Raw genomic sequence first — 55,897 nt, 5'->3', positions numbered from 1 at the left:
CCCGGTCGGGGGGGGGGGGGGCGGGGGGCGGCGGCCGCGCGGGGGGGGGGGGGGGGCGGGGTGGGGGGGGGGGGGGGGGGGGGGGGGGGGGCGCGGCCCCCCCCCCCCCCCCCCCCCCCCCCCCCCCCCCCCCCGCCTGCTCACCGCCGGTCGGTCAGGACGGCAGCCGCCACTGCTGGTTGGAACCGCCGTTGCAGTCCCACAGTTCGAGCTGGTTGCCGTTGGTGGTGTCGCCCTTGGGGATGTCCAGGCACCTGCCGGACACCGGGTTGTAGAGGGTGCCGATCTGCGGGAGCCACTGCTGGTTGCCGCCGCCGTTGCAGTCCCACAGCTCCACGAGGGTGCCGTTGGCGGTGCCGTTGTCGGTGGCGTCCAGGCACTTGCCGTTGATCTGCACGGTGCCCGCGCCGGCGCCGCCGGGCGCGGGGACGGTCCAGTTCTGGGCACCGCTGGTGTTGCAGTCGTAGATCTGGACCGCGGTGCCGTTGTCGGACGAACCGGTGTTGTCGTCAAGGCACTTGTCGACCCCGGCGCCGGAGACGATGTGTCCGGTGACGGTGCCGGTGCTGCCGACCGGGGTGACGGTGAGGTTGTCGAACTGGTCGGTCTGGTAGCCGCTGGTGCCCAGGCCCACCATGCCGGTGGCGTACGAGGTGTCGCTGGCCGATCCGACGGTGTTCCCGTCGACGGCCGCGGTGAGCGTGCTGCCGTTGACGGTCAGCGCGAGGTGGTGCCAGGTGCCGGTGCCCAGCGCGGTGGTGGTGCCGGAGGCCAGGGTGGTCCTGCTGCCGCTGGAGCTGTTGCGGAGGATCGACCAGGCGCCGGTGTCGGAGACCTGGAGGTAGTAGGCGTCGATGTTCGCCGGGTTGAAGCCGGCCTGGTTGCCGACCCTGGCGAGGAGTTGCACCGCGCCGGGCTGCCGGATCAACGTGTCGGCGGCCACCGTGTAGTCGGCCCAGCCGGGTCCGCCGCCGAAGGTGTAGGGCGCGGAGTCGCCGTCCCACTCGATCGGCTTGGTCGCGGCCTGCTGGGTGACGCAGTTGCCGGAGCGGCCGCCGGCGCAGCCGGTGACCTCGAAGGCGCCCTGCTGCTGGGCGAGGTAGGCGGGCTGCTGGCCGGCCTGGTCGCCGTCGAAGTCGTCGGAGTACGGCAGCGGTTGGGGCTTGGCGGCCGGCCCCTGGGCGGTGCCCTTGCCCTGCCCGGTGGTGGTGGTCAGGGTGTAGACGTAGCCGGGCTGGACGGTGAGCGAGTAGGCGCCGCCGGACGGGGTGAGGGTGGACTGCTGGACGAGGTTGTCGCCGGAGGTGGCGCTGTTCACGTTCGTCGCCCACACGTGCACCGCTCCGGTGGAAAGGCCGCCGGAGACCCGCACGTTGACGGTCTGCGCCGCGGTGGCGGTGGTGGCCTCGATGACCGTGGAGTAGTCGCTGCCGCTCGCGGACTTCAAGGTGACGTAGCTGCCGTTGGACTCGTTGCCGCCGAGGTAGCCGGAGCCGGCGTCCACGAACTTCCAGCCGGGCGAGGTGAACTGGGTGATCTGGGCGGTGGCCCACAGGTTCTTGCCGACGCTGTAGGCGCCGGAGTAGGGCTGGTTGGCGAGCACCAGGCCGTCGGTGTCGTACGGCAGGTTCGGGTAGACGGCGGCGGCCACCGGCCAGTTGATGTAGGCGGTGAGCTTGCCGTCGATGTAGCCGCGGGTGAAGGAGCGGATCAGCGCGGGCGCGCCGGAGTCACGGTCCTGGGAGCCGTTCTCGCTGGCCCACAGCGGCTTGCCGGTGCCCACGGCGGTGCTGGTGCTGGGGCAGGTGTCGGCGCTGCCGCCGTCGCCTCCCGCACACGGGTAGTGCGCGCCGATGACGGAGACGCTGGCGGCGAAGGCGGAGTCGGACGCGACGTCGTTCGCCACCGACCAGTCGCTGTCGGCCCCGACGATCCGGGTGCCGGAGTAGCCGTTGCTGTCGAGGGCCGCGCGCAACTGCTCGTACCAGGCGACGTTGTAGCCGCGTTCGTTCCAGCCGCCGAGGTAGTCGATGGTCAGGCCGTGGGACTTGGCACAACCGAGCCAGTCGACCAGGTAGTTGACGGTGTCGGTGGACCAGAAGTTGCCGCCGCCGAGGTAGCCGGGGGCGCCCCAGGCCAGGCCGTAGAGCTTGATGGCGGGGTTGCGGGCCTTGGCCTGCTCCATCAGCCACCACTCGTAGCCGGTGGTGCAGTCGACGGCGCCGCTGGTGTGCTCGTGGCTGGACTCCGAGCCGTCGGTGGAGTTGGTGTCGCCGCCGATCTCGACCTTGAAGATCTGCAGGTCGGCGCCGTAGCCGGGCTTGAAGAGGTAGTCGAGGATCTGCTGTTGCTGGGCGGCCGGGTAGTCGGTCAGCAGCCGGCTGTTGCCGCCTCCGCCGCTGATCGCGCCGATGCCGTCGAAGGTGCGGCCGCCGCTGGTGCCGTCGACGGAGATGGTGGTGGCGGTCGCGGCACCGGCCGGCGCGGCGACCGGGCCGAGGCCGAGGGCGGCGAGCACCGCGAGGACGACGGCCGCGACCACCGTCCGGAGCGGGGAGCCGAACAGGGCGTATCTGCGCATGGGGGGTTCCTTTCGGATGGGGGCGAAAGGGTGCAGAGGTGAGCGTTTCGGCGGCCGCCGTGTGGGGAAACGTTCGGATAAGGGGGAGAGTTGATCAGAAGTCAGCAGAACCAAGCGCGTGAACATGACACTGCCGTGCCCGGGTGAAGTCAAGGGATCGGACCGAAGTGCCCTCGCGTCCGGCCGCCGCGCGTCGGCCACCGCACATCGGCTGCCGCGCGGCGGCTCCCGCGCCCGCCACGTCGTCGGCAGGCCGTGGCGCCGGGCCACGGCCTGCCGGGTACCGCTGGGGTACCGCCGGCGTTCCTACCTGGGCACGGTGGTCGTGGCGATCCGGCCGGCGTAGCGCTGCGTCCAGGCGGCGTCGGCGTCGGCGGTGACGACCACGTCGTAGTAGCCCTCCTGGGTCGGCCAGCTGACGACCTTCGTCTTCCCGCGGGCCACCGTGACCTGCTGGGTGCGGCCGAGGTAGTCGTGCGGGGTGAGCGTGTAACGCACCGGCTCGGTGCCGTCGTTGTGCAACGTGAGCCTCACCTGAGCCTCGCGCCGGGCCTCGCCCTTCACCAGGTCGACCACCACCCGCGGAAGGGCGGCGTGCCCCTTGCCTGCGGGCGCGACCCGGCCGGCGAAGGAGCGCACGAAGCCGTCGTTGGAGTAGATCGAGAACGCGTACTCGCCGCCGGTGGCGTTGGCGTCCCAGGTGTACTCGCGCGGCTTGTGCGCGGTGACGGTGAACGGCGTGCTGGTGAACGCCTGGTACCTGTCGGGGAAGACCTGGAAGCTCAGCGCCTTGTCCTTGGGGCCGCCGGTCAGGGTCATCGTGGCGGTGACCTTCCCCGTCGCCGCGTTCACCGAGACCGTGGCGTGCGGGTGGAAGCTCAGCGGGCGCGGCTTCATGTGGCCGGCGGCGACCGACACCGGCTGCTCGGCGAGCGGGTCCGGGAAGGTGGCGGGCCCCGGCTGCGGGTGGGCGAAGTCGAGCGCGCTGGTCAGGTCGCCCGCGATCGAGCGCCGCCAGTCGCTGATGTTGGGGCTGCGGAACGGCTTGCCCAGATGGGCCGCCCAGGTCTCCAGGAACGTGATCGTCGAGGTGTGGTCGAAGACCTCCGAGGCGACGTGCCCGCCGCGGGTCCACGGCGAGACCAGCAGCATCGGCACCCGCGCGCCGAAGCCGAGCGGGTAGTCGCCGACGTACTCGCGCGCCGTGCCCGCCTCGGGCCACGGCGGCAGCACGTGGTCGAACTTCCCGTCGTTCTCGTCGTAGTTGAGGATGAAGAGGGTGTGGTTCCAGATGTCGGGGTTGCTCTGCAGGCTGGCGAGCACCTTCTTGACGTAGCGCTCGCCGTGCTGGCTGTCCGCGCCCGGGTGCTCGGACCAGCCGTACGGCGCCACGATCCAGGAGACCGCCGGCAGCGGGTGCTCCGCGCCGGGCCGGCAGGAGTCGTGGAAGTTCTTCAGGACCGCGTCGAGGTTCTGGTCGGAGTCGTCGTCCGGCGCGGTATGACCGGCGTAGTACGTGGCGTTGCCGCGCCAGATCAGGCCGGTGCCGGGTCGCAGCTTCGGGTCGTCGGCGTTCAGCCCCTCCGGGTCGAACCCCTTGAAGTACTTCAGCTCGTTGTCGCCGTAGTCGCCGACCCAGGAGCTGATGTAGCCCTGCCGTCCGTCGCCGCTGTTGTCGGAGAACAGCCGCCAGTCGATGCCGGCCTGCTGGAGCTGCTCGGCCACCGTGATCCAGGGACGGGAGTAGTTCGACTCGTCGACGTTGCCCGTCTCGCTGTTGGCGGTGCCGCTCCACAGGTACTTCCGGTTGGGGTCGGTCGGCCCGAACTCGGAGCAGAAGTACTGGTCGGCGATGGTGTACTGGGCGGCGACCGAGTGGTAGAAGCCCATGTAGCCGTCGCTGTGGTAGTTCATGCAGCTGGCGCCGTTGTGCCGCACCCACTGGTCCCAGGTGCGGTGGGCGACGTCGCCCCAGGCGCCGTGGTCGTTGCCCCAGGCGCCGTCGTCGACCTGCGGGGTGACGAGGTTGCCGTTGCCGTCCTTCTGCTGGAAGACGGTGGTGCCGTCCTGGAAGCGCAGCGCCTGCTTGTCGTTGAAGCCGCGGACGCCGGGGAACGCGCCGAAGTAGTGGTCGAGCGACCGGTTCTCCTGCATCAGGATCACCACGTGCTTCAGGTCGGACATGTCGCCGTGGAAGCCGTGCGGCTTTCCGTGCGCCGGCTTCGCGGCGCCGTGGGCCCCCGCCGGCTTCGCGGCGGCCTGGGCGCTGCCCGCCGCGGCGGTCCCGCCGAGCACCAGCGTCCCCGCGGCGACGCCGGTGCCCTGGAGGAACCGGCGGCGGCTGGCGCCGGCCGTCGCGGATTCGTCGCCAGGCTCGGACTCGGGCCTCGGGGTGATCGGATCGCGGTCCATGAAGCTCCTTACACGGGTGTGAACACTCGGAGATCGGGACCGGAGGCAGCAGCCCCCAGCCCGCTCATCGAAGCGAGCGGACACCAACTCCGGGTGAACATCCGCCAAGTGACGACCAGCAGTTTGGCAAAGTTGGCTATACAACTTGCCTCGGCGACAGGAATGCCGGCCCCGACGGCACCACCCGGTGGCCGGATGGTGCGATCCGGCGCGCACCGAGGTCTTTACGGCGATGACATCGATGGACTACAACGGCAGTCATCCGATGTTCATGGGCACCGTCGCGAGGCGAGCGCGATGGCTCCCGTCAACTACGCCTAGGTGATGGCGTATTCATCGGAGCACTGCTGGAGCACCGAGGAACGAACCCAAGCCGGACGCTCACCAAGCGTCGTGCAGCCCTGGAGGGCAACGTGCAGGTCATCTCCCGTAGTCGAAGAGCTCCGTCACGGCGGGGTCTCGCCCTCTGGTCGGCGCTGCTCGCCGCGCTGGCGAGCAGCGTGCTGGCCGGCGCGGCCGGCGCGCAGGCAGCCACGGCAGCCACGGCAGGCACCGGAAAGGGGACCGCGGCCGGCACCGCCTGGCGGCAGGGCGCGTTCCACCTCGACCCGACCGGCGTGGCGTCCCGCTCCGACATCGTGCTCGGCTCCCCCGACACCGACCCGACCGCGTCGATGCCGCTGGGCAACGGCTCGCTGGGCGTGGCGGCCTGGGCGGCCGACGGCTTCACCGCGCAGCTGAACCGGTCCGACACCATGCCGGACCGCAAGTCGCCCGGGCAGCTCACCATCCCCGGCCTGTCGGTGATCTCGCACGCCGCCGACTTCCACGGCCGGCTCGACGTCAGCGACGGCGTGTTGCGCGAGTCCGGCGGCGGCATGTCGCTGAAGGCATGGGTGGCCGCCGGCAAGGACGAACTGGTCGTCGACGTCTCCGGCGCCGACCCGTCGATCGCCCAGACCGCCTCGATCGACCTGTGGTCGCCCCGCAAGCCGGCCGCGGCCGTCACCGGCCGCACCGGCACCCTCGCCGAGACCTGGGTGGACGGCGGCTCGGGCGGCAGCGGCAAGACCTTCGGCACCCTCGCCGCGCTCACCGCCGGCGGCCGCCAGGTGAGCACCACCGTGGCGGGCCCGACCCGGATCAGCACGAGTTTCAAGCCGAACGCCGACGGCACCTTCCGCGTCGTGGTCGCCGCCCCCGGCTGGGCCGGCGGCACCGCCACCCGCACGCCCGCGACGACCGCCGCCGCGGTGATCGGCGGCGACGCGACCGCCCGCGAGACGTCCCTGCTCGCCGCCCAGGACCGCTGGTGGGACGGCTACTGGACGCACTCGGGCCTGGTCGAGATGGACTCCGCCGACGGCAGCGCCGCCTACATCGAGAACCTGCGCACGCTGTACCTCTACGAGGAGGCGGCGTCGATGAAGAAGGGCATCCTCCCGGGCAGCCAGGCCGGCGAGGCCGACATGTTCGCGTGGGACAAGGACAAGCAGACCTGGACCCCGTCCGCGTACTGGCTGTGGAACCTGCGCACCCAGATCTCGGCGAACATGTCGTCGGGCAACTACGCCCTGAACACGCCGATCTTCGACATGTACGCCGACGACACCCCGCAGATCGAGGCGTGGACGAAGACCGCGATGGGCGGCCTGCCGGGCTCCTGCGTACCGGAGACGATGCGCTTCAACGGCAACGGCGGCGACCTGACGCCCGGCGCCAACGCGTCCTGCAGCGAGGCCAGTTCGCCGAACTGGAACGCGCTGGACATCTCCAGCGGCCCCGAGGTCGCGCTGTACATGTGGGAGCAGTACCAGGCCACCGGCGACAAGGCCGCGCTGAAGAAGTACTTCCCCTTCATGAAGTCCACGCTCGCCTTCCAACTGGCCTACCAGACCGTCGGCAAGGACGGGCTGCTGCACGCCGACGCCAACGCGCACGAGACGCAGTGGGCGGTGCAGGACCCGACCACCGACATCGCCGTCGACCGGACCCTGTTCCCGATCATCACGCAGGCGGCGCAGGCGCTCGGCACCGCGAAGACCACCGACGCGGCACTGCTCCAGCAGGTCGCCAAGGCCGAGACGCAGATCCCGCCGTACCCGCGCACCGACCAGGCCACCCGGACCCAACTGCTCAACCCGGACTACTCGCAGGCGCAGACGCAGGCCGCGGACGCCACCGGGACCGACATGATCGCGATCTCCTACGAGCCCGCCGCCCAGCGCCGCAACGGCGAGAACATCGAGCTTGAGCCGCTGTGGCCGTGGAACACGGTCAGCGACCAGGACACCGACCTCTTCGCGCTGGAGCAGCGTTCGTACGACCACCGGCCCAACAAGGGCGGCAACGACTGGTCGATGGACGCGATCGACGCGGCCCGGCTCCAGGACCCCGCCGAGGTGCGCGCCGACCTCGTTTCCATCACCGAGGGACACCAGGTCTACCCGAACGGCTTCGCCGACCTCGGCAACAGCGTCGGCTACCAGCCGTACATCGAGCAGGAGTCGGGCGTCGCGACCGCGGTCGACGAAGCGCTCGCGCAGGACTACGACGGCATCGTCCGCTTCGCACCGGCCTGGCCGAGCGACTGGGACGGCAGCGGCAGCGTCTACCTCCAGCACCAGAACAAGGCCGACGTGCAGGTGCAGGACGGCAAGCTGGTCACCGCCGCGATCGAGGCGGGCAGCACCGGCACCCTGAAGGTGAAGAACCCCTGGCCCGGTCAGCGGGTCGAGGTCGTGGACGGCCGCACCGGCCGCACCGTGGTCAAGGCCGGCACCGCCGCTTTGCTCGACGTGCCGGTCCGCAAGGGCGGTTCCTACCTCGTCCAGCAGGTCGCCGCGCCCACCACGGCCCTGCCGTACCGTCCGGTCACCGGCAGCGCCCCGACCGCGGCACGCCACCTCGGCGGCGTGCAGATCGGCCTCGACCACGCCACCACCTCCGGCACGTCCACCGTCGGCACCGTGCTCGGCGACAGCAACGCCTCCTTCGGGCTGACCCAGCTCGACTACACCGGCTCGGCCGGCGCCACCACCACCGCCGGCACCGTCGCCGGCCTGACCGCGCGCACCACCGGCACCGGCACCAACTCCACCGGCAGCGACCTCTACTTCGGCATCGCCGACGACACCGCCGCCACCGCGACGTACGACGCGAAGGTGACGGTCTCCTACTACGACGCCGGCACCGGCACGCTCGCGCTCCAGTACGACGCCGGCCCCCGCCACCCCTACCAGCAGGCGGCCACCACCGTGGCGCTGCACGACACCAAGACCTGGAAGACGGCCGAATTCACGCTCTCCGGCGCCTACTTCGGCGGGCTGCAAAGCGCCGGCGCCGACCTGCGGCTGCACTCGGCCACCCCGATCACCGTGCACAGCGCGGCCGTTGCCGTCACCGGCGAGTGGGTGCCGGACCGGCGCGCCTTCCCGCCGGCGCCCGCGATCACCACCCCGCGCGACGGCGGCACCGTGAAGCTCGACGCCGCGCTCGCAGGCACGGCCGTCCCGAACGGCACCGTGACGGTGCACGAGGGCGACCGCACGCTGTGCACCGGCACCGCCGACGCGGGCGGCGCGTGGAGCTGCGCCCCCGACGGCGGGCTCACCGCCGGGCGGCAGACCGCCACCGCGACGGTCACCGACCCGACCGGGCTGACCGGCGACGCCTCGGCCGCGGTCGGCTTCGACGCCTCCGACCTGCCCCCCGGCACCGCCGTGGTCGGCGCGGTGGTCGGCGCCACCAACCACGCCTACGGGATGAGCGAGGACGAGACCCCCTCCGGCGGCTTCGACGGCCCGACCACCGCCGCGGTCGTCGACGGGCTGTCCGCCCGCACCAGCACCGACTCCAACATCTACTTCGACATCGACGACACCGTCGCCCACGCCGGCTTCTACACCGCCGAGTTCACCGTCTCCTACTACGACCAGGGCGCCGGCTCGTTCAACGTGCAGTACGACGACGGCACCGCCAACCCCTACAAGTCCGCGCCCGCCATCGCCCTCACCGGCAGCAACACCTGGAAGACCGCGACGGTGACCGTGGCGGACGCCTACTTCGGCGGGCAGCAGCACTCCGCCGCCGACTTCCGGCTGCGCAACGGCGGCGGGCAGGTCACCGTGCACAGCGTCGCGGTGAAGATCACCGGCGACGGGGTGCCCGACACCGCCGCCTTCGCCCCGCCGGTCACCCTCACCTCCCCCGCGCCGGGCGCGACCGTCAGCGCCACCCCGGCGCTGGCCGGCACCAGCGAGCCCGACGCCCAGGTCACCGTCACCGCCGAGGACTCCACGCCCGTCTGCGCCGCCACAGCGGCCGACGACGGCACCTGGACCTGCACCCCGTCCCAGGCCCAGGCCCTCACCGCCGGCCCGCACACCCTCACGGCGAGCGCCAAGGACCCGACGGGCACCCCCGCGAAGGACGCGGACGTGGCGGTCACCGTCCAGTAGGCAGCCGCCTCGCGCACACAGCAGCGGTGCCGGTCGAACCCGACCGGCACCGCTCGTGCGTTCCCGGGGCCGCTACCAGGCGGAGTGCTCCGTCGCCTGGTCGGCGATGCGCCAGGTCATGGTGGGCAGGCCGTCGCGGTCCCACTCGTAGTGTTCGAGGAGGGTGGTGCGCTCGTCGAAGACCCGGCTCACGGCGAGCACGCCGTTGGGGTGCCAGTCCTTGAACTCGCCGACCACCTGGCCCATCCGCAGCGAGCCCTTCGAGCGGAGGGTGCCGTCCGGGTACCACTCGACGGTCGGGCCGTCGGGCACCCCCTCGCGGTACGTGCTGAGCGCGACCCGGGCCTCGCCGGCGAACTCCTCCACCTCTCCGGTGTACAGCTCGTTCCGATACACGACGCGCAGATCCTCGTCCTTGCCGACGTCCGGATCGTCGAAGTTGATGCGCTGCACCGGCCTCACTCCTGTCCCAGTCCCCTTTTTCCGTTCCGCCCCGCGCCACCCGTGCGGCGGCGGTCCTCCACGCCGTCGCCGGGCGGAGAACCGTACCGGACCCTGCCTGGCCCCCAGTATGGCGGCCCCGCGGGGCCCCCGACGCCGCGCGGGCGGCCGATTCGCCCGACAGGCGCAAAGCGCCCCGGAACGCGCGGTCACACGTCCTTGGCCGGGGCGGTCCTGGCGAGCCACTCGGCCGCTTCCGAGGCGGGAAGGGCGGCTTCGAGGACGAGGTCGCCCGGCATGTTGGAGAAGAGGCGGCCGGCCGGCCAGGCGCGTTCGTACGGCGGGGGGTCGAGGACGAGGAGGCGCACGCCGTCGACGACGGGGATGTCGGCGGGGATGCCCTCGTTCCAGATCCAGGTGCCGTCAGGAGCCACCAGGTTGAACGAGCCGGTGGTGTCGGTGTCGCCGGTCCCGGCGCGGCAGACGGCCACGGCCAGGTCGCTCGGCGCGGTGCCAGGGACGTGGCCGCCGCCGACGAGTTCGCCGGCCAGCAGCGTGTGCAGCTGGAAGTTGTCGCCGAGGCCGCTGATCCGGACCCGGTAGCCGGTGCCGCTCTCGCGGTGCAGCACCACCAGCGGTTCGTCGTCCAGGACGGCGAGCATGTACCGCAGGTACTTCAGGCCGCCGCCGGTGGCGTCGCCGACCCGCTCGGCGGCGTCGATCAGCGCGGCGCGGTCGGGCAGGGCGAGCCGGACCGGCTTGTGGTTGAGGACCGCGACCGCGGCCATCTCCCACTGCGGCAGCGTCCACCACGCCTCGGTGGCGGGCTGGCCGACCCGGTCGAAGACGGCGTCCTCGGGGTCGGAGTGCTCCGGGTCGGGCAGGTCGCCGCCGCCGGTGGCCGCCCACCGGGTGGTGAACTCCTCGGCGCCGGCGAGGGCTTCGCCGACCCCGGCCAGCACGGTCGGCGCGCAGGCGAGCGGGTCGGCGCCGCGCTCCACGGCCGCGCCGATCACGACCGCGACCACCGACCGCGGCCCCGGCGGCACTTCGGGCAGAAGCGTCGCCAACCGGGGTGCCACGGCGGCCAGTTCGGCGTCGTCGGCGTCGTGGAAGGTCTGCTGGAGCAGCCCGAACGCGTCTCCCGACGCCTGGGAGTCGCGGGCCCGCACGGCTGCCTCGAAGTCGGCGACCGCACTGCTGAAGGTGGCTTGTCCGGAGTTCACCCGCGCAGCCTATCGGCCGGGCCGGACACCACGGCCGCGATGCCCGATCCCCGGCAACTGCCCGTCCCGGTCAGGGCTTCGCGGCGGCGAAGCGGCCGAGGGCGGCCACGGTCAGCGCCTCGACACCCGCGCCGAGGGTGGGGTCGATCAGCGGCGCGAAGCGCGGGGAGTGGTTGCCGGGCAACTGGTCGAAGGTGCCGTCGGCCAGCGCGTCCAGCACCCTCTGGGTCTCCAGGCCGCCCCAGAACCAGAAGACCGTCGGCACCCGCGCGGCCGTACCGAACCGGCCGACGTCCTCGCTCGCGGTGACCAGCGGCATCGGCAGCATCCGGTCGGCGCCGAAGTGCCCGGCCAGGTCGGCCACCACCGCGCGGGTCGCCTCCGGGTCGCTGACCAGCACCGGCGCCGGGGTGTCCCAGGTGATCTCGGGGTCCCGGGTGGCGCCGCCGGCCAGCGACTCCCCGCGCGCGACCCGCTCCACCGCCGTCCGCAGCAGCCGCCTGATCTCGTCGTTGTACGACCGCAGGCTGATGCCCAGTTCCGCGGTGTCGGGGATGACGTTCTCCTTGCTGCCCGCCTGGAGCCGGCCCACCGTGACCACCGCGGACTCCTGCGGCGGCACCTCGCGGGCGACGATCCCCTGCAGCCGCAGCACGGTCGCGGCGGCCATCACCACCGGGTCCACGGTGCTCTCGGGCCGGGCGCCGTGGCCGCCCCGGCCGAACAGCCGGATGACGGCGGTGTCGGCGCCGGCCATCACCGTGCCCTCGCGGTAGCCGATCCACCCGGCCGGCAGCGGGCCGACGTGCTGGCCGAGCACGATGTCGGGGCGCGGGAACCGCTCGAACAGGCCGTCCTCGACCATCGCCTGCGCGCCGCGCATCCGCTCCTCGGCGGGCTGGAACACCACCAGCAGCGTGCCGGACCACTCCGCCCTCGCCCCGGCCAGCACCGTCGCCGCGCCCGCCAGGCACGCGGTGTGCATGTCGTGGCCGCACGCGTGCATCACCGGCACCTGCTCGCCGTCCTCGGCCCGCGCCCGTACCGTGCTCGCGTACGGCAGGCCGGTCTCCTCCCGCACCGGCAGCGCGTCCATGTCGGCGCGCAGCATCACCGTCGGCCCCGGGCCGTTGGCCAGCACCCCGACCACCCCGGTGCCCCCGACACCCGTCGTCACGTCGTACCCCGCGGCCGCGAGCAGCTCCGCCGCCTTTGCCGCGGTCCGCCGCTCCTGGAAGGACAGTTCCGGGTGCGCGTGCAGGTCCTTGTACAGCTCGGTGAGGCGGGGCAGCAGCCCCTCCTCCCACCCGTCGGGCATGAGCGGCATGGGGCTCCTCCTCGGTCGACACGTCAACCTGTCGATGCGGAGCGTACCCGCCGGTACGGTTGGTGCCGTGGCGACGACTCGACCGGATGACGCCGAGGCTCTGGCGACCGGGGCGCTCGACTGGCTCCTGGGGTGCTCGCGAAGTACCGCGGGCGGGGACCCGGGCGGAGGTCCGGGTACGGACCCGGACGGAGGCCCCGGCGGGGGTCTGGCCTGGACCACCAGGCCCAGTGACGACGAGCTCAACCCCACCCTGTACAGCGGCACTTCGGGCATCGTGCTGGCCCTCCTGGATGCGCGCGGGCACTTTCTCGACGACCGTTACGGCGACGCCGCCGTGCGCGGTGCCCGCAGCATCGCCGCCGCGGTCGGGGAGTGGGAGCTCAGCTCGCTGTACTTCGGCCTGACCGGGATGGCCGTCGCGCTGCGCGCCGTCCACGACGTGCTGGGCGACGCGGCCGCGGGCGCCGCCGCCGACCGCGCCCTGGACCGGGTGCGCGCCCGGTTCGACGGGACGCGCTGGGGACCGCAGTTCGACCTGCTCGGCGGCAACGCCGGAATCGCCCTCGGCGCGCTGGCGACGGGTGACGTCGAACTGGCCGTGCTCGCGGTGACGCCCTACCTGCGCACGGCGGAACCGACCCCGGCCGGCGTCCACTGGGAGACGCGGGTCGGAAGGGCCGCCCGGCAGCACCACCTCTCGCACGGCACGCTGGGCGTCGTCCACGCCCTGGCCTCCGTCGGCCGGGCCGCGAACCGCCCCGACCTGGTCGAACTCGCGGCAGCCGGCGCCTCGGACGTCGTGGCCCGAAACGAGGCCGGCCCGGAGGGCTTCCTGGTCCCGCACTCCGACCCGCAGGACCAGCCGGACCGTATCGAGCGGTACAGCTACGGCTGGTGCCAGGGCCCGGCCGGCGACGCGCAGGTCTTCCGCCTGCTGCGGGAGGTCCTCGGCGACCCGGCGTGGTCGGCGCTCGCCGACCGGTGCTGGTCCACCGTCACCCGCTCCGGCCTGCCCGAGCGGTCACGGCCCGGCTTCTGGGACAACAGCGGCCGCTGCTGCGGGACGGCGGGGGTGCTGGCGCTCGCCTGCGACCGGCACGTCGAGGAAGGCACGGGGCTCGCGTTCGCGGACGTGCTCGTCGCGGACCTGGTCTCCCGGGCGACCGTGGACGCGGGCGGCGCCCGCTGGTCGAACGTCGAGCACCGGGCCACTCCGAGCGTGCTCGAACCGCTGACCGGATGGGCGATGGGCAACGCGGGCATCGTCCGTGAACTGCTCCGCTGGGTCCGCGCCGGCACGGGCCGCGACCCGGCGTACGCGGTCACCTGGCCCGACCACCCGCCGGCCCGCAACGCCCCTGGCGGGAAAGGCTAGTTCGGGCTCGGAGCGTGGGCGGCGAGGAAGGGCAGCAGGCGGGAGAGGGTCCGCTGCGGGTCCTCCAGCATCGGTGAGTGGCCGAGGCCGGGCAGCAGTTCGACCCGAGCGCCCGGAACTGCCGTGCAGTCGGCGGCGGAAGACGGCCGCCAGCGGTGGTCCTGCTCGCCGAAGAGCACCAGCAGCGGCTTCGCCAGGGCCGCCGGTCTCGCCGGGACCGCGCGCCGCCGCAGGAACTCCTCGGCGCCCCGCCCGGTCGCGACCGTCCCGTGCAGGGTCATGGCCCGCGCGTCGTCCACGATCTGCCGCGGGATCGCGTAGCCGGGGCGGCTGAAGCCCCGCGCTCAGCGCGCGGCGGATCAGACCGTCGGTGCGGGCCCGCCACAGGAGCGGCCGAGGACCGGAGCGAGCACCAGCCGCCCCGCGCGCCCGTCCGGGATGAACGCGTCGAGCCGTGGCCCGGTGTCGATCAGCGCCAACGCGGCCACCAGGCCGGGCCGTTCGTCGGCGAGCGCGGTCACCACCAGGCCGCCGGTCGAGTGGCCGATCCCGACCGCCCGCCGCCCGTCCCCGTCAGACCTCCGGGGTGACGAACTCGGGCTGGTCGAGGATACGGAGCCAGCTGCCGTCGGGCTGGCGCCGGACCACCTGGGCGCGGGCGCCGGCCCCGTCCCGGGGAGCCGTGGAGGTGAGCGCGACATCCCCGTTGACGAGCGTCGGCAGCGGCTCCTCGGGCGCGAAGTGCGGCCGGTTCGCCAGCACCTTCGCCCAGAGCGCCCTGATCGCCTCGCGTCCGACGGTCTGCCCGCCGGGCGGGTACGCCAGCACCGCGTCCTGCGCGTAGAGGGCGGCGACCCCGTCCGCGTCACCGGCGTTGGACCGTTCGACGAACAGGCGGGTGATGTCCTCGGGGTGCATGGCCTTGGCGTACTGGGGCATGGCGTTCTCCTCTCGTACGGCTGCTGCGTGGTGGTTCCGCTTCCGTGTCCACCTCCCAGCGTGGTCCGGCCACGGCCAGAAGTCCAACACATGGTGGTGATGCGAGCTAGAATCAGCAGTCATGGACCTGAGGCAGCTGGAGTACTTCGTCGCGGTCGCGGAGGAGCAGAACTTCACGCGGGCCGCCGAGCGTGTCCACATCAGCCAGTCCGGGGTGAGCGCGCAGGTCCGCCGCCTGGAGCAGGAGTTGGGCGCGGAGCTGTTCGACCGTTCGGCGCGCGCCGTGACGCTCACGGTCGCGGGCAAGGCCGCGCTCGCACACGCGCGGGCCGCCCTCGCGGCCGTCGGCGCCGTGACGCAGGCCGTCGGCGAGGTCACGGAGGTGATCCGCGGGCGGCTCGCGGTGGGGATGGTCATCGGCTGCACCCTCACCCCGCTGTTCGACGCGCTCGCCGGTTTCCATCGCGCGCACCCGGGCGTCGAGATCGCGCTGCTGGAGGAGAACTCCGAGCGGCTGGTCGAGCAGGTGCGGTCCGGCGCGCTCGACCTCGCGCTGGTGGGGACGGCGAGCGCCGCGCCCGACGGGTTGGAGGCGCTCACCCTCATCAGCGAGCGGCTGGTCGCCGCCGTACCGCCCGACCACCCGCTGGCCGGGCGGCGGCGGCTCGCGCTGCGCGACGTCACCGCGTACCCGATCATCTGCATGCCGCCCGGGACCGGGCTGCGGACCGTCTTCGACCGGGCGTGCGCGGCGGGCGGGCTGCACCCGGTGATCGCCTTCCAGGCGAGCGCGGCCGACGCGATCGCGGACCTCGCCGCGCGCGGGCTCGGGGTGGGGGTGCTCAGCGCGTCCATGGCCGAGCGCTATCGCGACCGGCTGGTCGCCCACCCCCTCGACGGCGCCGCCGCCCCCACCCATCTCTCCCTCGTCTGGCGCCCGGCCCCTCCGCCCGCCCTGTGTGCCCTTCTCCCGTACACCCGGCGGGCGTTCAGCCGACCCGCGAGCACCTGACGCGCGCCGAATGCCCGAACGCCCCGCGGTCCGGGGCTCCTCGCTACCGCTCAGGCGATGGTCGCCGGGGTGTCCCGCAGGGTGACGCTGGCGTGGCTCTCCTGGAAGCTCTGGTCGGAGACCAGGGTGAGCCGGGCCGTGGACTGGAACTCCGGCAGCGTGGCGGAGCCGCAGGAGACCATGGTCGTCTTGAGTTTGGCGATGGTCAGGGCGAGCCCTTCGTCGAGGTCGCCGGCGTAGGGGACGTAGCCGTCGACGCCTTCCTCGAAGATCAGCCCCTCGCCGCCCTGGCCGTAGCGCTGCCAGTTGCGGGCCCGGTTCGAGCCCTCGCCCCAGTACTCCTTCACGAAGCCGTCACGGGTGGGGAGTTTCGCGCCGGCGGCCTGGTCGAAGCGGGCGAAGTAGCGTCCCATCATGACGAAGTCCGCGCCCATCGCCAGCGCCAGGGCCACGTGGTAGTCGTGCACGAGTCCGCCGTCGGAGCAGATCGGCACGTACGCGCCGGTGCGGTCGCGGAAGGCGTCGCGGGCCGCGGCGACGTCCAGCACCGCGCTTGCCTGGCCGCGTCCGATGCCCTTCTGGTCGCGGGTGATGCAGATCGAGCCGCCGCCCACACCGACCTTGACGAAGTCCGCGCCGGCCTCGGCGAGGAAGGTGAAGGCTTCGCCGTCGACCACGTTGCCGCCGCCGGTCGGGATCTCCGGGTAGTGCTTCTTCACCCAGGTCAGGGCCTGCGCCTGCCAGTCGCTGAAGCCGTCGGAGGAGTCGAAGCACAGCGCGTCGGCGCCCGCTTCGAGCAGCGCGGGGACGCGCTCCTGGTAGTCGTGGGTGTTGATGCCCGCGCCCACCCGCAGCCGCTTGGCGGAGTCCACGGCCTGGTGCGGGAAGCGCTTGTTGTCGGCGTAGTCCGACCGGAACACCAGGTGTTGCAGCCGGCCCTCGTCGTCCAGCACCGGCAGGCAGTCCAGCCGCTGGTCCCACAGCCGGGCGTTGGCCTCGGAGAGCGTGATGTCGGCGGCGGCGTGCGGCAGTTCGGCGATGGCGGTCATCCGACCGCTCACCGGCCCGTCGAGGTCGTGCCGCTGCGGGTGGAAGTCGCGGGGGGTCACCAGCCCGAGCAGCCGGCCGGTGGCGGTGCCGTCGTCGGTGACCGCGGCGGTGCTGTGCCCGGTGCGGTGCATGATGGCGACCAGGTGGCTCAGGCTGTCGTCCGGGCGGACGTTGGTGTCGCTGGTGACGAACCCGGCCTTGAAGTTCTTCACCTGACGGACCGCCGCGGCCTGGTCCTGGATCGACTGGTTGTGGTGCAGGAAGCTCAGCCCGCCGTTGCGGGCGAGCGCGATCGCGAGCTCGGGGGTGCTGACCGCCTGCATGATCGCGGACGTGAACGGGGACCCCAGTTCGATCGCCGACCGCTCCCCCACGCGATGCCGCACCAGCGGCGTGGACAGGTCGACCGTCGCGGGCGAGCAGTCGGTCCGGGTCCGGTTCGGCAGCAGCAGGAACTCGTTGAACGTCCTTGAGACCTCGGCGATGATCTGTGCCACGCGTTCCTCCTGACCCGTCGGCGCGGGCCCGGCTGCCCGGCCGTGACCTGGCACCTTATCGGCTGCCCCACCCCCGCACGAATCGCCTGCCCGGACCCGCCGTTGCGGCCTGGACCGGGGTCCGGGTCAGGCCGGGGCGGGGGCGGTGCGGAACGCGTCGGCGTGACGTGCGCACCAGTCGGCGAAGGTGCGGGGGCGGCGTCCGAGCAGTCGCTGGACGGTGTCCGTACGGAACCCGACGGTGTCGGCCCGCATGAGGGCGAGGCTCTCGGTGACGGCGTCGGCCAGCGCCGGGGGCGCCCCGTGCGGGAAGCGGGACCGTACGGCCTCGGCCGGGGTGGCGGCGGCGCGGACCTCGATGGCGCGGCCGACCGTACGGGAGATGACCTGGACCTGCTCGGCGACGGTGAAGGTCTCGTCGCCGGTGAGGGCGTACTCCCGGCCCTGGTGGCCGGCTTCGGTCAGGGCGAGGGCGGCGACCTCGGCGATGTCCGCGGGGTCGATCGGCGCGTGGCGGCCCGGGCCGATCGGGTCCAGGACGTAGTTGCCGGCACGGAGGGTGGGGAGCCAGTCGAGCGCGTTGGTCATGAAGCCGCCGGGGCGCAGGAAGGTGGCGGGGATGCCGCAGGCGCGGACGAGCAGCTCGCGCTCGTGGTGCCAGCGCCCCATGGCGGGCATCGGATCGAAGCCGACGTGGAACGAGGACAGGTGCACGATGTGGCGCACCCCGGCGGCCTCAGCGGCGGCGAGGGCCGCGGCGGTGTAGTCGGTGCCGATGCCCTGGGTGAGCAGGAAGAGCCGGTCGACGCCGGCGAACGCGGGGGCCAGCGTGGCGGGTTCGCCCAGGTCGCCGACCGCGCGCCCGGCCCGCTCGGGCAGTCCGGCGGCGCGCGCGGGGTCGCGGACAAGGATGCGCAGCTCCGCTTCCCTCGCGTCGAGTTCACGGACGAGCGCCCGGCCGATGTTCCCGGTGGCACCGGTGACCAGTATCATCGTGGCTCCCCAAAGTCGTTTGCCGTCTAGCGAATTCAGAAAGACGTTAGCCGGTGAATGATTAGCCGTCAACTGATCTGTGTGCGGCGGGCGTTGGCTCCCGCACCCCACCGAAGGGCCGCGATGTCGGAGTTCCTGGACCTGCACGGCCGTACGTCGAAGGCGCTCCGGGCCCTGGCCGACGCGGCCATGCGGCGCCATGGGCTGCACGTCGGCCAGAACCACCTGCTCGCCGCGTTGTGGGAGCGGGACGGCCGTACGCCCGGCGAGGTCGCCGCAGCGCTCAACGTCACGACACCCACCGTCGTCAAGATGGCCGACCGGATGACCGCCGCCGGGCTGCTCACCCGTCGCCGTGACGACCGCGACAACCGCCTCGTCCGCCTCTGGCTCACCGACGCGGGGCGCGCGCTGCGTGAACCGGTGGAAGCGGAAAGGCGGTTGATCGAGGAGAAAGTCACCGCCGACCTCACCGGGGCCGAACGCGAAGCCCTCCTCAGCGGCCTGGCGAAGGTCCTCCGAGCGGCACGCGAGCTGTCGCGCGAGGCGGACGATCAGGACGGCGGACCGGGGGACGGCGCCTGACCGGAGGACGGCGGATCGAAGGGCCGCTGACCGAAGGGCCGCTGACCGAAGGGCCGCTGACCCTCACCAGTAGGTGAGGAGGAGATGGTTGAGCAGGAGGGCCAGGACGGCCTGGGCGGCGAGCCAGGCACGGCGGTCGGGGGCGGGGAGGAGCGCCGCGGTGGCGGGCAGCCAGAGGGTGAAGGGCAGCCAGATCCGCTCGGTCTCCGCCTTGCTCATGCCGGAGAGGTCGGCGGCGAGGAGCGCGAGCAGCATGGCGCAGGGCAGGAGGAGGACCGGGTCGAGCCGGGAGGGCCCGGAGAACCCGGAAGTCCGGGAGAAGCCGGTGAGCCGACCGAGCCCGGCGAGCCCAGAGGGCCGTGCGGGCTCGGAGGGGCGGCGCGGGGCGCGCAGCGCGCCCGGACCGGCGGCGAGCGCGCGGCGCAGGCCCGCGAAGGAGGCGAGGCCGGCGGCCGCGAGAACGGTGCCGAGGTCGCCGAAGAGCCAGTAGGAGTACGGCCGGTCACCGCCCGCCCCCTGGTAGTAGCGGATCTTGAGCAGGCGGTAGGCGTCCCACCAGTCGAAGCCGGCCAGGGTGAAGCAGACCGGCACGACGAGGGCGCCGAGCAGGAGCAGCGGGAGGGGCCGCAGGGTGCGGGTGGACCAGAGCAGGGCGACGACCGGCACGACCAGCAGGGTCAGCCCGTAGGAGAGGTAGAGCGCGAGCCCGAGCAGCAGCCCGCTGCCGAGCGCGGCGGCGGCCCGCCGGGACCGCGATCCGGCGGTGGCGGCGAGCGCCGACAGCGCCAGCGCCCAGGCGGCGACGGCGGCGAAGTAGCCGTCCGCGGAGGCGCCGACCCACACCGCCCCTGGGGTGAGGACGAGGAAGGGCGCGGCGGTCCGCGCGGCGCGCTCCGTGCCGAGCGCGCGCAGGGCGACCAGGACGGCGGCGGCCACCGACGCGCCCGTGGTGATGACGAACGCGCCCGCCCACGCGCCGCCGCCCAGCCCGATCCGGTCAAGACCGACGAAGGTCATCACCGCGGCGGCCGGGTGCCCGGCGACGTGCGCGTTCCAGTTGCCGGGCGAGCCGATGAGGATGTGGTGGGTGAAGTCCCGCAGCGTGGCGCCCGCGTGGCGGAAGCGCGGCACCTCGACGAGGTACTCGTTGCGGGTGGTGAGCCGGTTCGCCACACCGCGCCGCCACCCGTCCACGAGCGCGAGCGACCACGTCCAGGCCATGGCGGCCGCCCACGCGGCCCACGGCAGCGCCCGCCACGGCAGCCGCTCGGCGAGCCGGGGCCCGTAGCCGACCGCCAGGACGGCGACCGCGACGGCGGCGGGGGTGCCGGGGCCGACGTGCGGGTCCCAGGTGGCGAGCAGCGGCGGCCAGGGCGCGTGCAGCTTGCCGGTACGGTGCTCGATCCGGGTGCCGACGACGGCGACGACCGCGAAGAGCACGAGTCCGGCGCCGGCGGCGGCGAGGTCCCGGCGGCGCCCGGCCGCGGGCGCCGCGACGGGTCCGGCAGGGACTGCGGGGTCGGCAGGCACGGCGGGGTCGGCAGGCACGGCGGGAACAGCGGGTTCGCCGGGTTCGCGCGGCGGTTCGGCGCCGGGCTCGTGCAGGTTGGAGGGCGTGTCGGAGGGCGTGAGAGTCACCCGCCTCACCCTAGGCAGCGCGACCGGTCGTGCCCCGGCCCCGCACCAGGACGTCAGACTTTCGTCATACGTCGCAGCCCCGGTTCCGGCACCGCGCGGACCTACAGTCCGGGCCATGGAAGTCCCCTCCGACCCCACCCCGGACCGGCCCGAGCAGCCTCCGCCAGCGCAGCCGCCGCCAGCGCAGTCACCCTCCGAGCACCCGCCGCCGAAGCAGCCGGCCGCGCCGCAGCCGCCGCCCGGGCCCACCCCGTCCCGCGCCGCAGACGCACCCGCCTCCGGCCCCCGCCCCGCCGACGACGCGACGCCCACCCCCTCCCCCACCCCCACCTCGCCCCTCGCCCGCCTCAACTCCCTCCTCCCGCAGGGCCCTTGGCGCAGCCCCCTGCGCGGACCCTGGCTCACCTCCGTCTTCGGTGTGGTCCTGCTCGTCGGCATCCCCGTGCTGTTCGTCACCGGCCTGCTGTCGTACGCCGCCTACAACCCGAACCTGTCGCCGGTCAACGACAAGACCCCGGGCAAGGGCCTGCTGGGCTTCTACCTCTTCTCGTGGCCGACGCATCCGTACTGGCTGTACCGGGTCGACCAGGGCGTGCACGTCACGCTCGGGATCGTGCTGGTGCCGGTGCTGCTGGCGAAGCTGTGGTCGGTGGTGCCGAAGCTCTTCACGCTGCCGCCGGTCCGCTCGCCCGCGCACGCGCTGGACCGGCTGTCGCTGCTCCTGCTGGTGGGCGGCGGGATCTTCGAGTTCGTCACCGGCGTGCTGAACGTGCAGCTGGACTACCTCTTCCCCGGCTCGTTCTACCCGCTGCACTTCTACGGCGCCTGGGTCTTCTTCGGCGCGGTGGCCGCGCATGTCGCGCTGCGGCTGCCGAGGACCGTACGGGCCCTGCGCAGCCGGGACTTCAGGGCCGAGCTGCGCACGCCGGCCTCCCGTACGGTGCCGGAGGCCGCCGACGACTCCGGCCTGGTCTCCACGCATCCGGCGGCGCCGACGATGTCGCGGCGCGGGGCGCTGGGCCTGGTCGGACTCGGCTCGGTGGCGCTGTTCGTGGTCACCGCGGGCCAGAGCATCGGCGGGCCGCTGCGCGAGACCGCGCTGCTGGCGCCGCACGGCCGCGACCCGGGCACGGGCCCGAACGGCTTCCCGATCAACAAGACCGCGGCGCTGGCGCACATCCGCCCGCAGGACGTGGGCGAGGGCTGGCGGCTCGTGGTGCACGGCGCCGGCAACGGCCGGCGGGTCTCGCTGACCCTCGACGAGCTGCGGGCGATGGCCCGGCACGGCTCGGCGCTGCCGATCGCCTGCGTCGAGGGCTGGTCGACGTCGGACCAGCACTGGGAGGGGGTGCGGCTGGCCGACCTCGCGGCGCTGGTCGGCCACCCCACCGACCCGCCAGGGGTGTTCGTGGAGTCCGCGCAGCTGTCCGGGTCCTTCCGGGCGGTCGCGCTGCGCGCCAACCAGGTCCGCGACCCGCGCTCGCTGCTGGCGCTGCGGGTCAACGGCGCGGAGCTGTCCCACGACCACGGCTATCCGGCCCGGATCATCGTGCCGAACGCGCCCGGGGTGATGAACACCAAGTGGGTACGCCAACTCACCTTCGGCGCCACGACCTTCGGAGCCCGCGCATGAACGGCCGCATGCCGCACCGCCGTACGCCGACTCCCCTCCGTCGTGAGCCGGTTGCCCGCCGCCGTACGCCGGCTTCACCGCGCCGCGGTCCGATCGAGCGGTTCCGGGCGCTGTACGGCGCCTCCCCCGCACACCTGCTGATCCTCCTCGCCTCCTTCGCGGTCTGCGGGTACGCCGCCGAACGGCTGCTGGAGCGGGACTGGTTCGACGTGGCGAAGTGGGTGGTGGGCGCGGCGCTGCTGCACGACCTGGTGCTGCTGCCGGCGTACGCGGTCGCGGACTGGGCGCTGCACAAGGCGCTGGGCGCGCGGCGCTCGGCCCCGCGCAACGCCGTCGTCGACCACGTCCGGGTGCCCGCCTTCCTGTCCCTGCTGCTCCTGCTCGTGTACTGGCCGCTGATCAGCGGGGCCAGGACGCACTACGCGGCGGCGACCGCGCTGGACCCGGACGTCTTCCTCGGCCGCTGGGCGCTGATCACCGCCGCGCTCTTCGCGGCCTCCGGGGCGGCGTTCGCGCTGCGCCGGTGGCGGGCGGCGCGGCGGCCCGGGCGAGGACCGGCGCGCGCGGACCCGTCCGGATGAGGACGCGGAAGCGGAAGCGGGGTCCTTACGGACCTGTGACGCCCCCGCGCGCGGCCGCCCGCGAGCCGGGCACGGACCCTAGGGTCGGCGCCATGCGCGTACTCGTCACCGGCGGCGCGGGCTTCATCGGCTCCCACATCGTCGCCGCCCTCACCGCCCGCGGGCACGAACCGGTCGTCCTCGACGCCCTGCTGCCCTCCGCCCACCCGGTGCCTCCCGCGCTGCCGCCGTTGCCCGCCGCGCGGTGGCTGCACGCCGACGTACGGGACGGCGCGGCGGTCGCGGGCGCGCTGCGAGGCGTGGACGCGGTGTGCCACCAGGCGGCGATGGTCGGCCTCGGCAAGGACTTCGCGGACGCGCCGGCGTACACCGACTGCAACGACGTCGGCACGGCGGTGCTGCTCGCCGCGATGGCCGCGGCCGGGGTGCGCGACCTGGTGCTCGCCGGTTCGATGGTCGTCTACGGCGAGGGCCGCTACGACTGCGCGCGGCACGGCCGGGTCGGGCCGGGCCCGCGCGCCGCCGGGGAGCTGGCGGCGGGCCGCTTCGAACCGCCGTGCCCGGTCTGCGGCGCGCCGCTGGCCCCCGGGCTGGTCGACGAGGACGCGCCGACCGACCCCCGCAACGTCTACGCGACGACCAAGCTCGCCCAGGAACACCTGGCCGCGTCCTGGGCGCGCGCCACCGACAGCCGTGCGGTCGCCCTGCGTTACCACAACGTCTACGGTCCCGGCATGCCGCGCGACACCCCGTACGCCGGGGTGGCGTCCTTCTTCCGCTCGTCCCTCGCGCGCGGCGAGGCGCCGCAGGTGTTCGAAGACGGCGGCCAGCGGCGCGACTTCGTGCACGTCCGCGATGTCGCGGCAGCCAACGTCCTTGCTCTGGAGGCGGTTTCGGGCCGCCCGCCGGGCACCTTCCGCGCCTACAACGCCGGCAGCGGCACCCCGCACACCGTCGGCGAGATGGCCCGAGCCCTGGCGGACGCGCACGGCGGCCCGGCCCCCGTGGTCACCGGCCGGTTCCGGCTCGGCGACGTCCGGCACATCACGGCGTCCTCGGCGCGGCTGCGCGACGAGATCGGCTGGCGACCGCAGGTCGAATTCCTCGACGGGGTACGGGAGTTCGCGCACGCCGGGCTGCGCGGTCAGGCCCCGGCGGCGGCTCGTCCGGCGGCGGAGCGGACCGGTGCGCGATGACGACCCTGCTGGTGATCGCCAAGGAGCCGGTGCCGGGCCGGGTCAAGACCCGCCTGACGCCTTATCACTCTCATGACGAGGCGGCGCTGCTGGCGCGGGCCGCGCTCACGGACACGCTGTCGGCGGTGCTGCGCACGCCCGCGACGCGCCGGGTGCTGGTGCTGGACGGTGCGCCCGGGCGGTGGCTGCCCCCGGGGTTCGAGGTGGTGCCGCAGGTGGCGGGCGGGCTGGACGAGCGGCTGGCGGCGGCGTTCGGGATGTGCCGGGGCCCGGCGGTGCTGGTGGGCATGGACACCCCTCAGCTCACCCCGGAGCTGCTGCGGCCCGCGGTGGAACCGTTCGCCTGGCGGGAGTGCTCGGCGTGGTTCGGGCCCGCGGCCGACGGCGGGTTCTGGGCGCTGGGCCTGGCCGACCCCGACCCGGCGCTGCTGCGCGGGGTGCCGATGTCGAAGCCGTGGACCGGGCGGGCCCAGCGCGACCGGCTGCTCGCGGCGGGGCTGGCCGTGCGCGATCTGCCGGTGCTGCGCGACGTGGACACCGCGGCGGACGCGAGGGAGGTGGCCGCGCTCGCGCCCGGCACCCGCTTCGCGCGGACGCTGGCGGCGCTGGCCGCGACGAGGCGGGCCGCGACGGGGCAGGCCAGGACGGGACGGGCCGCGACCGGTCTCTCCGGTGCGGAAACCCCGGGCGCGGGCCCGGGAAGGGCTACGGCTCGAAGCGGTAGCCCATCCCCGGCTCGGTGATGAGGTGGCGCGGCCGGGCCGGATCGGGTTCGAGCTTGCGGCGCAACTGCGCGAGGTAGACCCGGAGGTAGTTGGTCTCCGAGCGGTAGGACGGTCCCCACACCTCCTGGAGCAGCTGTGTCTGCGTGACCAGCCGCCCGGGGTTGCGGACCAGGACTTCGAGCAGGTGCCACTCGGTGGGGGTGAGCCGTACGTCGGCGCCGCCGCTGCCGTGCACCTTCTTCGCGGCCAGGTCCACCGTGAAGGCGTCGGTGACGACCACGGCCTGGTCGTCGGCGCCCGCGCCGGTGCCGGGTTCCGCGCGGCGGACCGCTGCACGCAGCCGGGCCAGCAACTCGTCCATCCCGAACGGCTTGGTGACGTAGTCGTCGGCGCCCGCGTCGAGCGCCTGGACCTTCTCCTTGGAGGCGTGCCGGGCCGACAGCACGATGATCGGCACCCGGGTCCAGCCGCGCAGCCCGCGGATCACCTGGGCGCCGTCCATGTCGGGCAGGCTCAGGTCGAGCAGCACCACGTCGGGGTTGTGGGCGGCGGCCAGCCGCAGCGCGCCCGCGCCGTCGGGCGCGGCGTCCACCTCGTAGTGGCGGGCCCGCAGGTTGATCACCAGCGCCCGCACCAGCTGGGGTTCGTCGTCCACTACCAGGACCCGGGTCATCGTTCGGGCACTGCCTCTCGCAGATCGGGGTCGGGGGTGGCGCCGGGCGCGGTGGGCAGCGTGAAGACCATGCTCAGGCCGCCTCCGGGGGTGTCCTCGGCGGTCAGGGTGCCGCCCATCGCCTCGGTGAAGCCGCGGGCCACCGCCAGGCCGAGGCCGACGCCCGTACCGGCCGGGGGCGCGTCGCCGTAGCGCTGGAACGGTTCGAACACCAGGTCCTTCGCCTCCTCCGGTACGCCCGGACCGCGGTCGATCACCCGCACCTCGACCCGGGTGCCGTCCGGCAGCGCCAGCGGGTCGGCCCTGATCACGACCGGGGCGCCCGGCGGGCTGTACTTGACGGCGTTCTCCACCACGTTGGCGACGGCCCGCTCCAGCAGTCCGGTGTCGGCGCGCACCAGCGGCAGCGCCTCCGGCACCTCCAGCCGTACGGCGTCGGCCGGCACTTCGGCGAGCGCGGCCGGCACCACCTCCTCCAGGGCGACGTCGCGCAGCAGCGCGTTGACCGCGCCGGTGCGCAGCCGGCTCATGTCGAGCAGGTTGCCGATGAGGTGGTTGAGCCGGTCGGCGCCGGTCTCGATGCCGGCGAGCAACTCCGCCTCGTCCTCGGCGCTCCAGTCCACCTCGTCGGAGCGCAGCGAGGTGACGGCCGCCTTGATGCCGGCGAGCGGGGTGCGCAGGTCGTGCGAGACCGCGGCGAGCAGCGCGGTGCGGATACGGTTCCCCTCGGCGAGCCGGCGCGCTCGGGCGGCCTGCTCGGCCAGCCGCCTGCGCTCCAGCAGCGCGGCGGTCTGCGCGGCGAACGCGACCAGCACCCGGCGGTCCTGGGCCGGCAGCACCCGCCCGTTCAGCGCCAGCACCAGCCGCTCGCCGGCCGGCACCTCCACGTCGGCCCCTTCGGGTTCCACCGCGGGATTCGGCCCGACCGAGGCCGCGGTACGCCATCCGCCCTGCCGCCCCGGCCATCCCGCGCCGCCCGCCCGGCCGGCCCCGCCGGGCGCCGGTGCGGCCTGGCCGCCCCCTCCCGCGCTGCCGGGGGGACCCGAGGCGCCCGAGGCACCGATCCGCCGGCCCGCGTCCGCCCGACCGCCCCGGCCCCCGCTGCCGGCCGCGGGCGCCGCACCCTCGTCGTCAGGGCCGCCGTCCGCGTCCGCCGCGGTGGCGCCCGCGAGTCCGTCAGGGGCGCCCCCGCCGGAGGCGTCCACCGGGCCGGAAGCGTCCGCGTCGTGGTACTCCAGCAGCGCCGCGGACTCCATCGCGAAGGTCTCGCGCACCCGGTCGAGCAGCGCGGTGATGCTGTCGGTGCCGTCCTCGCCGCGCAGGACGGCACCGGCGAGGTAGCCGAGGATCTCGGTCTCGGCGCGGCTGCGGGCGGCCTGTTGGGCGCGGCGGGCGGCGAGGTCCACCACGGAGGCGACCGCGATCCCGACGGCGACGAAGATCACCAGGGCGAGCAGGTTCTGCGGGTCGGAGATGGTGAAGGTGTGGGTGGGGGGCGCGAAGAAGTAGTTGAGCAGGAGCGAGCCGAGCAGGGCCGCGGCGATCGCCGGGAAGACCCCGCCGACCAGGGCGGCGGCGACCGTGAGCGTGAGGAAGAGCAGCAGCGGCGTGGTGAGCCCGGGCGAGCCGGAGCCGGCCCGCAGCGCGAGGGTGAGCAGCGGCGGCCCGCCGAGGCCGATCAGCCAGCCGCCGACCGCGCGGGCCCGGCCCAGGCCGATCGGCAGCCGCCCGGGCAGCCGGGGCCGGCCGCCGGCGACGTGCTCGTGGGTGACGATGTGCACGTCGATGTCGCCGGACTCGCGGGCCACGGTGGCGCCGACCCCGGGCCCGAGGACGTACTGCCAGGCTTTGCGGCGGCTGGAGCCGAGCACGATCTGGGTGGCGTCCACGCCGCGCGCGAAGTCGAGCATCGCGGCGGGGATGTCGCCGCCGACCACGGAGTGGTAGCTGCCGCCGAGGTCCTCGACCAGCCGGCGCTGCCCGCCAAGGTCGCCCGCGGACGCGCCGACCAGGCCGTCGGAGCGCACCACGTGCACCGCGAGCAGTTCGCTGCCGGACCCCTTCGCCGCGATCCGGGCGGCCCGCCGGATCAAGGTGGCGCCCTCGGGGCCGCCGGTGAGGCCGACCACGATGCGCTCGCGGGTCTGCCAGGTCTGGGCGATGCCGTGCTCGGCGCGGTAGCGCAGCAGGTACTCGTCGACCCGGTCCGCGGTCCACAGCAGCGCCAGTTCGCGCAGCGCGGTGAGGTTGCCGGGCCGGAAGTAGTGCGACAGGGCGGCGTCGACCCGGTCGGGGGCGTAGACGTTGCCGTGCGCGAGGCGGCGGCGCAGCGCGTCGGGGTCCATGTCGACCAGCTCGATCTGCGCGGCGCGCCGGACCACCTCGTCGGGCACGGTCTCCTGCTGCCGCACCCCGGTGATGCCCTCGACGACGTCGCCCAGGGACTCCAGGTGCTGGATGTTGACGGTGGAGACCACGTCGATGCCCGCCCGCAGCAGTTCCTCGACGTCCTGCCAGCGCTTGGCGTGGCGGCTGCCGGGCACGTTGGTGTGGGCCAGCTCGTCGACGAGCGCGACCTTGGGGCGGCGGGCCAGCACCGCGTCGAGGTCCATCTCGGTGAACTCCGCGCCGCGGTGCGCCACGCGGCGCCGGGGGACGGACTCCAGGCCGGCGAGGAGTTCGCGGGTGCGGGGGCGGCCGTGGTCCTCGACGTAGGCCGCGACCACGTCGGTGCCGCGGGCCAGCCGGCGGTGGGCCTCGCCGAGCATGGCGTAGGTCTTGCCCACGCCCGGGGCGGCGCCGAGGTAGATCCGCAGACTGCCGCCGTGCGACGTGGCCACCGGTACCTCTCCCTCTCGCTCTCGCGTATCCACCGCCTTCGCGCTCCGCGGGCACCTTCGAGCATAGGGCGCCCGGCGCCCGCGCATCGCGCGCGACCAGCGGGAGTGCGGCGCCCTCGCCCGCGTCCCGCCCGGCCGGCCACGGCGCCCTCCGCGGCGGCCCGCCCGGCCGGCGGGGCACCAGACCGAAACGCGTTAAGGACGCGCTAAGATCCCCGGCTCGCACCCCCGAATGTCCGATTCGCCCCGACTCCGTGCAGTAGTGATAGGGAAGCCCGCCCACCCTTTCGAATTCCCGAACGGACTGCCCATGCTGTCGTCCACCACCCGGCCCGCGACCGCGGCGCTCCCCGAGAGCCACGGGTACCGGGTGAAGAAGCACCTGCTGGGCAAGCCGCTGGTCACCGAGCAGCTGAAGGGCGAGCGGCTGTCCAACCCGATCGCGCTGGGCGTGCTCGCCTCGGACTGCATCTCCTCGATGGCGTACGGCTCCGAGCAGATGCTGGTGGTGCTGATCCCGGCGATCGGCGTCGCGGCGTTCACCGCGCTCATACCCCTGACCGCGGCGATCCTGTGTGTCCTGCTGCTGCTGACGCTCTCCTACCGCGACGTGGTCATGGCCTACACCCGGGCCGGTGGCTCCTACGTGGTGGCCCGGGAGAACTTCGGACCGCGGATCGCCCAGGTCGCCGCGGTCGCGCTGCTGATCGACTACATCGTCACCGTCGCGGTCCAGGCGGCGGCCGGCACCGACGCGCTGGTGTCGCTGATCCACCTGCTGTGGGGCGACGCCCGCCTGACCGCCCTGGACGACAACAAGCTCTTCATCACCATCGGGGTGGTGCTCCTGCTGTGCTGGGGCAACCTGCGCGGCATCCGTGAGGCGGGCCGCTCCTTCGCCCTGCCCGCCTACCTGTTCATCAGCGCGATGGCGCTGCTGATCATCACCGGCTTCACCCGCTTCCTGCTCGGTGACCACTCCCGCATCGACGTGCACACCCCGGGCATGGTCGGCCTCGGCACCGACACCCACGGCTTCTTCTACGGCGCCTCGCTGCTGATCCTGCTGCGCGCGTTCGCCAACGGCGGCTCGTCGCTGACCGGCCTGGAGGCGATCTCCAACGGCGTCAGCGTCTTCCGCAGCCCGCAGGGCCCCAACGCCCGCCGCACCATGGTCGCGATGTCCTGCATCCTGGGCACCGGCGTCCTCGGGGTGTCCCTGCTCGCGCACATCACGCACGCCACGCCGTACGTCGCGCAGACCCCGACCGTCGTCTCGCAGGAGGCGAGTTGGGCCTTCGGCGGCAACTGGTACGGCACCGCGGGCCTGGTCTTCGTGCAGCTCGCGACCGCGCTGATCCTCTACATGGGGGCGAACACCTCCTTCAACGGCTTCCCGTTCCTGGCCAGTTTCGTGGCCGAGGACTCCTTCCTGCCCCGCCAGCTCACCCGGCGCGGCCACCGGCTGGCCTTCTCCAACGGCATCATCGTGCTGACCGTGGTGTCGCTGACGCTGCTGATCGCCACCAAGGGCAGCCTGAACGCGCTCGTCGGGCTCTACGCGATCGGGGTGTTCTCCGGCTTCACCATGGCCGGCGCCGGCCTGGTCCGGCACCACTGGAGGTCGCGCGACGGCAGGTGGCGGGCGAAGCTCGCGCTCAACGGCCTGGCCTGCGGGGTGTCGCTGCTGGTCGCCCTGATCTTCGCGGTGACCAAGTTCACCGAGGGCGCGTGGGTGGTGGTGCTGGTGTTCCCGATCGGCGTGTGGGCGCTGATCAAGGTGAACAAGCGCTACCGCGAGGAGGCCGCCGCGCTGGCGGCCGCGCCCGCCGACGCCACCCAGCCGCGCGCCGACAGCCAGGTGATGTACATCCTGGTGGACCGGGTCGACCTGGCCGTGCTCAAGGCGATCCGCTACGCCCGCGCGCTGCGGCCGACCGAGATCCGCGCGGTGCACGTCATGGTCGACGCCCAGGAGGCGAAGCGGCTGGCGGCGCAGTGGAACCGCACCGAGGTCGGCGACCTGCGGCTGGAGATGGTGGAGTGCCCGGACCGCCGGATCAGCCGCGCGGTGCTCGAACTGGTCGACCGCCGCATCCGCGAGCAGCGCGCCCAGGTCACCCTGCTGATCCCCGAGCGCAACTACTCCCCGATCCTCGGCCGTCTGCTGCACCGGCGCACCGCCGACCACATCGCCCGCGCGGTCGGCCGGCTGCCCGACGTCGTGGCCACCATCGTCCCGTTCGACGTCGCCGAGCCGCACGAGGAGCGCGCGCCCGACGGTTCGGCCGCCGCCCGCCGCCCGTGACCGGGGTTGCCCTCCTGGACATGGGCAGGGTGCCCGCGGGCGTACCGGCGGCGGAGCAGGCCCGCGCGGTGAAGGAGTCGACGCCCGGGCCGGCCGCGGGGCGCCCGGGGGGCGCGCCGCGGGCGTAGCGTGTCCGGATCGCGCACCGACCCGGAGGGAACAGCGTGATCGAGGAGTTGACGGCCTTCGTGCGCGCCCGCATGACGGAGGACCTGACGTACGCGTGGGGCGGCGCCGTCGCGGGCGGGCAGTGGACGGCCGACGGGCCGCGCCTGGTCGTGGACGGCGGCGCCGCGTTCGAGATGGCGGCGCCGCTCGCCGCGCACACCGCCCACCACGACCCGGCGCGGGTGGTCCGCGCGGTCGCCGCCAAGCAGGCGATCGTCGCCAGGTGCGAACGCCACCTGGCGCAGGGCGCGCCCGGGCTCGACGCCCGCGACAGCGAGCTGCTCGTCGCGCAGATCCTCGTCGCGCTGGCCGCGGAGTGGGTGTCCCACCCCGACTACCGCGCCGAGTGGAACGGCTCCCCTGCCGGCGGAACGTAACCCCCTTCGGGCGAACGGCCGTACGCGCGGCCCGGCACACCCACCGATCCCCTGAGGCGATATGCCGTATGTCAGGCGCCGTAGGAGTACCCGGCGCCGGCATCAGCACGCCGTACGCAACCTGCCGTACGCCGCCTCGCACTTCGCACCCCTTTGGCCCGGGGGTGGCGCGGATACGGCAGTGGGCCGCTCCGGGTCGATCGGAGCGGCCCACCGCGACGCGCGGCCGTCGTATGCCGGACGGTCGGCCGCGCGCGTCTCACCACCGGTACCAGCGGCCCCTCCCGGAGCCGGACCCCGGCCGGATCAGGAATCCGAGCAGCCACAGCACCAGCACGACCACCGCGACCCACCAGAGGATCTGCACGGCGAATCCGAATCCGAACAGAAGCAGTGCCAGCAAGAGCACAACGAGCAACGGTCCCATGGTTACCAGCCTCCTGGACGACCGTGTGCCCCCGTTCCGCCTCCGCACTCCGCTCCACGGGCCCCGGGTCGGTGGTGGCCGTCATGCGCTATGTTCGATGACCATGTCGCCGAACAGCCAGCCCGCCCAGCGCCCCGCGGCCCCGCCCGCCGAGGCGCTGCGGGTGATCAACTTCGACCTGGCCCGCGGCCAGCGCTTCGGCGAGCACGAGCACACCACGCACCAGCTGGTGTGGTCCCCGGCGGGCGTGCTGACCGTGGACATCGCGGACCACTCGTGGGTGCTGCCGCCGACCCTGGCGCTGTGGATACCCGCCGGGGTCCCGCACACCACGGGCGCCACCCGCCCGGCGCGGATGCGCAGCGTCTACCTGCTGCCGGACCGCTGCCCGGTGCGCTGGACGCAGCCGACCGTGGTCGGGGTGCCGCCGCTGCTGCGGGAGTTGATCACCCACCTGGGCGCCCCCGACCTCGGCGCGGAGCCGCGGGCCCGGGCGGAGGCCGTTCTCTTCGACCTGGTGCGACCGGTCGCGGTGACCACGATCGAGCTGCCGATGCCCAAGGACGGGCGGGCCCGCAAGGTCGCCGAGGCGCTGCTCGCCCGCCCGGCGGACCACCGCCCGCTGGAGGAGTGGGGCCGGGAGGTCGGTGCCAGCGCCCGCACCCTGGCCCGGCTGTTCAGCGCCGAGACCGGGATGTCCTTCGGCCGCTGGCGGACCCGGGCCCGGCTGCGGGCGGGGCTCGAACACATGGCGGCCGACCGCCCGTTGGCGGCGGTCGCCCACCACGTCGGCTACACCACGCCCAGTTCCTTCATCGCCGCCTTCCGCCAGGAGACCGGCCGCACCCCCGGCGCGTACTTCACCGCGCGCTGAGCCTCCGCGCCGAGCCTCCGCGCTGAGCCTCCGCGCCGGGCGTCACAGCGAGCCGAGCGCCTTCTCGAAGTCGCCGAGGGCCGCGATCGCGTCCTCGTAGCCGCCGGGCAGGAAGTAGACGCTGCCGAAGAGGTGGCCGGCCTTGGTGGCGGCGAGTTGCCGGAACGACTTCTGGGCGAAGAGCTTGGGGCCGAGGTTGGCGGGCTTGCCGTCGTTGGTCGTGTAGTAGAAGATCGCGTCGGCGTCGGAGAGCTTGCCGGTCACCAGCTCGTAGGAGACGGACTGCTGCTCGGCGAGCCGGGTGCTGCCGGTGGCGAAGACGGCGCCCGCGTCCGCGAGGATGCCGCCGATCGGCGAACCGTGCCCGTACAGCCACCAGTTGCCCTCGTCGAAGCCGCCCTGGAGCAGGTCCCATCGGGTGCGGGCGAGCACGGCGGCGTGCGCCTTCTTGATGGCGGCGGCGCGCTCGGTGTAGCGCTGCTTGAGCTTGGTCAGGGCGTCGGGGACGCCGAGGACGGTCGCGGTCTGGTCGGACATGTCGCGCCAGGGCGCCTTGGACTTGCTGAACGGGAGCAGCACGGTGGGGGCGAGCGCGGTGAACTGGTCGTAGGGGAGGTTCGCCTGGGCGTCGATGCCGATGATCAGATCGGGCTTGAGCGCGGCGACCTTCTCCACCTGGATGGCGCCGCCGACGCCGTCGGAGACCTTGGGTATCGCCTTCCACCGGGCGAGGTCGCGCGGCGGGACGTACTCCTCGCCCGCGTTGAAGACGCCCGCCGGGGTCAGCCCGAGGTCGAACATCGCGGCCATCGGGAAGTCGTTGATCGCCACCACGCGCTTGGGCGCGGCCGGCACCTTCACCGGCCCCTTGGCGGTGTCGACGGTACGGGTGCCCGAACTTCCCTTCGACGCCTTGCCGGAGCCGCCCTCCGAGCCCGAACCGCCGCCGTTGGAGCCGCAGGCGGCGAGCCCGAAGAGCGCGGCGCCGGCGGCTCCCGCGGTCAGCAGCCCGCGCCGGGTCGGACGGCCGGCGAGGCGGCCGGTGGGCTCGCCGTCGGATGCGGCGGCCGGCTCGGCGAGCGGGCGGGGCGGCAGGGACATCGGGACCTCCGGTACGGCGACAGGCACGGCCGGCGAGCGGACCAAGCCAGAACTTAGGGTGACCTAACTTTGGCTACCCTAAGTGGAATCTCCGGCGCGAGATCTCCGCTCGGACGCCTGATAGCGCCAGCCCGACAGCGACGCGGCGGATCGGCGGGGCCACACAGCCGCCCCGCGAGGGGTCAACGCGCCGTCCGCACAAGCCCTTTCGGCCACCCGGCCCGGCCGGACGCACCCGGCGCCGGCGACCGCGAGGCGACGAGAACCCCGCGCGCGGTGTCCGTCCAGCGACACAGAACGGCCGTCCATCGCGGGATGGACGCCGCCTCATGGGGGCAGCACGCGGGGGCGAGGGCGGTCGGCCGTAAAGATTTAGGTTAGCCTCCCCTTACTTCCCGGGGAGGGAAGTCCGCCGAGGAGAGCCCCATGAACGTCTCGCGCGCCCGAGTCGGGCCCGCCCCGGCCGCCGGGTCCGGTGGGTCCGGTGGGTCCACCAGGTCCGCCGGAACCGTCCGGCGCGCCCCCGCCCCCGCCCCGGCCTCGGTCCCGGGGCGCCGGCGCGCCACCGCCCTGTCCGCGGGGCTGCTCGTCGCCGCGGCCGTACTCACGCTCGCGGTCGTGGCCAGCCTCGCCATCGGCGCCAAGTCGGTGCCGCCGGGCACCGTCTGGGACACGGTGTTCCACCACGACCCGAACAACGCCGACCAGGTCATCGTCACCTCGCTGCGCCTGCCGCGCACCGTGATCGGGCTGCTCGCCGGGGCCGCGCTCGGCCTGTCCGGCACCCTCATGCAGGGCCTGACCCGCAACCCGCTCGCCGACCCCGGCCTGCTCGGCGTCAACTCCGGCGCCTCGCTCGCCGTCGTCACCGCGATCAGCGTCTTCGGGGTGACCTCCTTCACCGGCTACGTGTGGTTCGGCTTCGTGGGTGCCGCGGCCGCCGCGCTGCTCGTCTACGCCGTCGGGTCGCTCGGCCGCGAGGGCGCCACCCCCGTCAAGCTCGCGCTCGCCGGCGCCGCGGTCAGCGCGGGCCTGTCCTCGCTGACCACCGCCGTACTGCTCACCGACACCGCGACGTTCGACCAGTTCCGGTTCTGGGAGGTCGGCTCGCTGGCCGGGCGCGGGCTGTCCACCGCGTACCAGGCCGGGCCGTTCGTCCTGGTGGGCGCGGTGTGCGCGCTCGGCTCCGGGCGCCTGCTCAACACCCTCGGCCTCGGCGACGACGCCGCGCGGGGCCTGGGCCAGAACGTGGCGGCCGCAAGGCTGTTCTGCGCGCTGTCAGTGGTCCTGCTCTGCGGCTCGGCCACCGCCCTGGCCGGGCCGATCGCCTTCGTGGGCCTCACCGTGCCGCACACCGTGCGCTTCTTCACCGGGCCCGACCACCGCTGGATACTGCCGTACTCGATGCTGATCGCCCCCGCCCTCCTGCTCGTCTCCGACGTGGTCGGCCGCGTCGCGGCCCGCCCGGGCGAGATCCAGGTCGGCATCGTCACGGCCGTGATCGGGGCGCCCGTCCTCGTCGTCCTGGTACGCCGCAGCCGATTGGCGGGACTGTAGATGGCCGCGAACGCCTCCGGCGGCAGCCGGACCGGCCTCCCCTCGCCGCGCCCGGCAGCCACGGCCGCGGCCACGGGAACGGGACCAGGAACGGGAACGGGAACGGCTACGGCTACGGCTACGGCTACGGCTACGGCTACGGCCGCCATCGGAGCGGTCGGCGCGGGCTCGGCTCCCGGACGGGGCGTCTCCGCGGAGGCGCTGCGGGCCGTACAGGCCGCGCGCAGCCGGCCGCGGGTGCGGGCGAGCGCGGTCACGCTCGCCATGGCGGTGGTGGTCTTCGGGCTGTTCTGCGCGTCGCTGTCGGTGGGGAGTTTCCGTGTCCCGGTGCTGGACGTGCTGCGGACGCTGGGCGGCGGTGGCGACGCCGGGACCCGGTTCATCGTGGTGCAGGTGCGGATGCCGCGCGCGATGACGGGAGTCGCGGCGGGTGCGGCCTTCGGGCTGTCCGGGGCGGTCTTCCAGTCGCTGATCCGCAATCCGCTGGCGAGTCCCGACGTCATCGGGATCACCGCGGGCGCGAGTGCCGCGGCCGTGATCTCGATCGTGGTGTTCTCGCTGTCGGGCACGGCGGTGTCGCTGACCGCGGTGGCCGGGGCGCTGGTGACGGCGCTGCTGATCTACCTGCTCGCGTGGCGCCGGGGCGTGACCGGCTACCGGCTGGTGCTGGTCGGTATCGGGGTCGCGGCGGCGCTGTCCAGCGTGGTCTCCTTCCTGCTCACCCGCGCCGACGTCTACACCGCGCAGCAGGCGCTGCTGTGGCTGACCGGCAGCCTCAACGGCGCGGACTGGCCGCGGGCGCGCGGGGTGCTGTACCCGCTGGTGGTGCTGCTGCCGGCCGCGTTCGTCGCCGCCCGCACGCTGCCCGCGCTCGGCCTCGGCGACGACGCCGCGCGGGGGCTGGGCGTCCGGGTGGAGCGCGGCCGGCTGGGGCTGATCCTCGCCGGGGTCTGCCTGGCCGCCGTGGCCACGGCGGCCGCCGGGCCGGTCGCGTTCGTCGCGTTCCTGTCCGGGCCGGTCGCCCGCCGGCTGCTGCACGGCCGCGGTCCGGCGCTGGTGCTGTCCGCGCTGACCGGCGCCGCCCTCATGCTCGGCTGCGACTTCGCCGGGCAACACCTGCTGGGGCCGACCGAGTTCCCGGTCGGCGTGGTCACCGGGGTGCTGGGTGCGCCCGCCCTGCTGTGGCTGCTCGCCCGCGCCAACCGTGTCGGCCAGGGAGGCTGAACCCTTGAGCAACACCGATACCAACGCCGATACCGACGCCGACACTGACGCCGCGGCCGGAGCGACGGCCGACAGCGCGGCCGGTGCCCCCGCCGGCGGTACCGCCGACATCACCGCCGGCGCCACGACCCGTGCCGCGACCGGCGACCGGGCCCGCGCCGACCGGGACGCGACCGCACCGGACGCCGCCGCACCGGACGCCGCCGCACCGGACGTCCCCGGCCGCGCCCTCGCGGACCCGCCGAGTTCGCTCGCCGCCAGCGAGGTGCACCTGGGGTACGAGCAGCGGACCGTGGTCCGCGGGGTGAGCGTCGAGATCCCCACCGGTCAGGTCACGATGATCGTCGGCCCGAACGCCTGCGGGAAGTCCACGCTGCTGCGGGGCCTGGCCCGGCTGCTCACGCCGAGCGCGGGCGAGGTGCTGCTCGACGGCCGCAGCATCCACTCCCTGCCGACCAAGCAGGTGGCCGAGCGGCTCGGAATACTCCCGCAGACGCCGATCGCGCCGGACGGTATCCGGGTCGTGGACCTCGTGGGGCGCGGCCGCTACCCGCACCAGGGGTGGTTCCGGCGCTGGACCGCCGCCGACGACGAGGCGGTCACCGAGGCGCTGGCCGCGACCGACACGCTCGATCTCGCGGACCGCTCGGTGGACGAGCTCTCCGGGGGGCAGCGGCAACGGGTCTGGATCGCCGTCGCGCTGGCCCAGCGCACCGGCGTGCTCCTGCTCGACGAGCCCACCACGTATCTCGACCTGCCGCACCAGGTCGAGGTCCTGGACCTCGTCACCGACCTCAACCGCGAGCGCGGCGCCACGGTCGTCACCGTCCTGCACGACCTCAACCTCGCCTGCCGCTACGGCGACCACCTCATCGCCATGAAGGACGGCGAGATCTGCGCGGAGGGGGCGCCGCGCGAGGTCGTCACCGTGGAGACGGTCCGCGAGATCTTCGGCATCGACTGCAGGGTCGTCTCCGACGAGGTCTCGGGCACCCCCCTGGTCCTCCCCATCGGCCGCCACCACGTGCTCCGCTAGGCCGTGTCCGACCATGACGGTTCCGGTCCGCTCCCGGCCACCGGCGCGGGGCCGGGAGCGGACCGGAACCGTCGCGGCAGGGGGCCGCGGGGCGGGGCACCCCCCGAATGGGCGCGCCATCGTCGGCTGCCCGCCCGTGAGCGGGTACTGCTGACGTACCCGAGCCGCAAAGGACCCCCATGCCCACCGGTCTGAACGACGAGGAACTGTCCGCGCTGGACGCCCACTGGCGTGCGGCGAACTATCTGGCCGTCGGCCAGATCTACCTGCTCGACGGCAACCCGCTGCTCAAGGAGCCGCTGCGCCCGGAGCACGTGAAGCCGAGGCTGCTGGGCCACTGGGGCACCTCCCCCGGCCTGAACCTGGTGCACACCCACCTGAACCGGGTGGTGAAGGCCCGCGACCTGGACGCGATCTGCGTGTGGGGCCCGGGCCACGGCGGCCCCGCGGTGCTGGCGAACTCCTGGCTGGAGGGCAGCTACAGCCGCACCTACCCCGACATCACCCGGGACAGCGCCGGAATGGGCCGGCTGTTCCGCCAGTTCTCCTTCCCCGGCGGGGTGCCCAGCCACGTGGCACCGGAGACCCCGGGGTCGATCCACGAGGGCGGCGAGCTGGGCTACGCCCTGTCCCACGCCTACGGTGCCGCGTTCGACAACCCCGGTCTGCTGGTGACCTGCGTGATCGGCGACGGCGAGGCCGAGACGGGACCGCTGGCCACCTCCTGGCACGGCAACAAGTTCCTCGACCCCCGGCACGACGGCGCCGTGCTGCCGATCCTGCACCTGAACGGCTACAAGATCGCCAACCCCACCGTCCTGGCCCGGCTCCCCGAGGACGAACTCGACGCGCTGCTGCGCGGCTACGGACACGACCCGATCCACGTCATCGGCGACGAACCCGCCGCGGTGCACCGTGCGATGGCCGCGGCAATGGACACCGCGCTGGACCGGATCACCGCGCTCCAGGAGGCGGCCCGTACGGGTGGGGACCCGGCGGCGGACGGCGTCGACCGGCCGCGCTGGCCGATGATCGTGCTGCGCACCCCGAAGGGCTGGACCGGCCCGGCGGTGGTCGACGGCCTGCCGGTCGAGGGCACCTGGCGCGCCCACCAGGTCCCGCTCTCCGAAGTCCGCACCAACCCCGAACACCTGCGGCAACTGGAGGAGTGGCTGCTGTCCTACCGCCCCACCGAGCTCTTCGACGACGCCGGCCACCCCCGCGAGCAGGTGCTGGCCTGCGTGCCGTCCGGCGACCGGCGGCTGGGCGCGAACCCGCACACCAACGGCGGGCTGCTGCTGCTCGACCTGCCGGTCCCCGACCTGGACGAGTTCGCGGTCGCGGTCGAGCGGCCCGGCACCGGAATGCACGAACCGACCCGCGTGCTGGGGCAGTTGCTGGAGCAGGTGATGGCCGACACCGCGCAGCGCCGCGACTTCCGGATCGTCGGTCCCGACGAGACCGCCTCCAACCGCCTCGACGCGGTCTACGCCGCCTCGGGCAAGTCCTGGCAGGAGCGGCTGGTGGACACCGACGAGCACCTCGACCGGCACGGCCGGGTGCTGGAGATCCTCTCCGAACACACCTGCCAGGGCTGGCTGGAGGGCTACCTGCTCACCGGCAGGCACGGCCTGTTCTCCTGCTACGAGGCGTTCGTCCACATCGTAGACTCCATGGTCAACCAGCACATCAAGTGGCTGCGCACCACCCGCAGGCTGCCGTGGCGGCGCCCGATCGCCTCCCTCAACTACCTGCTCACCTCGCACGTCTGGCGCCAGGACCACAACGGCTTCTCGCACCAGGACCCCGGCTTCATCGACCACGTCCTGAACAAGTCCCCCGAGGTGGTCCGCGTCTACCTCCCGCCGGACGCCAACACCCTCCTGTCGGTCGCCGAACACGCCCTCAAATCGCGGGACTACGTCAACGTCATCGTCGCCGGCAAGCAACCCTGCTTCGACTGGCTGACGATGGACGAGGCCCGCGCGCACTGTGCCCGCGGCGCGGGTATCTGGGAGTGGGCCGGCACCGAGGACGGCACCCGCGAACCGGATGTCGTGCTGGCCTGCGCCGGCGACGTGCCCACCCAAGAGGTGCTGGCCGCCGCCCAGTTGCTCCGCCACCACCTGCCGCAGCTCGCGGTGCGCGTCGTCAACGTCGTGGACCTCGCGCGTCTGCTGCCGGAGAAGGAGCACCCGCACGGCATGTCCGACCCGCAGTACGACGCGCTGTTCACCGCTGACCGGCCGGTGATCTTCGCGTACCACGGCTACCCGTGGCTGATCCACCGGCTCGCCTACCGCCGTACCGGCCACCGCGACCTTCATGTGCGCGGCTACAAGGAGATCGGCACCACCACCACGCCGTTCGACATGGTCGTCAGCAACGACCTCGACCGCTACCGCCTGGTCATGGACGTCATCGACCGCGTGCCGGGGCTTGCCGTACGGGCCGCACCCGTACGGCAGTTGATGGAGGACACCCGGCTGCGGCACCGGAGCTGGATTCGGGCTCACGGCACCGACCTGCCGGAGGTGGCCGACTGGCGGTGGGACGGCTGAGGGCACGCACCGCCGCGGGTGCGTTGCCGCTCGCCGTCAGGAGGTGGCGGGAGGCGGGGAACGGGTGGTGCGGGCGGGCTGGTTGGCGGGGGGCGCTGGGGCTCCGGTGGCGGGGTTCGAGACTGCATATTTACGGCGCCTGCGGGTGATTCCGATCATTACTGTCTCTCCTCGCGCCACAAATATACGAACGTCTCGAACCCCGCCCCCTTCGCCCCCGCTTGCTCCCTCCAGGGCTCCAGGGGCCAGGGGGCTCCACGGGCCGGGGCTCCACGGGCTGGGGCTCCACGGGCTGGGGTTCGTGGTTCGGGGGTGGTGGGCTCCGCTGGCGGGGTGGGGTTCAGAGGGGGTGGGTGGTTCGGGGGGGGTGGTGGGGGCTGACTCCGCGCTCGGCGAAGCTGACACGGTGGCGGGAGGCAAGACGGGCAGGTGGCGGGGGTGGGACCCGGGGGCGGCGTACCGGGGGGTGCGGGGCGGGGGTGCCCGCGGGCGTACTCCTGTGGGGGTAGTGGGGGGCGGGATACCCGCTCGGGAGGCGGGGGGAAGTCGGTCCTCGGCGGGACGATCGCGGCGGCGTGGCCGGAAACGATGGTCGGGTGTCCGGGCGCCGGGTGCCCGGGGTGACGACCGTTGAGAGGGGAACCCACCATGAGGGCCGCAGAGTTGGGGGCGGGCGCCGGGCCGGGGGCCGGTGGTCCGGGAGGGGGGCGCCGGGGGGTGCGGCGACTGCCGTGGCTGGTGCTGGCGCTGTGGATCGGGGTGCTGGCCGTGGCGGTGCCGCTGGCCGGCCGGCTCGGGGACGTGCAGCGCGACAGCGTGGTGGACTATCTGCCGGCGAGTGCCGACTCCACCCAGGTCGCCAAGATCCAGCAGGAGTTGCCGGGTGGTGAGGCCACCGACCTGGTGATCGTCTACCACCGTGACGGCGGCCTCACCGCGGCGGACCGCGATACGGCCGGCCGGCAGACCGCCCGGCTGGCGCGTACCTACCGGCTCAGCGGTGACGCGGCGCCGACGGGTGTGCCGTCGAAGGACGGCAGCACGCTGATGTACCCGGTCTCCAGCACCCAGCCCGGCCAGGACTCCGATGCGAAGCGGAAGTTCGTCGACGGGGTGCGGGACATCACCACGGGCGGGCACGGGCTGACGGTGAAGGTCGGCGGACCGGGCGGGCTGGACGCCGACGCGGCGGAGGTCTACGGCTCGCTGGGCGGTCCTCTGCTCTACACCACCGTGCTGGTGGTGGCGGTGCTGCTGATCCTGATCTACCGCAGCCCGGCGCTGTGGCTGGTGCCGCTCTTCGCGGCCGGCGCCGCGGACGTGCTGTCGATGGCGGTGACGTACCTGCTCAACCGGGCGTTCGGGATCACCGTCAGCGGCCAGAGTTCGGGGGTGATGACGATCCTCGTCTTCGGTGTGGGCACGGACTACGCGCTGCTGCTGGTGGCCCGCTACCGCGAGGAACTGCGGCGCACCGCCCGGCCGTACGACGCGATGCGCACCGCGCTGCGCCGGTGCGCCCCGGCGGTCCTGGCGTCGGCCGGCACCGTGGCCGCGGGCATGCTGTGCCTGCTGGCGGCGGACCTCAACAGCAGCCGCGGCATGGGTCCGGCCGCCGCGGTGGGCGTGCTCAGCGCGCTGGCGGCGATGGTGACGCTGCTGCCCGCGCTGCTGGTGCTGCTGGGACGGCGGCTGTTCTGGCCGCTGGTGCCGGAGCCGGGCACCGAGCCGCAGCAGCGGCGCGGCGGCTTCACGGCGATCGGCGGGCTGGTCGGTCGCCGACCGGTGGCGGTGCTGGTCTCCGGCGTGGTGCTGCTCGGCGCGCTGGCGTTGGGCGTGCTGCACCTGCCGGGCAGCGTGAAGCAGCAGGACAGCTTCGCCACCCGGCCGGACTCGATCGTGGCGGCGCAACTCCTCGCCAAGGCGTATCCGGACCAGGCGAGCCAGCCGATCACGGTGATCTCGCCGGCCGGTGCGGCGGCCGCGGCCGAGCGGACCGCCCGCGGCACCGGCGGCGTGGCGGAGGTCCGGCCTGGACGCACCGGCGGCGGCTGGAGCGAGTTCTTCGTCACCGCCGACAGCCCGCCGCAGTCCGCCGCCGAGACCGCGACCATCAGGCAGTTGCGGTCGGCGCTGCACGGCTCCTACGTCGGCGGGCCCAGCGCGCAGCAGATCGATCTGCGGTCCACCAACAGCCGGGACCGCGCGCTCGTGGTGCCGATCGTGCTGGCGGCCGTGGTGCTGATCCTGATCCTGCTGCTGCGCAGCCTGGTCGCGCCGCTGCTGCTGGCCGCCGCCGTGATCGCGGTGTGGGGTTCCGCGCTGGGCGTCGGCGGGCTCGTCTTCGGGCCGGTCTTCGGCTTCCACGGCACCGATCCGGGGCTGGCGCTGCTCAGCTTCGTGTTCCTGGTCGCCCTCGGCGTGGACTACGGCATCTTCCTGATGCACCGCATGCGGGAGGAGGCGCTGCACGGCGCGCCGCCGCGGCAGGCCACGCTCGGCGCGCTGCGGACCACCGGCGGGGTGATCACCTCGGCGGGGATCGTGCTGGCGGCGACGTTCTCGGTGCTGGTGAACATGCCGCTGGTGCAACTGGCCGAGCTGGGCTTCGTGATCGCGGTCGGGGTGCTGCTGGACACGTTCGTGGTGCGGACGTTCCTGGTGACGTCGGCGTCCCTGCTGCTGGGGCGGCGGCTGTGGGCGCCGGGCACGCTCGGCCGGGTCCGCCCTCAGCACGGCGGACCCGGCGACGGACCGGGCGGCGGACCTGGCGGCGATGCGGGTGACGGCGGCAACGACTCTGCCCGCGGCGGCGGCGATGCGGGTGCCGGCAACCACGGCATTGACGGTGCCGGCGGCGCTGCGGGTCACGGCGGCAACGACTCTGCCCGCGGCGGGCGTTCGCAGGCGACCGGGGGCGCGGACGGCGAGGGGGCGGCCGGCACCGAGCAGCCCGCACCGGCCGCCGGCTGACGCGCTACGGCCGGCACGTCGATCGTCGTACGCCACCGGGCGGGCGCCCACCCCGTGAGGGGGCGCCCGCCCCGCGGTACGCGCCAGGGCACCGCACCGCCCACCGCCCGGCGCACGGCGGGCCCGTCAGCGCGGCGAAGGAACGGCTCCTCCGGTCGGCGCTTCGGCCCCGGTCACCGTGATGCCCGCGCCTGTGCGCGCAGGGCGTCCGCGACCGCCCGGAGGAAGGTGGCGTACGCGCCCGGGGCGGGCGGGAGTTCGGGGTTCCAGGGCAGCACCTGGGCGGTGAGGGAGAGCCGTTGCCAGGCGGGGACGTCGGCGAGCGCGGACAGCGGCGCGGCGTTGGCGCGGGTGTCGGCGAGGACGACGCCCGCGCCGCCGACCGCCGCCAGGGCCTGATCCCAGTCCACAGTGCGCCAGTTGACGCCCGGACCGCGGCCGGGGTCGGCCATCCGCACCCCGAGGTCCGCGAGGTGCCGTAGCTCCGGCCAGGTGTCCGGCCGGGCCAGGTGCACCTGTTCGGGCCCGCCCGGCGACAACGCGACCACCCGGGCGGTCCCCTCGCCGACCGCCAGGGCCCGTAACTCCTCCTCGGCGAGGGCCAGTTCGCCGCCGGCGGCACCCGCTTCCGCGCCGAAGGCCGTCGCCAGGTCGGCGAAGTGGCCGAGTATCGTCCGCAGCGACGCGTCGCCGCCGACGCCGAGCGCGACCACCGGTACGCCCGCCGCCTCGGCCACGGACTCCGCGAGGGCGTACGGCGCCTTCCCGTCGTAGGTCACGTCCACCACCACGTCCGGGCGCAGTTCGCGCAGGGCGTCCGGCGCGACGTCCGCTCCCCCGCCCAGGTAGGCGACTTGGCGCGGGTCGAGCCCGCCGAGCTTCGCCGGGTCGGCGTCCGCGCCGCTGTCGTGGCCGGACCCGTAGACCGCCACCGGCCGCACGCCGTACTCCCACAGCGCCGCCCCGGCTCGTACGTACGCCACCACCCGCGGCGGCGCATCCGGCCCGGACGAGGTGCTGCCCCGGTCGTCGGTGAACTCCCAACCCGCCTGCCGCGCACTGCCGTTCGTCATACGGTGCCCCCTTCGCGATCCGCGCGGAGCTTCGCGGGCCCCGCCGCGTGCTCTCCACCCTGCGCTCCGACCGGCCGCGCCACAAGGGTGCCTGCAGCGGGTGGTGCGGGGAGCGGCCAACAGGATTACGGAGAGCGGGAGTTCGGCGGGCAGAGGGCCGCGGTCAGGCGGCGGACGGCGTGAAGTAGTCGCCGTGCTCCAGGTCTTCCAGCAGCGTCGGGTAAGTCGGCGTCCAGCCGAGCAGCTGCCGGGTGCCGTCGCTGGAGACGGGCGCGTCGATGCCGAACACCCGGGCCATGAAGGGGTTCCCGAAGTGCTCGGCCGCCTCCTCGGGTGCCAGGGAGGCGGTGGGCAGGCCGAGCATCCGTCCGATCGTCTCGGCGATGCTCCTGAAGGCGACGCCGCCTTCTGCCGCGCCGTGCAGCACGCTGCCCGCGGGAGCGGACTCCAGCGCCAGCCTGAACAGGCGGGCGGCGTCGGCCCGGTGGACGGCGGGCCAGCGGTTGGCGCCGGTGCCGATGTAGGCCGAGGTACCGGTCTTGCGCGCGGCGGCGACCAGCATCGGGACGAACCCGTAGTCGCCGGGACCGTGCACGGTGGGCGCCAGCCGGACCAGGCTCGCGCGCACTCCCCGCGCGGCGGAGTCCAGGCACGCCTGCTCGCCCGGGATGCGGAAGGCCGCGATCGAGGCGGGGTCGGGCGCGTCCTGCTCGCCGCTCACCCGGCCGACGGGCATCACCAGCGTGCCGGAGGTGCTGACGAACGGCTTGCCCGAACCCGTCAGCGCCCCGCCGAGCGCCTCGATCGCGGTGCGGTCGCGCCTGATGAGGTCCTCCGGGTCGGCGAAGTCGCCGCCGAAGGCCATGTGCAGGACGCCGTCCGCCGCCTCCGCTCCTGCCCGCAGGCTGTCGAGGTCCTCCAGCGAGCCGCGGTGCGCGGTCGCGCCGAGCCCCTCCAGGCGCGCGGCCGAGGCGTCGGAACGCGCCAGGCCGGTGACCTTGTGCCCGGCCGCGACCAGTTCGGCGACGACGGTCGGTCCGGTCAGCCCGGAACCTCCGGTGACGAAGACATGCACGATGAACTCCCTTGAGCCGTTCGGCACTGCTCCACGTAGTGACAGGGACTGTCGCTACGGCCTTCAACGTAGCACGTAACGTCAGAGACTGTCGCTACGCCGTGGATGCCGATCCGTCGATCCGTCGCCCGCCACCGCCCCGTCGATCCGGCGACCCGCCGATCCGGCGACCCGCCGATCCACCGATCCGCCGGCGCCCCGCCGCGACGAGGGGGGCCCGACCGCCTTGACGTCGGCTTCTGCCGGTATTGGCCTATGCTGCTGGGATGCCACGGGATGGACGGCCGGCGCGCCTACGACTCCAGCAGGCCGCTCTCGACCTGTACACGGAGCGCGGCTTCGACCAGGTCACCACCGCCGAGATCGCGGCGCGCGCGGGTGTCACCGAGCGGACCTTCTACCGCCACTTCGCCGACAAGCGCGAAGTGCTCTTCGGCCAGGAGGACTTCCTGCGTGACGCGCTGGAGCGCGCCGTCGCGGAGGCGCCCGGCACCCTCGGTCCGCTCGCGACGGTGCTGTGGGCGTTCCGCCGGATCACCCCGCTGCTGGAGGACAACCGGCCGCTCTCCGAGCCGCTGCACCAGCTCACCACCGCGACCCCGGCGCTGCGCGAACGCGAACTCGCCAAGACCGCGTCCCTGGCCTGCACCATGACCGCGGCGCTGGGCCGGCGCGGCGTCGACGACCGGTGCGCGTCGCTCGCCGCCCAGACCGCACTGGCCGTCGCCGGGCAGGCGACCCACCTGTGGATCGAGCAGACCGCCCGCCCGCTCGACCACTTCCTCGCCCAGGCGATCGACGACCTGAACTCGCTCTGCGAGACGGACGACCTCCCGAAGGACACGCACGCCAGCGCCTGAACCCCCCTGGACGCAGCGCTTCGAGCGCACCCCGCCGCACCCCGCCGCGCGCCTCGGCGGGCTGCGGTCCGCGGCGGACAGCCCGCGCCAAGCACCCGCCCCCGGCGCCCAACGGCTCCCCCGTAGCCCTGTACGGATGGTTCCACCGGGTCCTCGGACCGGCGCCCGAGGAGCCCGCGCGCTGGCTGCGCTTCCTGGCACGCGTCCCGTGAACGAAGGCCCCCTCCCCTGCCGAGGTGGACCGCCTGGAGAGCCCGTGGGGGCAACTCCTGGCCCACCACAGTCGCGAGGCGGCACACCTGGCGGCTCTCGGCGCGGTGCGCCCGCCTGAGGAGTCCTGGTACCTGCGGCGGGGGCAGTACCTCGATTGGCTTCGGGAACCGCTCGCCGCGGTCCTGGTCACCCGCGACGGGGACCGCCTGCTGGGCTACGCGTGCGTGCGGGTGGACGACGCTCCGGGGTCCTGGCAGTGGGGGGACCGGTTCAGCGTGCGGGAAACGCTCGTGGTCGACGACGAGGCGCGCGGCGCCGGGATCGGGCAGGACCTCGTCGGGGCCGCGCGTACGCGTCTCGCCGGGTCGGGCGTCCAGGTCATGAAGATCTCCGTCATCGCGGGCAACGCCGGCGCCCTGCGCTTCTACCAGCGGGAAGGCGCCGTCGACTTCGTGCCGACGCTGGTCATGCCCGTCTCGGGGTGACGGCGCGGACCGGTCCGCCGCCGCGATACCGGGCCGGCTCCGGCGCCCTCATGCCGGAGGGCGCCGTCGCCACGGTCGCCGGGCGGCGAGCGGGCCGGGCGCGGTCCGGGGTGCGGGCCCGACCGCCGTCGGGGCGGACGGGCGGCGGGAGGGGGCGGAGATCCGTGGGCGGGCGGCCGGTTCGGCGGGGCCGCTCGCGTACGGTTCGGGCGCGGCTGGTGGGGTGACGGCCGGGCGCGGGCGGCGGGTGGGGGCCGCGCCCGGGCGGCCGAGGAGGACACCGGCCAGGACGAGTGGCAGGCCGGCGAGTTGGCGCGCGGTGAGCGGCTCGTGCGCGACCGCGGTGCCGAGCAGCACACCGGTCACCGGGTTGAGCAGCCCGACCAGGCCGACGGTGGCGGCGGGCAGGTGCCGCAGCGCCGCGAACCAGGCCGTGAAGGCGACGGCGGTGGCGATCACGGCGACGTACCCGAAGCCGAGCAGCGCCCGGGCGCCGAGGGCGGGCGGCGCGCCCTCGAAGACCGCGGCGAAGGGCAGCAGAAGCAGGCCGCCGGCGAGCAACTGCCAGCAGGTGGAGGCCAGTACGTCGACTCCTGCACCCCAGCGCTTGGCGAGCACGTAGCCGAGCGAGGACAGCAGCATCGCGCCCACGGAGGCCGCCACGCCCAGCGGGTCGGCACCGTCCGAGCCGCCCCACAGCATCAGGCAGACCCCGCCGATGCCGACGGCGGCGCCCAAGAGGTGTGCGGCGCGCGGGCGTTCGGCGATCAGCGGCCAGGCGATCAGTGCCATCACCAGGGGCGAGGCCGCCATGACGGTCGCGGCGGTGCTCGTCGGCAGGCGCTGCGCGGCGAGGTAGACCAGGGCGAAGAAGCCGCCGGCGTTGAGCACTCCGAGCAGGGCCGACCGCCACCACCACGCGCCGCGCGGGAGCTTGCGGCGCAACGCGAAGAGCAGCAGCCCGGCGGGCACCGCCCTGATCGCTCCGCCGTACAGCGGATCGCCCGGGGGCAGCGCCGCCTTGGTGACGTAGTAGTTCGCACCCCAGGCCACCGGGGCGACCGCCGCGAGCAGCACCCATCGCATATTGGCTTCCATGGAAGATACTATGCCTTCCACGGAAGCTATAGTGAAGCCATGCCCGCGCACCCCGCAGAACCGGCCGGCCCAGGCGGCCCGGCCGCCCCCGGTGACCCCGGTGACCCCGGTGACCCCGGCACCCGCCGGCCCCTGGACCACATCGGCCGTATCCAGGCCGCATGGGCCCGCGAGCGGCCCGAGATCGACGTCTCGCCGCAGGGCGTCATCGGGCGGCTGCACCGCGTCGCCGGGCTGCTCACCGAGCAGTTGTGCGTCGTCTACCGCCGATTCGGCCTGAGCGAGGGCGAGTTCGACGTGCTCGCCGCCCTGCGCCGGGCCGGCCCGCCGTACGAACGCGCACCCGGCGAACTGGCCGCGCACACCATGGTCACGACGGGCGCGATGACGAAGCGGATCGACCGGCTGGAGCGCGGCGGCCTCGTCACCCGCCGCCGCGCCTCCGACGACGGGCGCGGCCGCGTGGTCGGACTCACCCCGGCCGGGCGCGAGTTGATCGACCAGGCGTTCGCCGAGCACATGCGGAACGAACGGCGCCTCCTGGACGCGCTCCCGCCCGGCGACGCCGCCCACCTGGAGGCCCTCCTGACCTCCTGGCTCGCCGAGATCGAGCCCCCGCGCGACGCGTAGGACGGCAGCGGCAGGCGCGGAAGGCCGGCGTCCGCGATCACGCGCGCCGGTGGCATCCTTGGGCGGTGTTCTCCTCCGACCGCGTGGGCGCCGTGTTCTTCGATGTCGACGGCACCCTCGTCCCCGGTACGAGTTCGTCGGTCTTCCTGGCCGGATTCCTCGGCCACCGCGACGAATTGGCCGAGGCCGAGGCCGCATACGCCTGCGGCGCCCTGGACAACCGGCAGGTCTCCGAGCTGGATGCCGCGGGCTGGGCGGGCACACCGGAGGAACGGGTCTCCGGCTGGCTCGACGGGCTTCCCCTGGTCACGGGCATCGCGGAGACCGTGGCCTGGTGCCGGCGGAACGAGCTGCTGCCCGTGCTGGCGACCCTCGCCTGGTCGCCGGTCGGCGGCCACCTGGCCGAGCGATTCGGCTTCCACGCGTTCTGCGGGCCACGGCTGGAGACCGCGGACGGCCGGTTCACGGGCCGGGTCGCCCGTCACTTCGACGAGCACGACAAGCGGGACTTCGCCCGCGCGCAGGCACGAGAGTCGGGGCTGTCCCTCCGTTCCTGCGCAGCCGTCGGGGACAGCCGCTCCGACCTGCCGCTGTTCGCATCCGTCGGGTTGAGCGTGGCGTTCAACGGCTCGGCGGGCGCGCGGGCGGCGGCCACCGCCACCGTGGACGACGGCGACCTGCGCAGCGTGCTTCCCGTCCTGGGCCGCCTGGTCACGGCCGCTCGCCGATGACCGCCGATGACCGCCGATGGCCGCCGACGGCCGCCGACGGCCGCTGCGAGGGCGGGCACCGGGTGGCGGTGCGCGGCGAAACGCGAGCAGGTCGCGTCACGCGGCGGCCGTGCGGCGCGTCGCCGAACGGGGCCGTACTGGGCCGGGCTGAGCCAGGCCGACCCGCAGCCCGCACCCCGCACCCCGGGGTGGATCGATTCGGAAACGTGATCGGTCCCGATCAGGAATCATCGTTGGACGCGGGCCGTATCCGTCCTGCATGCTTCCTGGCATGACGACGCACATGCTCGCGGAGAGGCCCGGCCGGCACGGCCCGGCCCTCGGTGTCGCGTTCGTCGAGGTGCCCGCGCCGGCCGGTTCCCCGCTGCTCACCCAGCGCAGGGTCATCGACTTCGGCACCGGCACCTCCGCCGGCTGTCGCCGCGGCTAGCCGAGCCCTTCCACGGCAGCGGGCCGACCGCCAGGCCCGGCACGCGGGTGACCGAACCCGCGTCCGTGGTGCGGCCGTTCCCGCGCCTCCCGCCACCGCAGCGGTACGCGTCACCGCAGAGCCGTACGCGTATCCACCCCGCCCCGTTCCCCGGCACCCCTGCCGCGTCGCGTTGCCGCGTGCCCCGAGCGCCGCGCGGTCCGCGCGCCCCTGCCCCAAGGACACCGCCATGAGCTCCGTGAGCACCGTTCCCGACACCACGTCGTGGGAGATCCCGCCGTCGCTGAACCCGCGCGGCACCGTGCTGCTGCTGCCGGGCCGCGGCGAGGACCCGCGGCTGTACGAGCGGTTCGGCGCGCGGATCGCCGCGGACGCCTACCGGGTGCGGGCGGTGGCCGACCCGAGCAGGTGGCCGCGGGAGGCGGCGCGTCAGGTGAAGGAGGCGCTGGCGGACGGGGAGCCGGCGAAGCCGCTGGTACTGGCGGGGTCGGACGCGGGCGCGCTGTTCGCGGTGGGCCTGGTGGCGGCCGGCGAGGTGGAGGTCGACGCGCTGGTGCTGGCCGGGCTGCCGACGAAGGACGTGGCGGCGTCCCAACCCGTCGACTGGTCGGAGGAGTTGGGCTCGCGCACGGCATGCCCCACCCACCAGGGCCGGCTGGCCGAGCCGGGGCGGCTGGAGCGCGGCGCGCTGTACGCGCCGCTGCCGCGGGAGTGGTACGACCGTGCGGACCTGTCGAAGGTCTCCGTGCCGGTGCTCGGTCTGCACGGCGCGGCCGACCCGGTCAGCCCGCCGGCAGCCGCGCGCGCGGCGTACGCGGCCGCGCCCCGCGCGGAGTTGGTGACCCTCGCCGACGGACGGCACGACGCGTTCAACGACCTCTCGCACCGCACCGCCGCCGCGACCGTGGTGCTGTTCCTGGAACGGCTGCGGCTCGGCGCGGACTTGGCGCCCATCGCGATCTCCGAAGAGCTGCCCCGATGAGCGGCGGCGCGGCCGGACCGGCTGCGACTCCCGTGCGCTACGTGGTCATCGGCGCGGGCGCGGTGGGCGTCACGCTCGCCGCCGGGCTGCACCGCACGGGCGCCGACGTGCTGCTGGTGGCCCGCGGCCGGCAACTCGCCGCGCTGCGCTCGGGCCGGCTGCGGCTGGTGCGGCCGGACGGCGAGCACCCGGTCGACGTGCCGTACGCGGCGGGGCCGCGAGAGGTCGCGCTGACCGGCACCGACGTGCTGGTGCTCGCGGTGAAGGCGCAGGACGCAGAGCAGGCCGTGGCGGAGTGGGCGTGGCGCCCGGTCGCGGTCCGCGACGGCGGTACGGAGCCGGCCGCGCGGGTGCTGCCGCTGGTCACCGTGCAGAACGGCCTGGACGGCGAGCGGGTGGCGCTGCGCCGCTTCGCGCACGTGCTGGGGGCGAGCGTGTGGGTGCCGGCGGTGTACGTCGAGGACGGCGTCGTGGTCTCGCCCGCCGCGCCGACCGAGGCGGCGCTGTGGCTGGGCCGCTACCCGAGCGGGACCGACCACCCGGCGCTGGAGCGGCTGGCGGCGGACCTGCGGGCCGCGTCGTTCGCGACGCAGGTCGTACCGGACATCGCCGGGTGGAAGGCGGCGAAGCTGGTCGGGAGCGTGCAGAACGTGCTCGACGCGCTCTACCGGCCGAGCGAACTGCGCGACCGGGTGGCGGAGTTGCTGGCCGATGAGGCCCGTGCCGCGCTGGTGGCGGCCGGGCTGCCGCCGGTCGACCGCGAGGCGCGCAGCACGCTGGACCTGTCCGGCTTCACCCTTCACGACATCCCCGGCCACCCGCGCGGCGGAAGCTCGACCTGGCAGAGCCTGGCCCGGTCCGGTTCGCTCGAAGTGGACTTCCTCAACGGCGAGGTGGTGCTCCTGGCGCGGCTGGCCGATGCGTCGGTGCCGGCGACGGCGTACCCGGCGACGGCGTCGGTGCCGGCGACGGCGTACCCGGCGACGGCGTCGGTGCCGGCGGGGGCGACGGCGTACCCGGCAGCGAACGCGGCGCTGCTCGCGCGTGCCCGGCAGGCCGAGGCCGACGGCACCCCCGCCGGTTCGCTCGGCGACGCGGACCTCGCCGCGACCGTGCCGGGGCTGCACCCGCCGGTCCTGGTCGGCGCGAAGGAACTGGCCGCCGAACTCGCCTCCGAGCAGCCGCCGTTGCTGCTGGACGTGCGCTGGGCGCTGGGTGACTCGGACGGCCGCGCGCACTACCAGGAGGCCCACATCCCCGGTGCCCGCTACGTGGACCTCGACACCGAACTCACCGCGCCCGCAGAGCCGTTGAAGGGCCGCCATCCGCTGCCGGACCTCGCCGACCTGCAACGTTCCGCCCGGGGATGGGGGTTGCGCGCCGGGCGGCCGGTGGTGGTGTACGACGACGCGGGCGGGCTGGCCGCGGCGCGTGCCTGGTGGCTGCTGCGGTGGGCGGGCGTGTCCGACGTCCGCGTGCTCGACGGCGCGCTCGGCGCGTGGCGGGCGAGCGGGGAACCGCTGGCCGGGGGTGACGAACCGCCCGCCGAACCCGGCGACGTGGTGCTGCGCGCCGGCCGGCTGCCGGTGATCAGCGCCGAGGAGGCCGCGGAACTGGCCGAGGACGGCGTGTTGCTGGACGCCCGCGCGGGCGAGCGCTACCGCGGTGAGACCGAGCCGGTGGACGCGCGGGCCGGGCACATCCCCGGCGCGGTCAGCGCGCCGACCGCCGAGAACCTCGACGGCGAGGGGCTGTTCACCGATCCGGCCGCGACCCGGCGGCGCTTCGCCGCACTGGGCGTCGGAGCGGGCACGACGGTAGGCGTGTACTGCGGCTCCGGAGTGACGGCCGCGCACCAGATCGCCGCGCTCGCGTCCGCCGGCATCGACGCGGCGCTCTATCCCGGTTCGTGGTCGGGCTGGTCCGCGGACCCTGACCGGCCGGTGGCGACCGGACCGCGGCCGGACGGCGCCGCGGCCGATGCGTCGTCCCATGCCGATGCCGAGCCCGAGCCCGAGCCCGTTGCCGTTGCCGTTGCCGAGTCCGATGCCGACGTCGCACCCGAACGCGTCGGCCCCGAAGGGGGATTGCGATGAGCACGAGTGAGATGTCCCGCCCGCCGAACGCCGCGACGGCCGGCACCAGCACCAGCACCAGCACCGGCACCGGGTATCCCGCCACGCCTGACGCCGGCGCGCGCCTGTCGAAGGAGCCGCCGGAGGACACCGGCCCCGTCGCACCGCCCGCGAACGACGGCGGCCGGAGCGCCGAGAGCAGCGGAGACGTGGAGACGATCCGGCCGGCCCACGAGCGACGCCGCCGCCAGGTGCCGCGGCCCCTGCGCCGGGCCTCGGGCCCGGTCGGCGCGCTGCTGCTGTGGTGGCTGCTCAGCGCGACCGGGGTGCTCTCGCCCGACACCCTCGCCTCCCCCGTGCGGGTCTTCCACAAGGGCTGGGACCTGGCCGCCGACGGCCAACTCGGGTCCGCGATACGGGTGTCCACCCAGCGCGTGATCGAGGGCTTCCTGATCGGCGCGGTCGCGGGCACCGCGCTGGCCCTGCTCGCCGGGCTGTTCCGGCTCGGCGAGGACCTGATCGACTCCACCGTCGGCATGCTGCGCGCGCTGCCCTGGGTCGGCCTGATCCCGCTGTTCATCGTCTGGTTCGGCATCGACGAGAAGCCCAAGATCGCGCTCGTGGTGATCGCGGTGACCTTCCCGCTGTACTTCAACATCTACGCCGGAATCCGCGGCGTGGACCCCCAACTGGTCGAGGCGGGAACGGTGTTGGGCCTCAACCGCTGGGGCCAGATCCGGCACATCGTGCTGCCGGGCGCGCTGCCCGGCGCCCTGGTCGGCCTGCGCTACGCCCTCGGCAGCGCCTGGCTCGCCCTGGTCTTCGCCGAGCAGATCAACGCGAGCAACGGCATCGGCTACCTCATGAACAACGCCGAGCAGTTCTTCCAGACCGACGTGATCGTGGTCTGCCTGGTGGTCTACGCGGTGCTCGGCCTGGTCAGCGACCTGATCGTGCGGCTCTGCACCAAGTACCTGCTGTCCTGGCGCGCATCCTTCGACGGAGCATGACGATGACGACTCCCACCGCACAGACTCCCCCGACCACGGACACATCAAAGGCCCGCACCGCGGACGGGACCGGCACCGGTTCCCGCCCCGACACCTCCGTACGCGTCCGGGGCCTGGTCCGCGCCTTCGACCGGCGCCGGGTCGTCGACGGGCTCGACCTCGACATCCGGCCGGGCGAGTTCGTCGCCCTGCTCGGGCACAGCGGGTGCGGCAAGAGCACCCTGCTGCGGGTGCTGGCCGGCCTCGACCGTGACATCGAGGGCACCGTCACGGTGCCGCGGCGCCGCGCGGTGGCCTTCCAGGCGCCCCGGCTGCTGCCGTGGAAACGGGTGTGGCGCAACGTCGTCCTCGGCCTGCCCGGCCGTGCCGACCGCGCGCTCGCCGAGCGCTACCTCGCCGAGGTCGGCCTGACCGAGCGTGCCGCCGTGTGGCCGAAGACGCTCTCCGGCGGAGAGGCGCAGCGCGTGTCGCTGGCCCGCGCGCTGGTACGGCAACCCGACCTGCTGCTGCTCGACGAGCCGTTCGGCGCGCTCGACGCGCTGACCAGGACCAACGCCCAAAGGTTGGTGGGCGAGTTGTGGACCCGGCACAACTGCGGGGTCCTGCTGGTCACCCACGACGTGGAGGAGGCCGTACTGCTCGCCGACCGGGTGCTGGTCATGCGGGACGGCCGGATCGCCCACGAGGCGGTGGTCGACCTGCCCCGGCCGCGCGACATCGGCGCACCCGAGTTCGTCGCGTTGCGTACGTCGCTGCTCGCCCGCCTCGGCGTCGGCCCGCACGACCCGAACGACCCGACAGACCCCGCAGGCCCGGCAGTCCCGACAGGCCCGGCCGACCTCGCGGACCCGGCCGACGCGTAGCCCCCGGTCCCGCCCCAACCGCCCCCCTTGGACCCCACAACGGCTCCACGCGCCAACTCCCGTACTCCGCACCGGCGTACGCCGAGCCGTCCTGCCCGCTCCCGCTCGACACCCGAACCCGGCACCCGAATCCGCGGCACCCCGTACCCGTATCCCGCGCTCCACGAACCCCGAGGACAGCCATGCCCCGCCCCCTTCCGCGGCTCCTCGCCGCGGCCGCAGCCGTCACGCTCAGCCTCACGCTCCTCGCGGCCTGCGGCGACGCGAAGAAGACGGACACCGACGTCAAGGCCGCGTCCGGCGGCACCGACCTGTCCGGCGTGACCTTGACGCTCGGCGACCAGGCCAACGGACTCCAGACCCTGCTCAACGCGGCCGGCACCCTCAAGAACACCCCGTACAAGGTGAAGTGGGCCGAGTTCCAGGGCGCGGCGCCGCTGTTCCAGGCGATGCAGAGCGGCCAGGTCGACACCGGCAGCGCCGCGGACCTGCCCACGCTCCAGGCGGTCAGCGGCGGCCTGAAGATCAAGCTGGTGGCCGCCTCGTCGGCGGACGGCTCCGGCACCGCGATCCTCACCCAGCCCGGTTCCGCGGTGCGGACGGTCCAGGACCTCAAGGGCAAGGACGTCGTGATCTCCTCGGCCAAGGGCAGCATCGCCGAGTACCTGCTGGCGAAGACCCTCACCGACGCGGGACTGAAGTACTCCGACGTCCACGTGCAGTACCTGCTGCCGACCGCCGCGCAGGCCGCGTTCAACGCCAGGAAGATCGGCAACTGGGCGACGTTCGGCATCTACCAGGACATCGCGGTGCAGAAGGGCGCGAAGATCGTGGTGGACGGGCGGGACGGCCGGACCAGCGGGATCGGCTTCATCTCGGCCGCGCAGTCGTCGCTGACCGATCCGGCCCGCAAGGCGGCCATCGCCGACTTCCTCGGCCGGCTCGCCGAGGCGTACGCGTGGGCGACCGCCCACCGCGACCAGTACGCCCAGGTCTTCGCGCAGAAGAACGGCGTGCCCCTGGACGTGGCGAAGACCGTGGTGGGGCAGGGCGCCGACTCCCTGGTGCCGGTCTCCCCCGCCGTCACCGCCAAGGTGCAGGCCGTCTCGGACCTGATGCACACCATCGGCTCGCTCCCCACCGACGTGAAGGTGGCGGGCACCGTCGACACCTCCGCGTTCCCGCACGCCCTCGCGCCCACGACTGCCACGACCGCCACGACCGCCACGACGCCCACCGCGAGCACTTCCGCGAACCCGAAGACGAACCCGAACGCGAACCCGTCCGCCGCCGCGACCCCCGCCAACTGATCGGAGCCCAGGCCATGCCCGTCGAGTTCATCAGCGCCACGCACACCACCAACACCACCGAGGCCACCGCCGGCGGCCGGCACGCCGGCTTCGACGTCGACTACACCCGCCGCTTCGTACGGGCCCTGGACGACGGCGGTTTCGACTGGACGCTGGTCGCCTACAGCTCCGCCGGCGTCGACGCCGAGCAGATCGCCCAGTTCGTCGTGAACAACTCCGAGCGGGTCAAGCCGATGCTCGCGCACCGGCCCGGCTTCGTCTTCCCCACC

The 55,897-nt window shown here is 74.2% G+C and carries 45 protein-coding genes (1 of these 45 cut by a window edge); 27 read left to right on the top strand and 18 right to left on the bottom strand.

Translation table 11 applies throughout. The features are described from left to right. Positions 1-154: 154 nt before the first annotated feature. Positions 155-2,581 carry a ricin-type beta-trefoil lectin domain protein gene (locus ACIPAE_RS30990; protein ID WP_329371093.1) on the bottom strand — a complete coding sequence of 809 codons (2,427 nt, stop codon included), beginning with the start codon at positions 2,579-2,581 and terminating at the stop codon, positions 155-157. Positions 2,582-2,887: 306 nt separating this feature from the next. Then, positions 2,888-4,993 (bottom strand): alkaline phosphatase family protein, encoded by a 2,106-nt coding sequence (locus ACIPAE_RS30985; protein WP_402449730.1) that lies wholly within the window; start codon positions 4,991-4,993, stop codon positions 2,888-2,890. 413 nt (positions 4,994-5,406) lie between these two features. Between ACIPAE_RS30985 and ACIPAE_RS30980 the strand changes: the two genes are divergently transcribed. After that, positions 5,407-9,453: an Ig-like domain-containing protein gene (locus tag ACIPAE_RS30980; RefSeq protein ID WP_402449728.1), complete on the top strand. Its 4,047-nt coding sequence runs from the start codon at positions 5,407-5,409 to the stop codon at positions 9,451-9,453. Between the two features lie 72 nt (positions 9,454-9,525). On the opposite strand, the gene ACIPAE_RS30975 is transcribed toward ACIPAE_RS30980, so the two are convergent. The 3 genes from ACIPAE_RS30975 to ACIPAE_RS30965 all read right to left on the bottom strand — a co-directional run bounded on the left by ACIPAE_RS30975 (position 9,526) and on the right by ACIPAE_RS30965 (position 12,447). Continuing rightward, complete coding sequence (locus ACIPAE_RS30975) at positions 9,526-9,906, bottom strand: hypothetical protein (RefSeq protein ID WP_328462155.1); 381 nt, start codon at positions 9,904-9,906, stop codon at positions 9,526-9,528. A 197-nt stretch (positions 9,907-10,103) separates the two neighbouring features. Further along, positions 10,104-11,120, bottom strand: a complete 1,017-nt coding sequence (locus ACIPAE_RS30970) for a hypothetical protein (protein ID WP_402449725.1) — start codon at positions 11,118-11,120, stop codon at positions 10,104-10,106. 70 nt (positions 11,121-11,190) lie between these two features. After that, entirely contained in the window at positions 11,191-12,447 is a 1,257-nt protein-coding gene (locus ACIPAE_RS30965) for an amidohydrolase (RefSeq protein WP_402449723.1), read from the bottom strand. 67 nt (positions 12,448-12,514) lie between these two features. Between ACIPAE_RS30965 and ACIPAE_RS30960 the strand changes: the two genes are divergently transcribed. Then, on the top strand, positions 12,515-13,825 hold the full coding sequence (locus ACIPAE_RS30960; RefSeq protein WP_402449720.1) for a lanthionine synthetase LanC family protein: 1,311 nt from the start codon (positions 12,515-12,517) through the stop codon (positions 13,823-13,825). Here ACIPAE_RS30960 and ACIPAE_RS30955 read toward each other — a convergent pair. From ACIPAE_RS30955 to ACIPAE_RS30945, 3 genes are all read right to left on the bottom strand, one after another. Beyond that, positions 13,822-14,106: an alpha/beta fold hydrolase gene (locus tag ACIPAE_RS30955; RefSeq protein ID WP_402449718.1), complete on the bottom strand. Its 285-nt coding sequence runs from the start codon at positions 14,104-14,106 to the stop codon at positions 13,822-13,824. The genes ACIPAE_RS30960 and ACIPAE_RS30955 overlap by 4 nt on opposite strands. 78 nt (positions 14,107-14,184) lie before the next feature. After that, positions 14,185-14,349, bottom strand: a complete 165-nt coding sequence (locus ACIPAE_RS30950; protein ID WP_402449715.1) for a hypothetical protein — start codon at positions 14,347-14,349, stop codon at positions 14,185-14,187. 49 nt (positions 14,350-14,398) lie between these two features. Beyond that, a complete protein-coding gene (locus tag ACIPAE_RS30945; protein WP_402449712.1) occupies positions 14,399-14,764 on the bottom strand; it encodes a YybH family protein in 366 nt (121 codons plus the stop codon). Positions 14,765-14,885: 121 nt separating this feature from the next. On the opposite strand from ACIPAE_RS30945, the gene ACIPAE_RS30940 reads away from it, so the two are divergent. Then, positions 14,886-15,776: a LysR family transcriptional regulator gene (locus ACIPAE_RS30940; protein ID WP_366410635.1), complete on the top strand. Its 891-nt coding sequence runs from the start codon at positions 14,886-14,888 to the stop codon at positions 15,774-15,776. Positions 15,777-15,826: 50 nt separating this feature from the next. Here the strand turns inward: ACIPAE_RS30940 and ACIPAE_RS30935 are convergent, their stop codons facing one another. Beyond that, on the bottom strand, positions 15,827-17,323 hold the full coding sequence (locus ACIPAE_RS30935) for an IMP dehydrogenase (protein ID WP_402449709.1): 1,497 nt from the start codon (positions 17,321-17,323) through the stop codon (positions 15,827-15,829). 126 nt (positions 17,324-17,449) lie between these two features. Continuing rightward, positions 17,450-18,316, bottom strand: a complete 867-nt coding sequence (locus tag ACIPAE_RS30930) for an NAD(P)H-binding protein (RefSeq protein ID WP_402449707.1) — start codon at positions 18,314-18,316, stop codon at positions 17,450-17,452. Between the two features lie 123 nt (positions 18,317-18,439). On the opposite strand from ACIPAE_RS30930, the gene ACIPAE_RS30925 reads away from it, so the two are divergent. Then, positions 18,440-18,901, top strand: a complete 462-nt coding sequence (locus ACIPAE_RS30925) for a MarR family winged helix-turn-helix transcriptional regulator (protein ID WP_329371070.1) — start codon at positions 18,440-18,442, stop codon at positions 18,899-18,901. Between the two features lie 63 nt (positions 18,902-18,964). Here the strand turns inward: ACIPAE_RS30925 and ACIPAE_RS30920 are convergent, their stop codons facing one another. Then, positions 18,965-20,431, bottom strand: coding sequence for a hypothetical protein (locus ACIPAE_RS30920; RefSeq protein ID WP_402449745.1), 1,467 nt, complete (start codon positions 20,429-20,431; stop codon positions 18,965-18,967). A gap of 223 nt (positions 20,432-20,654) precedes the next feature. Here ACIPAE_RS30920 and ACIPAE_RS30915 point away from each other — a divergent pair, with 223 nt between their 5' ends. The 4 genes from ACIPAE_RS30915 to ACIPAE_RS30900 all read left to right on the top strand — a co-directional run bounded on the left by ACIPAE_RS30915 (position 20,655) and on the right by ACIPAE_RS30900 (position 24,692). After that, entirely contained in the window at positions 20,655-22,172 is a 1,518-nt protein-coding gene (locus ACIPAE_RS30915; protein ID WP_402449704.1) for a molybdopterin-dependent oxidoreductase, read from the top strand. Further along, positions 22,169-22,753, top strand: coding sequence for a hypothetical protein (locus tag ACIPAE_RS30910; protein ID WP_402449702.1), 585 nt, complete (start codon positions 22,169-22,171; stop codon positions 22,751-22,753). Before ACIPAE_RS30915 ends, ACIPAE_RS30910 begins: the two co-directional genes overlap by 4 nt. 92 nt (positions 22,754-22,845) lie before the next feature. After that, positions 22,846-23,949: an NAD-dependent epimerase/dehydratase family protein gene (locus ACIPAE_RS30905; protein ID WP_402449699.1), complete on the top strand. Its 1,104-nt coding sequence runs from the start codon at positions 22,846-22,848 to the stop codon at positions 23,947-23,949. Further along, entirely contained in the window at positions 23,946-24,692 is a 747-nt protein-coding gene (locus ACIPAE_RS30900; protein ID WP_402449697.1) for a DUF2064 domain-containing protein, read from the top strand. The genes ACIPAE_RS30905 and ACIPAE_RS30900 overlap by 4 nt, the downstream gene beginning before the upstream one ends. Here the strand turns inward: ACIPAE_RS30900 and ACIPAE_RS30895 are convergent. Continuing rightward, positions 24,655-25,347: a response regulator gene (locus tag ACIPAE_RS30895; RefSeq protein WP_329371059.1), complete on the bottom strand. Its 693-nt coding sequence runs from the start codon at positions 25,345-25,347 to the stop codon at positions 24,655-24,657. The two genes, ACIPAE_RS30900 and ACIPAE_RS30895, sit on opposite strands and share 38 nt — an antisense overlap. Further along, positions 25,344-28,187 (bottom strand): DUF4118 domain-containing protein, encoded by a 2,844-nt coding sequence (locus ACIPAE_RS30890; protein WP_366410627.1) that lies wholly within the window; start codon positions 28,185-28,187, stop codon positions 25,344-25,346. The genes ACIPAE_RS30895 and ACIPAE_RS30890 overlap by 4 nt, the downstream gene beginning before the upstream one ends. Positions 28,188-28,497: 310 nt before the next feature. Between ACIPAE_RS30890 and ACIPAE_RS30885 the strand changes: the two genes are divergently transcribed. Beyond that, positions 28,498-30,495 (top strand): APC family permease, encoded by a 1,998-nt coding sequence (locus tag ACIPAE_RS30885; protein ID WP_328462181.1) that lies wholly within the window; start codon positions 28,498-28,500, stop codon positions 30,493-30,495. A gap of 164 nt (positions 30,496-30,659) precedes the next feature. After that, positions 30,660-31,040 carry a DUF6221 family protein gene (locus tag ACIPAE_RS30880; protein ID WP_329371055.1) on the top strand — a complete coding sequence of 127 codons (381 nt, stop codon included), beginning with the start codon at positions 30,660-30,662 and terminating at the stop codon, positions 31,038-31,040. Positions 31,041-31,299: 259 nt separating this feature from the next. Here ACIPAE_RS30880 and ACIPAE_RS30875 read toward each other — a convergent pair whose 3' ends face one another. Beyond that, positions 31,300-31,467 (bottom strand): hydrophobic protein, encoded by a 168-nt coding sequence (locus ACIPAE_RS30875; RefSeq protein WP_328462185.1) that lies wholly within the window; start codon positions 31,465-31,467, stop codon positions 31,300-31,302. 97 nt (positions 31,468-31,564) lie between these two features. On the opposite strand from ACIPAE_RS30875, the gene ACIPAE_RS30870 reads away from it, so the two are divergent. Next, entirely contained in the window at positions 31,565-32,341 is a 777-nt protein-coding gene (locus ACIPAE_RS30870) for an AraC family transcriptional regulator (protein WP_402449692.1), read from the top strand. A 42-nt stretch (positions 32,342-32,383) separates the two neighbouring features. Here the strand turns inward: ACIPAE_RS30870 and ACIPAE_RS30865 are convergent, their stop codons facing one another. Further along, positions 32,384-33,442, bottom strand: a complete 1,059-nt coding sequence (locus tag ACIPAE_RS30865; RefSeq protein ID WP_402449690.1) for an ABC transporter substrate-binding protein — start codon at positions 33,440-33,442, stop codon at positions 32,384-32,386. Positions 33,443-33,868: 426 nt separating this feature from the next. On the opposite strand from ACIPAE_RS30865, the gene ACIPAE_RS30860 reads away from it, so the two are divergent. The 5 genes from ACIPAE_RS30860 (at position 33,869) to ACIPAE_RS30840 (ending at position 42,793) form a co-directional block, all read left to right on the top strand. Beyond that, positions 33,869-34,999: a FecCD family ABC transporter permease gene (locus ACIPAE_RS30860; protein WP_402449687.1), complete on the top strand. Its 1,131-nt coding sequence runs from the start codon at positions 33,869-33,871 to the stop codon at positions 34,997-34,999. Next, complete coding sequence (locus ACIPAE_RS30855; protein WP_402449685.1) at positions 35,000-36,223, top strand: FecCD family ABC transporter permease; 1,224 nt, start codon at positions 35,000-35,002, stop codon at positions 36,221-36,223. A gap of 265 nt (positions 36,224-36,488) precedes the next feature. Continuing rightward, entirely contained in the window at positions 36,489-37,259 is a 771-nt protein-coding gene (locus ACIPAE_RS30850) for an ABC transporter ATP-binding protein (RefSeq protein WP_402449743.1), read from the top strand. A 179-nt stretch (positions 37,260-37,438) separates the two neighbouring features. Continuing rightward, positions 37,439-39,820, top strand: coding sequence for a phosphoketolase (locus ACIPAE_RS30845; protein WP_402449683.1), 2,382 nt, complete (start codon positions 37,439-37,441; stop codon positions 39,818-39,820). A 648-nt stretch (positions 39,821-40,468) separates the two neighbouring features. Further along, entirely contained in the window at positions 40,469-42,793 is a 2,325-nt protein-coding gene (locus ACIPAE_RS30840) for an MMPL family transporter (protein ID WP_402449680.1), read from the top strand. Positions 42,794-42,966: 173 nt separating this feature from the next. Here ACIPAE_RS30840 and ACIPAE_RS30835 read toward each other — a convergent pair whose 3' ends face one another. Then, entirely contained in the window at positions 42,967-43,866 is a 900-nt protein-coding gene (locus ACIPAE_RS30835; protein ID WP_402449678.1) for an ABC transporter substrate-binding protein, read from the bottom strand. Between the two features lie 163 nt (positions 43,867-44,029). Further along, positions 44,030-44,941: an SDR family oxidoreductase gene (locus ACIPAE_RS30830; RefSeq protein ID WP_402449676.1), complete on the bottom strand. Its 912-nt coding sequence runs from the start codon at positions 44,939-44,941 to the stop codon at positions 44,030-44,032. 266 nt (positions 44,942-45,207) lie between these two features. Between ACIPAE_RS30830 and ACIPAE_RS30825 the strand changes: the two genes are divergently transcribed. Further along, positions 45,208-45,801 (top strand): TetR family transcriptional regulator, encoded by a 594-nt coding sequence (locus ACIPAE_RS30825; RefSeq protein ID WP_329371038.1) that lies wholly within the window; start codon positions 45,208-45,210, stop codon positions 45,799-45,801. A gap of 236 nt (positions 45,802-46,037) precedes the next feature. Beyond that, a complete protein-coding gene (locus tag ACIPAE_RS30820) occupies positions 46,038-46,499 on the top strand; it encodes a GNAT family N-acetyltransferase (RefSeq protein WP_402449673.1) in 462 nt (153 codons plus the stop codon). A 48-nt stretch (positions 46,500-46,547) separates the two neighbouring features. Here the strand turns inward: ACIPAE_RS30820 and ACIPAE_RS30815 are convergent, their stop codons facing one another. Further along, positions 46,548-47,597, bottom strand: coding sequence for an EamA family transporter (locus ACIPAE_RS30815; RefSeq protein WP_402449671.1), 1,050 nt, complete (start codon positions 47,595-47,597; stop codon positions 46,548-46,550). A 39-nt stretch (positions 47,598-47,636) separates the two neighbouring features. Between ACIPAE_RS30815 and ACIPAE_RS30810 the strand changes: the two genes are divergently transcribed. From ACIPAE_RS30810 to ACIPAE_RS30770, 9 genes are all read left to right on the top strand, one after another. Then, positions 47,637-48,227, top strand: a complete 591-nt coding sequence (locus tag ACIPAE_RS30810) for a MarR family winged helix-turn-helix transcriptional regulator (RefSeq protein WP_402449669.1) — start codon at positions 47,637-47,639, stop codon at positions 48,225-48,227. A 65-nt stretch (positions 48,228-48,292) separates the two neighbouring features. Then, entirely contained in the window at positions 48,293-48,958 is a 666-nt protein-coding gene (locus ACIPAE_RS30805; protein WP_329371030.1) for an HAD-IB family phosphatase, read from the top strand. A gap of 271 nt (positions 48,959-49,229) precedes the next feature. Next, complete coding sequence (locus ACIPAE_RS30800; protein WP_366410614.1) at positions 49,230-49,388, top strand: hypothetical protein; 159 nt, start codon at positions 49,230-49,232, stop codon at positions 49,386-49,388. 229 nt (positions 49,389-49,617) lie between these two features. Then, positions 49,618-50,370 carry an alpha/beta hydrolase gene (locus tag ACIPAE_RS30795; protein WP_402449666.1) on the top strand — a complete coding sequence of 251 codons (753 nt, stop codon included), beginning with the start codon at positions 49,618-49,620 and terminating at the stop codon, positions 50,368-50,370. Then, positions 50,367-52,466, top strand: coding sequence for a rhodanese-like domain-containing protein (locus ACIPAE_RS30790; protein WP_402449664.1), 2,100 nt, complete (start codon positions 50,367-50,369; stop codon positions 52,464-52,466). The genes ACIPAE_RS30795 and ACIPAE_RS30790 overlap by 4 nt, the downstream gene beginning before the upstream one ends. Next, entirely contained in the window at positions 52,463-53,455 is a 993-nt protein-coding gene (locus tag ACIPAE_RS30785) for an ABC transporter permease (protein WP_402449661.1), read from the top strand. Before ACIPAE_RS30790 ends, ACIPAE_RS30785 begins: the two co-directional genes overlap by 4 nt. A gap of 2 nt (positions 53,456-53,457) precedes the next feature. Then, positions 53,458-54,318: an ABC transporter ATP-binding protein gene (locus ACIPAE_RS30780; RefSeq protein WP_402449658.1), complete on the top strand. Its 861-nt coding sequence runs from the start codon at positions 53,458-53,460 to the stop codon at positions 54,316-54,318. Between the two features lie 182 nt (positions 54,319-54,500). Beyond that, the gene (locus ACIPAE_RS30775) at positions 54,501-55,628 is read left to right on the top strand and encodes an ABC transporter substrate-binding protein (RefSeq protein WP_402449656.1); all 1,128 of its coding nucleotides are present in this window, start codon (positions 54,501-54,503) and stop codon (positions 55,626-55,628) included. A 14-nt stretch (positions 55,629-55,642) separates the two neighbouring features. After that, on the top strand, positions 55,643-55,897 hold the beginning of the coding sequence (locus ACIPAE_RS30770) for an LLM class flavin-dependent oxidoreductase (protein WP_329371020.1). The gene runs 849 nt beyond the window's last position; the window shows 255 of its 1,104 coding nt (coding positions 1-255); the start codon lies at positions 55,643-55,645; the stop codon falls past the right edge of the window.

It is taken from the genome of Streptomyces sp. NPDC087270, assembly GCF_044744625.1.
GTDB lineage: Bacteria > Actinomycetota > Actinomycetes > Streptomycetales > Streptomycetaceae > Actinacidiphila.
Note: the sequence above shows the minus strand (reverse complement) of the source record. Positions and strands in the feature narration are given on the sequence as shown.

Coding starts and splice junctions, on each gene's coding strand:
- ACIPAE_RS30990 (WP_329371093.1), bottom strand. CDS start 2,581: ATGCGCAGATACGCCCTGTTCGGCTCCCCGCTCCGGACGGTGGTCGCG.
- ACIPAE_RS30985 (WP_402449730.1), bottom strand. CDS start 4,993: ATGGACCGCGATCCGATCACCCCGAGGCCCGAGTCCGAGCCTGGCGAC.
- ACIPAE_RS30965 (WP_402449723.1), bottom strand. CDS start 12,447: ATGCCGCTCATGCCCGACGGGTGGGAGGAGGGGCTGCTGCCCCGCCTC.
- ACIPAE_RS30955 (WP_402449718.1), bottom strand. CDS start 14,106: ATGACCCTGCACGGGACGGTCGCGACCGGGCGGGGCGCCGAGGAGTTC.
- ACIPAE_RS30945 (WP_402449712.1), bottom strand. CDS start 14,764: ATGCCCCAGTACGCCAAGGCCATGCACCCCGAGGACATCACCCGCCTG.
- ACIPAE_RS30940 (WP_366410635.1), top strand. CDS start 14,886: ATGGACCTGAGGCAGCTGGAGTACTTCGTCGCGGTCGCGGAGGAGCAG.
- ACIPAE_RS30930 (WP_402449707.1), bottom strand. CDS start 18,316: ATGATACTGGTCACCGGTGCCACCGGGAACATCGGCCGGGCGCTCGTC.
- ACIPAE_RS30925 (WP_329371070.1), top strand. CDS start 18,440: ATGTCGGAGTTCCTGGACCTGCACGGCCGTACGTCGAAGGCGCTCCGG.
- ACIPAE_RS30915 (WP_402449704.1), top strand. CDS start 20,655: ATGGAAGTCCCCTCCGACCCCACCCCGGACCGGCCCGAGCAGCCTCCG.
- ACIPAE_RS30910 (WP_402449702.1), top strand. CDS start 22,169: ATGAACGGCCGCATGCCGCACCGCCGTACGCCGACTCCCCTCCGTCGT.
- ACIPAE_RS30905 (WP_402449699.1), top strand. CDS start 22,846: ATGCGCGTACTCGTCACCGGCGGCGCGGGCTTCATCGGCTCCCACATC.
- ACIPAE_RS30900 (WP_402449697.1), top strand. CDS start 23,946: ATGACGACCCTGCTGGTGATCGCCAAGGAGCCGGTGCCGGGCCGGGTC.
- ACIPAE_RS30895 (WP_329371059.1), bottom strand. CDS start 25,347: ATGACCCGGGTCCTGGTAGTGGACGACGAACCCCAGCTGGTGCGGGCG.
- ACIPAE_RS30885 (WP_328462181.1), top strand. CDS start 28,498: ATGCTGTCGTCCACCACCCGGCCCGCGACCGCGGCGCTCCCCGAGAGC.
- ACIPAE_RS30875 (WP_328462185.1), bottom strand. CDS start 31,467: ATGGGACCGTTGCTCGTTGTGCTCTTGCTGGCACTGCTTCTGTTCGGA.
- ACIPAE_RS30870 (WP_402449692.1), top strand. CDS start 31,565: ATGACCATGTCGCCGAACAGCCAGCCCGCCCAGCGCCCCGCGGCCCCG.
- ACIPAE_RS30865 (WP_402449690.1), bottom strand. CDS start 33,442: ATGTCCCTGCCGCCCCGCCCGCTCGCCGAGCCGGCCGCCGCATCCGAC.
- ACIPAE_RS30860 (WP_402449687.1), top strand. CDS start 33,869: ATGAACGTCTCGCGCGCCCGAGTCGGGCCCGCCCCGGCCGCCGGGTCC.
- ACIPAE_RS30855 (WP_402449685.1), top strand. CDS start 35,000: ATGGCCGCGAACGCCTCCGGCGGCAGCCGGACCGGCCTCCCCTCGCCG.
- ACIPAE_RS30845 (WP_402449683.1), top strand. CDS start 37,439: ATGCCCACCGGTCTGAACGACGAGGAACTGTCCGCGCTGGACGCCCAC.
- ACIPAE_RS30840 (WP_402449680.1), top strand. CDS start 40,469: ATGAGGGCCGCAGAGTTGGGGGCGGGCGCCGGGCCGGGGGCCGGTGGT.
- ACIPAE_RS30835 (WP_402449678.1), bottom strand. CDS start 43,866: ATGACGAACGGCAGTGCGCGGCAGGCGGGTTGGGAGTTCACCGACGAC.
- ACIPAE_RS30825 (WP_329371038.1), top strand. CDS start 45,208: ATGCCACGGGATGGACGGCCGGCGCGCCTACGACTCCAGCAGGCCGCT.
- ACIPAE_RS30815 (WP_402449671.1), bottom strand. CDS start 47,597: ATGGAAGCCAATATGCGATGGGTGCTGCTCGCGGCGGTCGCCCCGGTG.
- ACIPAE_RS30810 (WP_402449669.1), top strand. CDS start 47,637: ATGCCCGCGCACCCCGCAGAACCGGCCGGCCCAGGCGGCCCGGCCGCC.
- ACIPAE_RS30800 (WP_366410614.1), top strand. CDS start 49,230: ATGACGACGCACATGCTCGCGGAGAGGCCCGGCCGGCACGGCCCGGCC.
- ACIPAE_RS30795 (WP_402449666.1), top strand. CDS start 49,618: ATGAGCTCCGTGAGCACCGTTCCCGACACCACGTCGTGGGAGATCCCG.
- ACIPAE_RS30790 (WP_402449664.1), top strand. CDS start 50,367: ATGAGCGGCGGCGCGGCCGGACCGGCTGCGACTCCCGTGCGCTACGTG.
- ACIPAE_RS30785 (WP_402449661.1), top strand. CDS start 52,463: ATGAGCACGAGTGAGATGTCCCGCCCGCCGAACGCCGCGACGGCCGGC.
- ACIPAE_RS30780 (WP_402449658.1), top strand. CDS start 53,458: ATGACGACTCCCACCGCACAGACTCCCCCGACCACGGACACATCAAAG.
- ACIPAE_RS30775 (WP_402449656.1), top strand. CDS start 54,501: ATGCCCCGCCCCCTTCCGCGGCTCCTCGCCGCGGCCGCAGCCGTCACG.